General features: G+C 52.2%; 50 protein-coding genes, 5 tRNA genes, 1 pseudogene and 1 other annotated feature. Of the genes and pseudogenes, 37 read left to right on the top strand and 19 right to left on the bottom strand.

Going from position 1 to position 57,671, the window contains the following annotated elements:
- The first annotated feature begins 46 nt into the window (after nucleotides 1-46).
- The 8 genes from PKH29_02420 to PKH29_02385 all read left to right on the top strand — a co-directional run bounded on the left by PKH29_02420 (nucleotide 47) and on the right by PKH29_02385 (nucleotide 9,179).
- Nucleotides 47-1,117, top strand: a complete 1,071-nt coding sequence (locus tag PKH29_02420) for a sialidase family protein (GenBank protein ID HNX13689.1) — start codon at nucleotides 47-49, stop codon at nucleotides 1,115-1,117.
- Between the two features lie 22 nt (nucleotides 1,118-1,139).
- On the top strand, nucleotides 1,140-2,612 hold the full coding sequence (locus PKH29_02415) for an ABC transporter substrate-binding protein (GenBank protein HNX13688.1): 1,473 nt from the start codon (nucleotides 1,140-1,142) through the stop codon (nucleotides 2,610-2,612).
- Between the two features lie 18 nt (nucleotides 2,613-2,630).
- Nucleotides 2,631-3,320 carry a vitamin B12 dependent-methionine synthase activation domain-containing protein gene (locus tag PKH29_02410; protein ID HNX13687.1) on the top strand — a complete coding sequence of 230 codons (690 nt, stop codon included), beginning with the start codon at nucleotides 2,631-2,633 and terminating at the stop codon, nucleotides 3,318-3,320.
- Nucleotides 3,321-3,529: 209 nt separating this feature from the next.
- On the top strand, nucleotides 3,530-4,840 hold the full coding sequence (locus tag PKH29_02405) for a phenylacetate--CoA ligase (protein HNX13686.1): 1,311 nt from the start codon (nucleotides 3,530-3,532) through the stop codon (nucleotides 4,838-4,840).
- A gap of 287 nt (nucleotides 4,841-5,127) precedes the next feature.
- Nucleotides 5,128-5,384 (top strand) — a binding site (T-box leader).
- Nucleotides 5,385-5,467: 83 nt separating this feature from the next.
- The gene (locus PKH29_02400; protein HNX13685.1) at nucleotides 5,468-7,105 is read left to right on the top strand and encodes a class I adenylate-forming enzyme family protein; all 1,638 of its coding nucleotides are present in this window, start codon (nucleotides 5,468-5,470) and stop codon (nucleotides 7,103-7,105) included.
- A 146-nt stretch (nucleotides 7,106-7,251) separates the two neighbouring features.
- Complete coding sequence (locus PKH29_02395) at nucleotides 7,252-7,893, top strand: corrinoid protein (GenBank protein HNX13684.1); 642 nt, start codon at nucleotides 7,252-7,254, stop codon at nucleotides 7,891-7,893.
- Between the two features lie 94 nt (nucleotides 7,894-7,987).
- Nucleotides 7,988-8,542: a histidine phosphatase family protein gene (locus PKH29_02390; GenBank protein ID HNX13683.1), complete on the top strand. Its 555-nt coding sequence runs from the start codon at nucleotides 7,988-7,990 to the stop codon at nucleotides 8,540-8,542.
- Nucleotides 8,532-9,179: an HAD family hydrolase gene (locus PKH29_02385; protein ID HNX13682.1), complete on the top strand. Its 648-nt coding sequence runs from the start codon at nucleotides 8,532-8,534 to the stop codon at nucleotides 9,177-9,179. Before PKH29_02390 ends, PKH29_02385 begins: the two co-directional genes overlap by 11 nt.
- Nucleotides 9,180-9,385: 206 nt before the next feature.
- Here the strand turns inward: PKH29_02385 and PKH29_02380 are convergent, their stop codons facing one another.
- The 3 genes from PKH29_02380 to PKH29_02370 form a co-directional block, all read right to left on the bottom strand.
- The gene (locus tag PKH29_02380) at nucleotides 9,386-9,844 is read right to left on the bottom strand and encodes a zinc-ribbon domain-containing protein (protein ID HNX13681.1); all 459 of its coding nucleotides are present in this window, start codon (nucleotides 9,842-9,844) and stop codon (nucleotides 9,386-9,388) included.
- A 139-nt stretch (nucleotides 9,845-9,983) separates the two neighbouring features.
- Nucleotides 9,984-12,575: an ATP-dependent chaperone ClpB gene (clpB, locus tag PKH29_02375; protein ID HNX13680.1), complete on the bottom strand. Its 2,592-nt coding sequence runs from the start codon at nucleotides 12,573-12,575 to the stop codon at nucleotides 9,984-9,986.
- A 42-nt stretch (nucleotides 12,576-12,617) separates the two neighbouring features.
- Nucleotides 12,618-13,292, bottom strand: coding sequence for a hypothetical protein (locus tag PKH29_02370; protein HNX13679.1), 675 nt, complete (start codon nucleotides 13,290-13,292; stop codon nucleotides 12,618-12,620).
- A gap of 236 nt (nucleotides 13,293-13,528) precedes the next feature.
- Between PKH29_02370 and PKH29_02365 the strand changes: the two genes are divergently transcribed.
- The 11 genes from PKH29_02365 (at nucleotide 13,529) to PKH29_02315 (ending at nucleotide 22,471) form a co-directional block, all read left to right on the top strand.
- Nucleotides 13,529-13,888: a DRTGG domain-containing protein gene (locus PKH29_02365; protein ID HNX13678.1), complete on the top strand. Its 360-nt coding sequence runs from the start codon at nucleotides 13,529-13,531 to the stop codon at nucleotides 13,886-13,888.
- A 29-nt stretch (nucleotides 13,889-13,917) separates the two neighbouring features.
- Entirely contained in the window at nucleotides 13,918-14,340 is a 423-nt protein-coding gene (locus PKH29_02360) for an ATP-binding protein (GenBank protein ID HNX13677.1), read from the top strand.
- 20 nt (nucleotides 14,341-14,360) lie between these two features.
- Nucleotides 14,361-15,695 carry a [Fe-Fe] hydrogenase large subunit C-terminal domain-containing protein gene (locus PKH29_02355; GenBank protein HNX13676.1) on the top strand — a complete coding sequence of 445 codons (1,335 nt, stop codon included), beginning with the start codon at nucleotides 14,361-14,363 and terminating at the stop codon, nucleotides 15,693-15,695.
- The gene (locus PKH29_02350; GenBank protein ID HNX13675.1) at nucleotides 15,685-16,014 is read left to right on the top strand and encodes a DRTGG domain-containing protein; all 330 of its coding nucleotides are present in this window, start codon (nucleotides 15,685-15,687) and stop codon (nucleotides 16,012-16,014) included. Before PKH29_02355 ends, PKH29_02350 begins: the two co-directional genes overlap by 11 nt.
- Entirely contained in the window at nucleotides 16,011-16,736 is a 726-nt protein-coding gene (locus PKH29_02345) for a phosphoesterase (protein HNX13674.1), read from the top strand. Before PKH29_02350 ends, PKH29_02345 begins: the two co-directional genes overlap by 4 nt.
- 95 nt (nucleotides 16,737-16,831) lie before the next feature.
- Entirely contained in the window at nucleotides 16,832-17,326 is a 495-nt protein-coding gene (locus PKH29_02340) for an NAD(P)H-dependent oxidoreductase subunit E (GenBank protein ID HNX13673.1), read from the top strand.
- Nucleotides 17,326-17,880 carry an ATP-binding protein gene (locus PKH29_02335; GenBank protein HNX13672.1) on the top strand — a complete coding sequence of 185 codons (555 nt, stop codon included), beginning with the start codon at nucleotides 17,326-17,328 and terminating at the stop codon, nucleotides 17,878-17,880. The genes PKH29_02340 and PKH29_02335 overlap by 1 nt, the downstream gene beginning before the upstream one ends.
- Nucleotides 17,877-18,248: a (2Fe-2S) ferredoxin domain-containing protein gene (locus PKH29_02330; protein ID HNX13671.1), complete on the top strand. Its 372-nt coding sequence runs from the start codon at nucleotides 17,877-17,879 to the stop codon at nucleotides 18,246-18,248. Before PKH29_02335 ends, PKH29_02330 begins: the two co-directional genes overlap by 4 nt.
- A gap of 17 nt (nucleotides 18,249-18,265) precedes the next feature.
- Nucleotides 18,266-20,050 (top strand): NADH-quinone oxidoreductase subunit NuoF, encoded by a 1,785-nt coding sequence (locus tag PKH29_02325; protein ID HNX13670.1) that lies wholly within the window; start codon nucleotides 18,266-18,268, stop codon nucleotides 20,048-20,050.
- 16 nt (nucleotides 20,051-20,066) lie between these two features.
- Nucleotides 20,067-21,812, top strand: coding sequence for an NADH-dependent [FeFe] hydrogenase, group A6 (locus PKH29_02320; protein ID HNX13669.1), 1,746 nt, complete (start codon nucleotides 20,067-20,069; stop codon nucleotides 21,810-21,812).
- A gap of 137 nt (nucleotides 21,813-21,949) precedes the next feature.
- A complete protein-coding gene (locus PKH29_02315) occupies nucleotides 21,950-22,471 on the top strand; it encodes a QueT transporter family protein (protein ID HNX13668.1) in 522 nt (173 codons plus the stop codon).
- A 1,436-nt stretch (nucleotides 22,472-23,907) separates the two neighbouring features.
- Here the strand turns inward: PKH29_02315 and PKH29_02310 are convergent.
- On the bottom strand, nucleotides 23,908-24,939 hold the full coding sequence (locus PKH29_02310) for an IS6 family transposase (protein ID HNX13667.1): 1,032 nt from the start codon (nucleotides 24,937-24,939) through the stop codon (nucleotides 23,908-23,910).
- A gap of 397 nt (nucleotides 24,940-25,336) precedes the next feature.
- On the opposite strand from PKH29_02310, the gene PKH29_02305 reads away from it, so the two are divergent.
- The 7 genes from PKH29_02305 to PKH29_02275 all read left to right on the top strand — a co-directional run bounded on the left by PKH29_02305 (nucleotide 25,337) and on the right by PKH29_02275 (nucleotide 33,133).
- A complete protein-coding gene (locus PKH29_02305; GenBank protein HNX13666.1) occupies nucleotides 25,337-26,572 on the top strand; it encodes a hypothetical protein in 1,236 nt (411 codons plus the stop codon).
- Between the two features lie 67 nt (nucleotides 26,573-26,639).
- On the top strand, nucleotides 26,640-27,014 hold the full coding sequence (locus tag PKH29_02300) for a DUF5640 domain-containing protein (protein ID HNX13665.1): 375 nt from the start codon (nucleotides 26,640-26,642) through the stop codon (nucleotides 27,012-27,014).
- A 17-nt stretch (nucleotides 27,015-27,031) separates the two neighbouring features.
- Nucleotides 27,032-28,432, top strand: coding sequence for a hypothetical protein (locus PKH29_02295; GenBank protein ID HNX13664.1), 1,401 nt, complete (start codon nucleotides 27,032-27,034; stop codon nucleotides 28,430-28,432).
- A 4-nt stretch (nucleotides 28,433-28,436) separates the two neighbouring features.
- Nucleotides 28,437-29,606, top strand: coding sequence for a hypothetical protein (locus tag PKH29_02290; protein ID HNX13663.1), 1,170 nt, complete (start codon nucleotides 28,437-28,439; stop codon nucleotides 29,604-29,606).
- An 18-nt stretch (nucleotides 29,607-29,624) separates the two neighbouring features.
- Nucleotides 29,625-30,302 carry an ABC transporter ATP-binding protein gene (locus tag PKH29_02285; GenBank protein ID HNX13662.1) on the top strand — a complete coding sequence of 226 codons (678 nt, stop codon included), beginning with the start codon at nucleotides 29,625-29,627 and terminating at the stop codon, nucleotides 30,300-30,302.
- Between the two features lie 210 nt (nucleotides 30,303-30,512).
- Nucleotides 30,513-31,775 carry an alpha-L-fucosidase gene (locus PKH29_02280; GenBank protein ID HNX13661.1) on the top strand — a complete coding sequence of 421 codons (1,263 nt, stop codon included), beginning with the start codon at nucleotides 30,513-30,515 and terminating at the stop codon, nucleotides 31,773-31,775.
- Nucleotides 31,776-31,966: 191 nt separating this feature from the next.
- Nucleotides 31,967-33,133, top strand: coding sequence for a trypsin-like peptidase domain-containing protein (locus PKH29_02275; protein ID HNX13660.1), 1,167 nt, complete (start codon nucleotides 31,967-31,969; stop codon nucleotides 33,131-33,133).
- Between the two features lie 120 nt (nucleotides 33,134-33,253).
- On the opposite strand, the gene rplA is transcribed toward PKH29_02275, so the two are convergent.
- From rplA to rpmG, 5 genes are all read right to left on the bottom strand, one after another.
- Entirely contained in the window at nucleotides 33,254-33,946 is a 693-nt protein-coding gene (gene rplA / locus PKH29_02270) for a 50S ribosomal protein L1 (GenBank protein HNX13659.1), read from the bottom strand.
- 16 nt (nucleotides 33,947-33,962) lie between these two features.
- Nucleotides 33,963-34,388 (bottom strand): 50S ribosomal protein L11, encoded by a 426-nt coding sequence (gene rplK / locus PKH29_02265; GenBank protein ID HNX13658.1) that lies wholly within the window; start codon nucleotides 34,386-34,388, stop codon nucleotides 33,963-33,965.
- A gap of 113 nt (nucleotides 34,389-34,501) precedes the next feature.
- On the bottom strand, nucleotides 34,502-35,020 hold the full coding sequence (nusG, locus tag PKH29_02260) for a transcription termination/antitermination protein NusG (protein ID HNX13657.1): 519 nt from the start codon (nucleotides 35,018-35,020) through the stop codon (nucleotides 34,502-34,504).
- An 8-nt stretch (nucleotides 35,021-35,028) separates the two neighbouring features.
- Nucleotides 35,029-35,247, bottom strand: a complete 219-nt coding sequence (secE, locus tag PKH29_02255) for a preprotein translocase subunit SecE (protein HNX13656.1) — start codon at nucleotides 35,245-35,247, stop codon at nucleotides 35,029-35,031.
- Nucleotides 35,248-35,262: 15 nt separating this feature from the next.
- Nucleotides 35,263-35,412 (bottom strand): 50S ribosomal protein L33, encoded by a 150-nt coding sequence (rpmG, locus tag PKH29_02250; protein ID HNX13655.1) that lies wholly within the window; start codon nucleotides 35,410-35,412, stop codon nucleotides 35,263-35,265.
- 404 nt (nucleotides 35,413-35,816) lie between these two features.
- Between rpmG and PKH29_02245 the strand changes: the two genes are divergently transcribed.
- Nucleotides 35,817-37,346 carry an ATP-binding cassette domain-containing protein gene (locus tag PKH29_02245; GenBank protein HNX13654.1) on the top strand — a complete coding sequence of 510 codons (1,530 nt, stop codon included), beginning with the start codon at nucleotides 35,817-35,819 and terminating at the stop codon, nucleotides 37,344-37,346.
- Between the two features lie 140 nt (nucleotides 37,347-37,486).
- Here PKH29_02245 and PKH29_02240 read toward each other — a convergent pair whose 3' ends face one another.
- The 3 genes from PKH29_02240 to srtB are packed head-to-tail and all read right to left on the bottom strand — an operon-like array spanning nucleotide 37,487 to nucleotide 39,627.
- Nucleotides 37,487-38,350 (bottom strand): hypothetical protein, encoded by an 864-nt coding sequence (locus PKH29_02240; GenBank protein HNX13653.1) that lies wholly within the window; start codon nucleotides 38,348-38,350, stop codon nucleotides 37,487-37,489.
- A gap of 60 nt (nucleotides 38,351-38,410) precedes the next feature.
- The gene (locus PKH29_02235; protein ID HNX13652.1) at nucleotides 38,411-38,719 is read right to left on the bottom strand and encodes a hypothetical protein; all 309 of its coding nucleotides are present in this window, start codon (nucleotides 38,717-38,719) and stop codon (nucleotides 38,411-38,413) included.
- Between the two features lie 32 nt (nucleotides 38,720-38,751).
- Entirely contained in the window at nucleotides 38,752-39,627 is an 876-nt protein-coding gene (srtB, locus tag PKH29_02230) for a class B sortase (GenBank protein HNX13651.1), read from the bottom strand.
- Between the two features lie 167 nt (nucleotides 39,628-39,794).
- Here srtB and PKH29_02225 point away from each other — a divergent pair, with 167 nt between their 5' ends.
- The 9 genes from PKH29_02225 to PKH29_02185 all read left to right on the top strand — a co-directional run bounded on the left by PKH29_02225 (nucleotide 39,795) and on the right by PKH29_02185 (nucleotide 45,970).
- A complete protein-coding gene (locus tag PKH29_02225) occupies nucleotides 39,795-41,669 on the top strand; it encodes a zinc ribbon domain-containing protein (protein HNX13650.1) in 1,875 nt (624 codons plus the stop codon).
- Between the two features lie 9 nt (nucleotides 41,670-41,678).
- The gene (locus PKH29_02220; protein HNX13649.1) at nucleotides 41,679-43,346 is read left to right on the top strand and encodes a formate--tetrahydrofolate ligase; all 1,668 of its coding nucleotides are present in this window, start codon (nucleotides 41,679-41,681) and stop codon (nucleotides 43,344-43,346) included.
- 108 nt (nucleotides 43,347-43,454) lie between these two features.
- Nucleotides 43,455-43,530 (top strand) — tRNA-Val (locus PKH29_02215).
- Nucleotides 43,531-43,533: 3 nt separating this feature from the next.
- Nucleotides 43,534-43,610: transfer RNA gene (locus tag PKH29_02210), tRNA-Asp, on the top strand.
- A 3-nt stretch (nucleotides 43,611-43,613) separates the two neighbouring features.
- A tRNA-Phe gene (locus PKH29_02205) sits at nucleotides 43,614-43,689 on the top strand.
- A 90-nt stretch (nucleotides 43,690-43,779) separates the two neighbouring features.
- Nucleotides 43,780-43,855: transfer RNA gene (locus PKH29_02200), tRNA-Gly, on the top strand.
- A gap of 44 nt (nucleotides 43,856-43,899) precedes the next feature.
- A tRNA-Cys gene (locus PKH29_02195) sits at nucleotides 43,900-43,974 on the top strand.
- A 443-nt stretch (nucleotides 43,975-44,417) separates the two neighbouring features.
- Nucleotides 44,418-44,774 carry a four helix bundle protein gene (locus PKH29_02190; GenBank protein ID HNX13648.1) on the top strand — a complete coding sequence of 119 codons (357 nt, stop codon included), beginning with the start codon at nucleotides 44,418-44,420 and terminating at the stop codon, nucleotides 44,772-44,774.
- 236 nt (nucleotides 44,775-45,010) lie between these two features.
- Entirely contained in the window at nucleotides 45,011-45,970 is a 960-nt protein-coding gene (locus PKH29_02185; protein HNX13647.1) for a uroporphyrinogen decarboxylase family protein, read from the top strand.
- Nucleotides 45,971-46,865: 895 nt separating this feature from the next.
- On the opposite strand, the pseudogene ugpC reads toward PKH29_02185, so the two are convergent.
- The 6 genes and pseudogenes from ugpC to PKH29_02155 form a co-directional block, all read right to left on the bottom strand.
- A pseudogene (gene ugpC, locus PKH29_02180) lies at nucleotides 46,866-48,011 on the bottom strand (sn-glycerol-3-phosphate ABC transporter ATP-binding protein UgpC).
- A gap of 68 nt (nucleotides 48,012-48,079) precedes the next feature.
- Nucleotides 48,080-48,940, bottom strand: coding sequence for a sugar ABC transporter permease (locus PKH29_02175; protein HNX13646.1), 861 nt, complete (start codon nucleotides 48,938-48,940; stop codon nucleotides 48,080-48,082).
- Nucleotides 48,937-50,451 carry a sugar ABC transporter permease gene (locus PKH29_02170; protein ID HNX13645.1) on the bottom strand — a complete coding sequence of 505 codons (1,515 nt, stop codon included), beginning with the start codon at nucleotides 50,449-50,451 and terminating at the stop codon, nucleotides 48,937-48,939. Before PKH29_02170 ends, PKH29_02175 begins: the two co-directional genes overlap by 4 nt.
- A 114-nt stretch (nucleotides 50,452-50,565) precedes the next feature.
- Nucleotides 50,566-51,813 (bottom strand): extracellular solute-binding protein, encoded by a 1,248-nt coding sequence (locus PKH29_02165; GenBank protein HNX13644.1) that lies wholly within the window; start codon nucleotides 51,811-51,813, stop codon nucleotides 50,566-50,568.
- Between the two features lie 57 nt (nucleotides 51,814-51,870).
- Complete coding sequence (locus PKH29_02160; GenBank protein HNX13643.1) at nucleotides 51,871-53,832, bottom strand: glycosyl hydrolase 53 family protein; 1,962 nt, start codon at nucleotides 53,830-53,832, stop codon at nucleotides 51,871-51,873.
- Between the two features lie 13 nt (nucleotides 53,833-53,845).
- Nucleotides 53,846-54,880 (bottom strand): LacI family DNA-binding transcriptional regulator, encoded by a 1,035-nt coding sequence (locus tag PKH29_02155; protein ID HNX13642.1) that lies wholly within the window; start codon nucleotides 54,878-54,880, stop codon nucleotides 53,846-53,848.
- A gap of 403 nt (nucleotides 54,881-55,283) precedes the next feature.
- On the opposite strand from PKH29_02155, the gene PKH29_02150 reads away from it, so the two are divergent.
- A complete protein-coding gene (locus PKH29_02150) occupies nucleotides 55,284-56,456 on the top strand; it encodes a transglutaminase domain-containing protein (GenBank protein ID HNX13641.1) in 1,173 nt (390 codons plus the stop codon).
- A 104-nt stretch (nucleotides 56,457-56,560) separates the two neighbouring features.
- Here PKH29_02150 and spo0A read toward each other — a convergent pair whose 3' ends face one another.
- Nucleotides 56,561-57,373, bottom strand: a complete 813-nt coding sequence (gene spo0A / locus PKH29_02145) for a sporulation transcription factor Spo0A (GenBank protein HNX13640.1) — start codon at nucleotides 57,371-57,373, stop codon at nucleotides 56,561-56,563.
- Nucleotides 57,374-57,671 lie beyond the last annotated feature (298 nt).

The raw sequence follows: 57,671 nt of genomic DNA, 5'->3' as shown, positions 1-57,671 counted from the left end.
TGCGGCGCGGGCTCTCGCCCGCGCCGCATCCCGTCAGAGGTATTAAATGAAGAGAATCGGAACTCCCATTCACGAACTTGCGCCCGCAGCGGGAAACCCCCGCAACAGCGAGGGTGCTTTTCTGCGCTTAAAAAACGGGGAGTTGTTATTTGCATACAGCCGTTTCAAAGGCGAGAGCTGGGGCGATTTCGCGGTCTGCGATATCGCGGCGATCCGGTGTAAAGGTTCCGTATGGAGCGAACCGGAGATTTTGTTCTCCGCGAAATCACTCGGCACCAAAAACGTGATGAGCGTATCTCTTCTTCGCCTTGACAACGGCGATATCGGCCTATTCTTTATCGTTCGGGACAACGGCGAAGGCCTTTCCGATATCCGGCTGCATCTGTTTCGCAGTCATGATGAGGGAAAGACATGGGATCAGCCGGTGTGCTGTATCCCCGAACCCGGCTACAACGTCACCAACAACGACCGGGTGGTGCGGCTCAAAAGCGGACGTTTGATTGTTCCCTGTTCCCTGCATAAAAATGATTTGGCCGCGGGAGTTTTCAACCCCGGCGGAACCGTTCGCTTCACCTGCTCCGACGACGGCGGCAAAACCTGGAGCAATCTCGGCGGTATGAGTGTCCCCGAAAGCAGGTTCGATCAAAACGGCTATCAGGAGCCGGGTATCATTGAACTATCGGACGAGCGGCTTTATTGCTGGATCCGGACGGATCTGGGAAGGCAATATGAAATGCTCTCCTTTGACGGGGGAGAAACCTGGAGTATCCCCAAACCTTCAATATTCACCGCCCCGCTTTCTCCGCTTTCGATGAAACGGCTGCCGGACGGGAGGCTGTTCGCGGTCTATAATCCCATTCCGAACTATAATACCAGAAACCTATCCAAAGCCGGCTGGGGACGAACCCCGCTGGTCGGCGCGCTGGTGAATCAGGAGATCACAAAAATCGAAAAGACGTTTTTAATTGAGGACGATCCCGAAGCGGGCTATTGTTACTGCGCGATCCATCCCGAAACCGACCGCATGTTTTTGGCTTATTGCTGCGGCGGCGCGAAAGACGAGGGCTGTTTGCAGCGGCTCCGTCTGACTGAAATACGGTATGAAAATTTAAACTGAATTGAAAAAGCTTATATCCTTTTTGGCGGTTATTATAGCCGTCTGCATGCTGCCGTTGACCGGCTGCGGAAGTACCTTAAATAAAATATCGATCGGATTGGACGCGTTTCCGTATACGCTCGATCCGCAGCTTGAGGCGCAGCAATCCGGCGCTTCTGTATTCGGTTTTCTCTTTTCGGGTCTTCTTCAATACGGAAAAGACGGAATGCTCCGTCCCGACGTCGCCGAGCAGTTTTATTTCTCTGATGACGGCAGAAAACTGACCTTTATTTTACGCACCGATCGGTTTTGGCAGGACGGTTCTCAGGTCACCTCCTATGATTTCGAATATGCCATCGAGCGCATCCTCATACCTGAAACCGGCTCTTCCTACGCAAAAGTCCTGTTTTCGATCACGGGAGCCGGGGCATTTTACAATAAGACCGCGGCGAAGATCGCCGGAATATCCTGCCCCGACAAAAGCACTTTGATTTTCAGCCTGGATTATACCGATGAGATGTTTTTATATGCCTTTGCAGAACCCTGGCTGTCACCCTGCAACAAAGCTTTTTTTACCGCCGCGGGCGGCTCTTACGGCATGACCGCAGCAAAAACCCTTTTCAACGGTCCCTACGCCGTATACAGCAGGAACGATACGCTGATCGTCCTTAAAAAGGCCGAATATGCCGAAAAGACGCTGCCCGGTTCCGTTACCTTTTATAAAAGCTCCGATATCTCTGAAAAAGAACTCGCTTCCCGCATCAATTCCAAAAAAACCGTGATGGCAATCTCCGATCGGGAACTGGACATCCGCTCCGGTATTGAGACGGAACGCATCGATGACCTGACCTGGGCGATCAGTTTCGGCGTCGGTGTAAATACGGCAGGCCGCGATGAGCTTCTTCGCCTTGCGCTGGCATATGGGGGATTCGGCGAGTTGCAGCAGCAGAATCAAATAACCAATCTTATGCCTGCGGCATATTCCGGTTTTTTCCTCTCGAAACCTCAATCCGCACGCGCCTCCGATAATGAGGCGGCGAAAGGGCTCTTAAGCACCCTCCTTGCCAATTACAAGCTCTCGTCTCTGCCCACGATCACCCTTTTGGTGCCGGACGAGGAAGAGGCCCGCGCACTGTCGGATGAACTGGTGCAGTTATGGCAAAAAAACATCAGCGTATTTGTCACACGGGAATATTACAGCCGTGCGAAAATCCGGTCGCTGATGAAAAACGGCGATTATGACGCTGCGCTGATTCCGGTCGAATACACACAGTCGACACCGGTCGCGTTTTATAAAGACCTTTGCACACAGATCGGCGCTTACGAGGCGGTCACCGCGCAGTTGGATGCGATTCAGGCTTATTCCGAACAGGAATTCGCCAAAGCGGCAGAACAGCTGATATTTGACAGCAGGCGCATCTTCCCCGTTCAAAAGGGCGGCATTTTTGTCTATTCGGATTCAAAACTCGAACACATCTATTATAACCGCAGGGCGGGCATTGTCGATCTGGAATAATCATTCAGAGGTACAGCTATGGAAAAACACATTGTCAATGACATCAAATTCAACGTTACCGAAGAGGATTTTCTCAAAGCGATCGATATGAAACGCGACCCCGGCGGCGAAGATTATATCCGCGTGACGGAACTGCTCTCGCAGGCTCTCGGAATTGCGCGTCCGAAATATATATACTGTATCAGCGCCATCGAAGAAAAGGGCGACGGTTTCGTCGTGGCCGGAGGACAGCGGTTTGACTCCAAACTGGTGCGCAGAAACCTTGACAAGGTACATCGGATTGTCCCTTATGTGGCCACTTGCGGCGTCGAAATTGAAGAGTGGTCGCGTCAATTTACCGATCTGCTTGAACAGTTCTGGGCTGACGAACTGAAAAAGCTGGTTCTGTTCAAATGTTACGCGGACTTGCAAAAAACCGTCAAATCGGCCTATTTTCCGGCGCAGGACCTCTCGCATATGAGTCCCGGATCGCTTGCGGACTGGCCGTTATCCGGGCAGATTCCGTTATTTAACCTGATCGGAAACGTCATCGAAGACATCGGCGTGGTACTGACCGATTCGCTTCTGATGCTGCCCTCGAAAACGGTATCGGGTTTTTATTTTTCAAGCGCATCGAATGCGTTCGAATCGCACTACGAAAATTGCAAGTTCTGTCCGATGCCCAACTGTCCCGGAAGAAGAGCCCCCTATTCGGGTAAGACGGAGTAACCGCACCGATCAGACACTGCTTGGACTGATTTGAATTAAAATTCGTATTAATTGCATAAAATTACAGAATAAATTGTCGATTTTGGGTAAAATTGCTTGCGCAGCACGGGACAGTGTGATATAATCCATTAAAATGTGGGAAAACGTCATTCCTTTTTTGGGTTTTCTCCTGCATTAATTTACATACTTTAGTAAAGGTGGTATTTTCAATGCGTTATTTTGACCAGAAACACGAATGCATGTCCGCAGATGAGATGAAGAAGCTCCAGGATGAGCGTCTCTGCAATACGGTGAACCGGGTCTATAATAATGTACGATTTTATCACGACAGAATGGATCAATGCGGCCTGAAACCCTCCGATATCAAAGGGGTGCAGGACTTACATAAGCTCCCGTTCATGACCAAGGCCGATCTGCGCGACAATTATCCCTTTGGCACCTTTGCCGTCCCGAACGATCAAATTGTCCGCATCCATGCCTCGTCCGGAACGACCGGAAAATCCATCATCGTCGGCGTCACCAAAAACGACGTCAAAATGTGGGCCGACTGCGTGGCGCGCTGTCTGGTCATGGCCGGCGCTTCGAAACACGACATCATTCAGGTCTCTTACGGCTACGGGCTTTTCACGGGCGGCCTGGGCCTGCATTACGGGAGCGAGCGTCTGGGCGCGCTGACCATCCCGACTTCCGGCGGCAACACCGCGCGTCAGATTCAGCTGATGCAGGATTTGGGTTCGACCATTTTATGCTGCACGCCGTCTTATTCGCTGTTCTTGGCCGACTACATCCGCGACAACAATATCCCGCTTTCGTCGCTTAAACTCAAGGCCGGCGTCTTCGGCGCGGAGCCGTGGTCGGAACTGATGAAAGACGAGATCGAGCAGCGGCTCGGACTCAAGGCCTACGACATCTACGGCCTCTCTGAGGTCATCGGACCGGGCGTCGCGATGTCCTGCAACTACGGCGAAGGCCTGCACGTCAACGCCGACCATTTTTACCCCGAGATCATCAATCCCGAGACCGGCGAAGTGCTGCCCGAAGGTCAGACCGGTGAAATCGTGTTCACCTGCATCACCAAAGAAGCGCTTCCGATGATCCGCTACCGCACCCGCGACCTCTCGTCGTTATCTTTCGGCACCTGCGAATGCGGCAGAACGCTTCCCAAGATGAAAAAGGTCATCGGCAGAAGTGACGACATGCTGATCATCCGCGGCGTCAACGTCTTCCCGTCTCAGGTTGAGAGCGTTTTACTCTCGATGGGTCAGGTTGAGCCGCATTATATGCTCTACGTCGACCGCAAGGGCAATCTCGACGAACTCTCGATCGAGGTTGAAATGACATCCGAGATGTTCTCCGATAAGATTGACCGGGTCGAAGCCGTTGAGCGCAAACTGCAGAGCCAGATCCAGTCGGTTCTCAACATCAACGCCGACGTCCGGCTCGTCGCCCCGAAATCGATTCCGAGAAGCGAGGGCAAAGCCAAGCGCGTGATCGACCGGAGAAACTTGTTTAACAACTAATACATACTGTTATTTTCGGTATCAGGAAAATACCTTAAAAAACCCGATCCTATTAAGACGAAACTCTTAATGATCGGATTTTTTAGTAATTTTATTAAATGGTTCGCCAATTGTCTAACCAGTTGACAATCGTCTCTCCTGATTTACATAAATATTTAACGGAATCCGAGTATTTTCCTCGTATATAAAAGAAAGCGCATATAAAACAGGAAGCCTTCAGTAAATGAAAGTCATAACGTACTTTTATAAATCATTTGACATCCGTTTTACAATATGCTACAATTTTTGCACCGGCCATGACCGGGAAGAAGTAAAAAGTACGCTGCCCCAAAGAGAGCTGCCGGTCGGTGAGAGGCGCGGGGAGAGCCCTTTTGAATACATCCCGAGAGCCGCGCCCCGAAAGGACTTCCGAGTAGGCGGCGACGGGCCCGCCCGTTACAGCGGCAGGATATAAAATGACAGATCGTCGTTTTGTACCCGCAGAGGCGTCCGGCGCGAACCGGACGCAAACCGAGGTGGTACCGCGAATTTGATCGCCCTCCGTTATTACGGCGCATGCTGACAAGTATGCATCCCGTAACGGGGGCGTTTTATTTTATTTATTTTCTGAAAGGACTGTAAAACGACATGATTATCACCGATTTTTTGGAGCGAAACGCGCGTTTGCACCCGACCGAGGTGGCGCTGGTCGAGATCAACCCCGCCCTGCACCCCGAGCATGTGACCTGGCGCGAATATAATCTGATCGAATCGGCGCCGGGCGGAAAATACCGCCGCGAGATGACCTGGCGCGATTTCGACATCAAAGCCAACCGGTTTGCCAATCTTCTGCTGAGCAGAGGCGTGAAAAAGGGTGATAAAGTCGCGGTCTTGCTGATGAACTGCCTCGAGTGGCTGCCGATCTATTTCGGCATCCTCAAAACGGGCGCGCTCGCGGTGCCGATGAATTACCGCTACACCGCGGACGAGATCAAATACTGTCTTGATCTGTCGGACTCGACGACTTTGATTTTCGGGCCGGAATTCGTCGGAAGGATCGAGCAGATCGTCGATTCTCTGACCGACATCAAACGCATGTTCTATGTCGGTGCCGATACGCCGTGTTTCGCCGACAGTTACGACGAATACGCCGGTTATTGTTCCTCGGTTGCGCCGGCGATCGAACTGACCGAAGACGACGACGCCGCCATCTATTTCTCGTCGGGAACGACCGGATTTCCGAAAGCGATTTTACATACGCACAAGGGGCTTGTGGCCTCTTGCCAGACCGAGCAAAACCACCACAGCCAAGGCCGTGAAGATGTGTTTCTCTGCATTCCCCCGCTCTACCACACCGGCGCGAAGATGCACTGGTTCGGCAGCTTGCTGGCTTGCTCGAGAGCCGTTTTACTGCGCGGCGTCAAACCGGAATGGGTCTTGCGCGCGGTTTCGGATGAGCACGCGACCATCGTTTGGCTGCTGGTGCCGTGGGTGCAGGATATCCTGGACAGCATCGAACGCGGCGATATCAAGCTTGAAAATTTCAACCTCGCTCAGTGGAGGCTGATGCACGTCGGCGCGCAGCCGGTACCGCCGAGTCTGATCAAACGCTGGAAGCAGGTCTTCCCGCATCACGACTACGACACCAATTACGGGCTGTCCGAATCTCTCGGACCGGGTTGTGTCCATTTGGGTATCGAGAATATCCATAAAGTCGGCGCAATCGGAAAAGCCGGATATCTGTGGGAGACCAAGATCGTCGACGAGACGGGCACGGAAATCAAAGAGAGCGAAAAAGTCGGCGAACTGGCAGTCAAAGGCGTCGGCGTGATGAAGCGTTATTATAAGAACCCCAAGGCGACCGAGGAGATTTTAAAAGGCGACGGCTGGCTGCTGACCGGCGATATGGCAAAATACGACGGGGACGGCTTCATCTACCTCGTCGACCGTAAAAAAGACGTGATCATCACAGGCGGAGAAAACCTCTACCCCGTTCAAATCGAGGATTATTTGCGCCGAAATAACAAGCTTAAAGACGTGGCTGTTATCGGTCTTCCGGATGACCGGCTGGGTGAAATCGCTGCCGCCATTGTCGAGGTCAAGCCCGGCATGACCTGCACCGAAACCGAGCTCGAGGAATTCTGCGCCGAGATGCCGCGTTATAAACGACCGAAAAAATTCATCTTCGACGTTGTGCCGCGCAATCCGACCGGTAAAATCGAAAAGCCCAAACTGCGCGAAAAATACTGCGGCGGACGGCTCGTCGAAAAGCAGACGACAAAATAATCGATTCGGTATTCACAATAGTATCCATACAGGATGATATTTATATAAATCGAAATATTTTTATAAAATTTCATTTTTCATTGTGATAAAATGATAACAACCGCCAAGCGGTAATAGAAACGACAAATTTGCACGGAGGAATTGCAATGACAATTTTCGAAGAAATTTCCGAGATGCTTCAAAAGGGTAAACGGAAGGACGTCGAAGCCCTCGTCCAAAGCGCCATCGACCAGAAAATCCCGGCCGGTCAAATTCTTGATAAAGGCCTGCTCGCCGGTATGACCATCATCGGCACCAAATTCAAGAACAACGAAGTCTACGTCCCCGAAGTTCTGATCGCCGCCCGTGCAATGAACGCCGGCGTCGCGCTGCTCAAGCCGCTGATGGTGGCTGAGGGCGTACAGGCCAAAGGCAAAGTCTGCATCGGCACCGTCAAGGGCGACCTGCATGACATCGGCAAGAACCTCGTCAAGATGATGATCGAAGGCCAGGGCATCGAAGTCGTCGACCTCGGCACCGACGTCGCTCCCGAGACCTTTGTCGAAGCCGCCAAGACCCAGAACTGCCAGATCATCTGCTGCTCCGCGCTGCTGACCACCACAATGGGTGCCATCGGCGACGTCGTCAAAGTGGCTGAAAAAGAAGGCATCCGCAACAAGGTCAAGATCATGGTCGGCGGAGCGCCTGTCACCGACGCGTTCTGCAAACAGGTCGGCGCCGATTACTACACACCGGACGCCGCTTCCGCTGCGGAAGTCGCTCTGAAAATCTGCGAAGGCAAAATGTAATTGTAATTAACCCGAATTAAATGAATCATAAAAGCGGTGACGACACAACCTGCCGTCACCGTTTTTCGCTAAGAGAAAGGTATTTATCTTATTTATGCACTTATATGTTGCCCGGCACGGAGAGACCGATAACAACGTTCAAGGAAAATATGCGGGAAGCAGTGACGTTCCGCTGAATCAAAACGGTCTTCAACAAGCCGAAGCGCTTGCGCAAAAACTCGCAGATATCAAATTCGACGTCACCGTCTCTTCCCCGTTAGCCCGTGCGCGCAAAACTGCCGAGACAATTTTAAATCGCTGCCCGGAAACACCGCTTGTGATCATAAAAATTTTCGCAGAGCGGAGTGTGGGCGTGTTTGAGGGATTGACAAAAGAAGAGGCGAAAAATCAATACCCCGAACTTTTCAACAGATGGTGTACCAGACAACTCGACGATGCACCGACCGGAGGCGAGACCATCCGCCAGTTTGAAGCCGGGATTATTTCGGGTTTAGAAGAATTGAAAACACGGTTTCCGGATAAAACCGTGCTGTTGGTATGCCACGGATTTGTCTCGCGGATGATAAACAAACAGCTCAAAGGGCTTTCTTATGAAGAAATGCATGGTTTTACGCTGAATAACTGCGAGGTCGCGGAATATGAGTTATAAAATAATACTATTCGATCTCGACGGTACGCTGACCGACCCGGGGCTGGGTATCACCAACTCGGTCAAATATGCATTGGAGCGGTTCGGAATTCATGTCGGGGACAATAAACAGCTCTACCCGTTTGTCGGCCCGCCGCTGATCGATTCATTTATGAAATTCTACGGGTTTTCACGAGAGCAAGCCGAAAAAGCGGTTGTCTGTTTTCGTGAATATTTCAAAGATAAAGGAATTTTTGAAAATGTGCCTTACGCGGGCATAAAAAAGCTTTTAGCCGAATTGAAAGCCGCCGAAAAGACGCTTGTTATCGCGACTTCGAAACCCGAGGTCTTCGCCAAACAAATTTTAGAGCATTTCGGGCTTGCGGAATATTTTTCGTTTGTCGCCGGTTCCACCCTCGATGAGACAAGAACCGTAAAAAGCGAGGTCATTGAATATGCGCTTGACAGCATCGGCCCTGTAAACTTGGCTGAATGCGTGATGGTCGGTGACCGGGAACACGACGTCCTGGGCGCGAAAGCGGTCGGTATGGATTCCATCGGCGTGTTATACGGTTACGGCAGCCGGGAAGAGTTTGAAAAAGCCGGTGCTGCGCATATTGTCGAAAACATGGAGACGCTCAGAAAAATTTTAATTTAGTTAACAGTTTACAATGAAAAGTGAACAGTTGCGGCGTTTCTGATTAACAGAAAGATTTATGGGCATGTAACTTTAGCGCCCGAGAAAAGCAAGCCCGCAGATCATTGATTCTCCGTCGCGATAATTAAAAAAAGACGCCCGCAGAGAATACGCGGGTGTCTTGATAAACCGGATGTTTTTGGAATTTTTCGGCTATGGACAAAAAATCAATAATTCGCCATTTGAGACATCAAAGCAATGGAAACAATCACCGAGCCGATGATGTCGATGATGCCGAGAACCAGCCCGGCTGTAGCCTTGCCGCCGACATAACCCATATTTTTCGCCTTATTGCTCTGTGAGATCGCGATAATTCCGAGTATCCATCCTCCGATGATAAGGCCGATGATTCCGCATGTGAGTGAGGCGTTAGCCGCGCTGTTCGCGGCTGCCTGCTGCGCATACATATCCTGCTGATAATAGGGCTGCTGGTACGGCGGATAGTATTGCTGCTGAGACTGAGGCGGATTCGGATATTGGGATTGGGGCGGATAGGGATACCGGGGTTGGGATTGGTATGTATTCGAATTCTGATTCTGCGATTGAGAGACGTCCAGCCTCTCACCGCATTCCGCGCAGAATTTTGCGTGATCCTGGTTTTCCACTCCGCATTTTCGGCAGTACATAAATATCCTCCTCCGCAGCTTTATTCAACTATTATTATATATAGGAAACCCCGGCTTTGTCAATAATAGGAATAAAATATTTTAAGAAACGGTAAATAAAACGAGTCCTGGGTAAAAGCCGCGGACTCGTTTTATTGCATTATTTCTTTGCGCAGACCAGTTCGCCGTCTTTTGCGCCGAGCAAAAGCGTGCTGCCGGCGGAGATGTCGCCGCGCAGGATCTCCTTTGCGATCAGCGTCTCGGCTGCGCTCTGCAGATACCGTTTAAGCGGCCTTGCGCCGTAGTAAGGGTCGAAACCTTTGTCGATGATCAGGTTCTTGGCTGCGTCGGTGATCTCGAGTCCGAGCGTCTTGTCGGCAAGGCGTTTTTTCAAGCCCTCGGTCAGGATGTCGATGATGCCGGTCAGGTTGGCTTTTGTCAGCGGCTTGAACAGGATGATCTCGTCCAAACGATTCAAAAATTCCGGTCTGAAAGCGTTTTTGACCTCGTTCATGACTGCCGCCTGCGCCTCTTTGGTGATCTCACCTTCGGGCGTGATGCCCTCGAGCAGATACTGGCTGCCCAGATTCGAGGTCAGGATGATGATGGTGTTCTTGAAATCGACCGTGCGGCCCTGGCTGTCGGTGATTCTGCCGTCGTCGAGGATTTGCAGCAGGATGTTGAAAACATCGGGATGAGCCTTTTCGACCTCGTCAAACAGTATGACGCTGTAGGGTTTGCGGCGCACGGCTTCGGTCAGCTGTCCGCCTTCGTCGTAACCGACATAACCGGGAGGCGCGCCGATGAGGCGCGAGACTGAGAATTTTTCCATGTATTCGGTCATATCGATGCGCACGAGGTTGTGTTCGTCGTCGAACAGACATTCGGCTAACGATTTGGCGAGTTCGGTTTTGCCGACGCCGGTCGGCCCGAGAAACAAAAAGCTGCCGATCGGGCGGTTCGGGTCGGCGATGCCCGCGCGCGAACGCAGAATCGCCTCGGTGACGAGTTTGACGGCTTCGTCCTGTCCGATCACACGCTTGTGTATGATCTCATCGAGGTGCAGCAGCTTTTCGCGCTCGCCTTCCATGAGCCTTGTGACCGGAATTCCGGTCCACTTGGCGACGATTCCGGCGATCTCCTCCTCGGTGACGGTATCGTGCACGAGTTCATTGCCGCCGGAGCGCTTTTCGCTGTCGGCAACGGCTTGTTCAAGCTGTTTTTCGAGCGCGGGCAGATCGGAGTATTTGAGCTTTGCGGCTTTTTCGTATTCGAGATTGACCTGCGCCTGCTCGATGTCGCCGTGCATTTGCTCGATCTTTACTTTGATGTCCTTGACCCGATCGACGCTGTGCTTTTCGGACTCCCAGCGTGCTTTCATAGCATTAAACTGGTCTTTTTGTTCGGCCAGTTCGGCGGTCAGTTTGGAAAGCCGGTCGCGCGAAAGTTGGTCGTCTTCCTTTTTCAGCGCCATCTCCTCAATCTCCAGCTGCATGATGCGGCGGCGCAGGTCGTCCAGTTCGGACGGCATTGAGTCAATCTCGGTACGGATCAAAGCACAGGCCTCGTCGACGAGGTCGATGGCCTTATCGGGCAGAAAGCGGTCGGTGATATAGCGGTGTGAGAGGGTTGCGGCTGCAACCAGCGCGTTATCGTGAATACGGACGCCGTGGTAGATTTCGTAGCGTTCTTTCAAGCCGCGCAGAATCGAGACCGTGTCCTCAACCGTCGGCTCGTCGACCGTGACCGGCTGAAAACGCCGCTCCAATGCCGCGTCTTTTTCGATGTATTTGCGGTATTCGTCGAGGGTCGTCGCACCGATGCAGTGCAGCTCTCCGCGCGCAAGCATCGGTTTGAGCAGGTTGCCCGCATCCATGCTGCCCTCGGTTTTCCCGGCACCGACGATGGTATGCAGCTCGTCGATGAACATGATGATCCTGCCCTCGGCTTGTTTGACCTCGTTCAGCACCGCTTTGAGCCGTTCTTCGAATTCACCCCGGTATTTCGCGCCCGCGATCAGAGCACCCATATCGAGCGCAAAGATGGTTTTTTCTTTAAGGCCCTCGGGGACGTCGCCGCGCACGATGCGCTGCGCAAGCCCCTCGGCGATGGCGGTCTTGCCGACGCCCGGTTCGCCGATGAGCACCGGATTGTTTTTGGTCTTGCGCGACAGTATCCGGATGACGTTTCTGATCTCGGGGTCACGCCCGATGACCGGATCGAGCTCCTGCTTTCTGGCCCGTTCGACCAGATCAATGCCGTATTTTTTCAGCGCTTCATAAGTGCTCTCGGGGTTGTCCGAGGTCACCGGCGCGGTCTTGACTTTCGAGAGTTCTTCGGAGAAACGCTCTTTTGTGACGTTGTGCTGCGAAAACAGCTTTTTGATCTGCGGTGTGCCCTCGGAGAGAAGGCCGAGCGCCAGATGCTCGACCGAGACGTATTCGTCGTTCATCTTCTCGGCGACCTTCTCGGCAAACCGAAGTACTTTTCCGGTTTCGGCGGAGGCGTACACTTCCCCGCTGCCGCCCGAGACCTTGGGCAGCGCGCCGATCATCGTGTCGAGTTCGCCGAGAAGCGCGTCGCAGTCGACGCCCATCTTTGTAAACAGCGACGAAATCAGCCCGCCGTCCTGATCGACTAAAGCGTACAACAGATGCTCGGGCATCAGGTACGGATTGCCGTTTTCCTGTGCCATGCCCTGTGCCGCGTTGATGGTCTCAATGGTCTTTTGTGTATATTGATTGGTGTTCATATTGATGCCTCCCTGCTTTCAGGAATCCTTTTGTTTTTTAGTTTAAATCATAAATTCTCTCTTGGCGAGGTCTTCCCGGTATTCCCGTTCCACATCCGCTTCATTCAGTGAGCCGGTGAGATAGCCCTTCAGGAGCCGGTCCAGCAGCTTGATATAGTCCGAGAGCGCTCCGGCGATGTCGTCGCAGGAACAATCCGCGCGGCGGGGATAATCCGCGCGGCGGGGACAATCCCTGCCCTCCGGCACGCCGATCGCTCTGACAAATCGCCCGTCATAAAGCGCGCAGTCCACGGGAACCGGCAGATTCTGATCTTCGATGGTTTTCCAGAGCCGAAAGAATTCGGTCACCGCGTCGATCAGCGCCGGGGACTGGGTCCGGAAAATCACCGAGAGATCGCCCAAAGCGTCCTCATCCGAACGATACATCGCGACTTCGTATTTGATGGTCGGCCGGTATTTATATGATAAAGAAGATTTCAGCGACATTGTGAGCGCGTTCGGCGCGAAAAACGGCACCAACTCCGGCATCGGCGTCATGAGCTGCTCAATCGCGCGGAAAATATCGCTGATCCGGCGCTCCGAAGTGGTTACGGAAAAATAATCGGCCAAAATCTGATTGACAAGATTGGAACGATTGGTTCCGGTCCGGTGCGCCATCAGATCGACTTCCTGCACGACGTCGTCCGAGAGCATTAAACTGTAAAGGGTCTTTTTCATAGAACTCTATACCTCCAAATCTCAGGTATGAATAAATTATATACCATTATTAAACACTTGTCAATACATTTATATAATATATCATTCGAATTTTATAATTATTCATTCGTTTTCCAGCATTCTATTCATTCTTTTTATATCGATATTGTTTGACTTATTATAAACAATCTGATATAATGAGAACGTGGATCCGGTATTTTTTTGATCCGCTCGTTTGCCTGCTTGGAGGGTTATCAATGAAAGTTTCAGAAATTGTAAAATTGCTCAACTGTGAGATCTGTGTCGACTGCGGCGACCTCGGCCGCGAGGTCCACTCCGCCTGCGGCGCGGATATGATGAGCGATGTACTTGCTTTTGTCAAAGAACAATCGGTGCTGCTGACCGGTCTTGTCAATCCCCAGGTCGTGCGCACCGCCGAGATGATGGATATGCGCTGCATCGTCTTTGTGCGCGGAAAACAGCCGGATGAGAACCTGCTCGGTCTGGCGCGCGAATCCGGCATCATTGTTCTCAAAACCAAAGAGCGTATGTATCAGGCCTGCGGTATTTTGTACATGAACGGCCTTCGCGGCGGCGAGCCCTGCTCCCAAAAATAAAGACACACCCCAGAAGGGCGGTCATAGCTTTGGCGGAAAACATCAAATTGCATTATGACGTCGACGGCTCCGATTTTACGACGGCAGGCGCGGCTTCCAGCGATACCAAGCGCATATTGAAAAAGATCGGGATTCCTCCGGATGCCGTCCGGCGGGTTTCAATCGCCATGTACGAGGGCGAAATCAATATGGTCATCCACGCCGACGGAGGTGCTGCGGATGTCGAAATCGGCGAACACTCTGTCACTATAAAACTGGTTGACCACGGTCCGGGTATCCCCGACATCGGACTTGCGATGCAGGAGGGCTGGTCGACCGCGCCCGAAGAGGTGCGCAACCTCGGTTTCGGCGCGGGCATGGGACTGCCCAATATGAAAAAATACTCCGACACCTTTGAGATCACCTCTCAAGTCGGCGTCGGTACCAAGGTTATTATGACCGTGAATTTTTAAAGGAAAGAAGGTGCGGCAGCATGGCGGAAATTTTTCATTCCGTTCAATTAAACAAAGACAAATGCAAGGGCTGCAGCACCTGCATCAAGCGCTGCCCGACCCAGGCCATCCGCATCCGCGACGGCAAGGCCAAAATTTTGGAGGATTTGTGCATCGACTGCGGCGAATGTATCCGGGTCTGCCCGAATCACGCCAAAAAGGCTATCTGCACGCCGCTCACCGAACTGAAAAACTCCAAATACAAATATAAAATCGCCCTGCCCCCGCCCTCGCTCTATTGTCAGTTCAACCACCTCGAAGACGTGGATTTCGTATTGTCCGGTTTACTCGCGATGGGCTTTGACGCGGTGTTCGAAGTCAGCGCCGCCGCCGAGATCATCTCCGATTTCACCCGCACTTACATGGCGCAGCCGGACATCAAAAAACCGGTCATTTCCGGCGCCTGCCCGGCAATCGTGCGATTGATCGAGACCCGTTTCCACCACTTATGCGATAATATCCTGCCTTTCATCGCACCGGTCGAACTGGCCGCGATGATGGCGCGCAAACAGGCCGCCGAGAAGACGGGGCTTTCGCAGGAGGAGATCGGCGTATTTTTCATCTCACCCTGCCCGGCTAAAGTAACCGAGGCGATCTTACATCCGAATACCAACGAGCAGCTCATCAACGGCGCGTTTTCGATGAGCGAGATCTATATCAGGCTCGTCAGCGCGATGAACCATATCCAAGATCCGGCTCCGCTTCAAAAAAGCGGGATTCTGGGCGTCTCCTGGGCTATCAGCGGCGGTGAGGCCGGAGGTCTTCTGACCGACAAATATCTCGCCGCGGACGGCATTGAAAACGCGATCAAGATACTCGAACAAATCGAGGACGACAAGCTCACCGGCGTCGATTTCATTGAGCTGAACGCCTGCACCTCGGGCTGCGTGGGCGGTTGTCTGACCGTCGAGAATCCGTTCATCGCCAAATCCCGGCTGAAGTCCCTTCGGCGGTATATGCCGGTCTCTCAGAACAAGAGCGGCGACTTGCCTTCCCCACTCTCACCTGCCGCCGGAAAACACAAGGCGAAACCGAGCGTCAAACTCAGCGACAACCTCGACGAGGCCATGAAGATGATGCTCGAAATTGAACGGCTGACCGAGCTGCTTCCGGGACTCGACTGCGGAGCCTGCGGCGCGCCGACCTGCGCGGCGCTGGCGGAAGACGTGGTGCGCGGAAAGTCCTCGCTGAGCCTGTGCGTCTACCTGATGCGCGAAAAGCTGCGCCATATCCGCAAAAACCTCACGCCGGAACAGCTTGCGCTCTATTATGACACCGAAAAATCCTATGAGGAGCTGAGCCGCGATGACGACTGACGCTTATGCCAAAACGCTGAACCTCGAGACCGTCAGCACCGGCAAAGACCGCGCGATCACCGGCTGCTATATCGGCGATTTACTCAGCTGGGTCATGGGCCGGGCAAGCGCCGGCCAGGTCTGGCTGACCATCATGTCCAACGTGAACGTCGCGGCAGTCGCCTCGATGACCGAAGTCGCCTGTGTGGTATTATGCGAAGGCGTCAAACCCGACCCGGAACTCGCGGAACGCGCGGAAAAGCTGGAGCTCCCGATTTTCAGAACCGACAGATCCGCCTATGAAACGGCGGCCGCGACCTATGAACTGCTGAAAGAATGAACTACGATCTTCACATCCACTCCTGCCTCTCGCCCTGCGGCGACGAGGAGATGACCCCGAACAACATCGTCAACATGGCGGCGCTGTGCGGTTTGGATGTGATCGCGCTGTGTGACCACAACTCCTGCGGAAACTGCGAAGCGGTGCTCAAAGCCGCGGCAAAAAATTGTCCGAATATGATGGTCCTGCCGGGTATGGAACTGGAGACCGCCGAAGAAATCCATGTGCTCTGCCTTTTTGCCGATTTAAATGACGCTCTCGCGTTTGAAAAAATCGTCAGGGCCGCGCGTTCTCCCATCGAAAACCGCCCCGATATCTACGGGCGGCAGGTATTGCGGGATGAAAACGATGAACTCATCGGGTTCGAACCGAAGCTGCTTGTCACCGCCGCTTCCATTCCGATCGACAGCGTTCCGGCGCTCGTCAGAAAACACAACGGGGCGGCAATCCCGGCGCATATCGACCGTGAAAGCAATTCGATCATTTCGAACCTCGGTTTTTTATCACCGGACATGGATTTTCAGACCATTGAGCTCTCCAAAAAACTTTTCAGTCCAAAAAAAGCTGAATTCCTTGAAAAAAATCGACTTATGCGTTATAATGTTTTGTTGGACTCCGATGCTCATTACTTAGAGGATATCGGGTCCGCAAACGGCACAACCGATGCCGTTTTTTCAAGTAAAAAACAGTTGATTCAACGGTTGGTCACCACCGGGATATAACGCTGTTACATGGACTCGGTTAAGCCGCTCATCGCGGCATCCGATATGCAAATTGCAAATTTTAATTCTCAATATTCGAGGAGGCAAACTTAGTTATGAGGAAGACACCCACAACGCTGCCGTTCAAAGGCACCGCCGAACAGGAAAAGCGGCTGCGTGACGGCATCGCCGAGGCAAAAACGCACGGCGAGGGTACCATGTCCGTTCTCCAGCGGGCGCAGGAGATCTACGGTTATCTCCCGATCGAAGTTCAGGAGATCGTTGCCGAGGGAATGGGCGCGTCCCTTTCCGAGGTCTACGGAATCGCCACATTTTATGCCCAATTTCTGCTCTCGCCGAGAGCGCAGACCCAGATTTCAGTCTGCCTCGGCACCGCTTGTTACGTCAAGGGCTGCAAACTCGTAATCGAAGAAATCGAAAAAGAACTCGGCATCAAATGCGGCCAGGAAACTGCCGACGGGAAGTTTTCCTTCGAGGCGACCCGCTGCCTCGGCGCCTGCGGTTTGGCACCGGTCATGATGATCAATAATGAGGTCTACGGCAAGCTGGTTCCGAAAGACATCAAGGGCATTCTCAATAAATACAGGTAATGAAAGAACTCTCGCTCCATATTCTCGATATCGCGCAGAATTCCGTCACGGCCGGCGCGACCCGGATTGAAATCCTTGTCGACGAGCAGCCCGTTAAAAATACGCTGCGCATATCGATCACCGATAACGGACGGGGAATGGAAAAAGCGTTTCTGGCCCGTGTCACGGACCCGTTCACCACGACCCGCACCACCCGAAAGGTGGGCCTCGGAATCCCGTTATTCAAACAGGCGGCCGAGATGGCGGGCGGCAGTTTCAAAATCACCTCCGAACCCGGAGCAGGAACCACGGTAACAGCGGATTTTATCTATGACAACATCGACAGGATGCCGCTCGGCGATATGCCTTCCACTGTCACCGCGCTGCTCGGTTCAAGATCCGGTATCGACTGGAGTTATGAGCACCGTTTCAATCAAAACAGCTTCACCTTTTCTTCCCGCGAGATCATTCGGCAGATCGGCGACGTCGATTTTGGGGAACCCGAAATCGCCGAATGGGTCGCACAATATATCAGCGAACAGCTTCAAAATTTGTACGGAGGTCATCAGATATGAAAACTTTGGCTGAACTTGCGGCAATCCGCGAAAAAACCAGAAAAACCATCGAACTTCGCGAGGAGAGCGATGACAATATCCGCGTCGTCGTCGGCATGGCAACCTGCGGCATCGCAGCCGGGGCAAGACCCGTTCTCGCCGCTTTTATCGACGAAATCAACAAACGCGGTCTCAAGAACATCTCCGTGACCCAAACCGGCTGCATCGGCGTCTGCCGCCTTGAGCCGATCGTCGAGGTCTATGAGCCCAATAAAGAAAAAGTCACCTATGTGAAGATGGATGCGGACAAGGTCGCCAGAGTCGTCACGGAGCATCTCGTCAATCATCGTCCGGTCGTCGAATATACGATCGAAGACGCTCTGAAATGAGCGAAAGGAGAAAAGCCATGATAAGATCACAGGTTCTGTGCTGCACCGGCACAGGTTGTTCTTCTTCCGGCTCTCATGAAATCGCGGCCGAGATGGAGAAAGAAATCGCCGCCGCCGGACTTGCCGAAGAAGTAAAAGTCGTCAAAACCGGCTGTTTCGGTCTTTGTTCGCTCGGTCCGATCATGATCATCTACCCCGAGGGCACTTTCTACAGCCAGGTCAAGAAAAGCGACGTCAGGGAAATCGTACAGGAGCATCTGCTCAAAGGCCGTCCCGTCAAACGCCTGATCTATTCCGAGGCAATTGAAAAGGACAAGATGCTCTCGCTGTCCGACACGCCTTTCTATAAAAAGCAAAAACGCATCGCGCTGCGCAACTGCGGCGTCATCAACCCCGAGAGCATCGACGAATACATCGCTATGGACGGCTACCTCGCGCTTGAAAAGGTGCTGACTTCGATGAAGCCCGAAGACGTCATCAAAGTCATCTCCGACTCGGGTCTGCGCGGCAGAGGCGGCGCGGGCTTCCCGACCGGACGGAAATGGCAGTTTGCCGCCGCAAACGCCAGCGACGTCAAATATGTCTGCTGCAACGCCGACGAAGGCGACCCGGGCGCGTTCATGGACCGTTCGGTCCTCGAAGGCGACCCGCACGCGGTTCTTGAAGCCATGACCATCGCGGCTTACGCTATCGGCGGCACCCACGGTTACATATATGTCCGTGCGGAGTACCCCATCGCCGTCCATCGTCTTGAAATCGCCATCAAACAGGCGCGTGAATACGGCCTGCTCGGTAATAATATCATGGGCACCGACTTCTCGTTCGACCTCGACATCCGCCTCGGCGCCGGCGCGTTTGTCTGCGGCGAAGAGACCGCGCTGTTAACCTCGGTAGAGGGCAACCGCGGCGAGCCGCGTCCGCGTCCTCCGTTCCCGGCGGTCAAGGGCCTGTTCGGAAAGCCCACCATCCTCAATAACGTCGAGACCTATGCCAACGTCCCTCAGATCATCATCAAAGGCGCGGAATGGTTCGCCTCGATGGGCACCGAAAAATCCAAGGGCACCAAGGTCTTCGCGCTCGGCGGCAAGATCACCAACACCGGCCTTGTCGAAGTCCCGATGGGCACGACTTTGCGCGAGATCATCGAAGACATCGGCGGCGGTTGCCCGAACGGCAAAAAGTTCAAAGCGGCGCAGACCGGCGGTCCTTCCGGCGGTTGCATTCCGGCCGCGCACCTCGACATCCCGATCGACTATGAAAACCTCGTCGCCATCGGCTCTATGATGGGCTCCGGCGGTCTGATCGTCATGGACGAAGACAACTGCATGGTCGACATCGCGAAGTTCTTCCTCGAATTCACGGTCGACGAGTCCTGTGGAAAGTGCGTGCCCTGCCGCATCGGCACCAAGCGCCTGTATCAGATGCTTGAAAAAATCACTTCCGGCAAAGGCACTCTTGAAGACCTCGACAAGATGGAAGCCCTGTGCCGCCACATCCAGCAGAATTCCCTCTGCGCACTGGGCCAGACCGCGCCGAACCCCGTGCTCTCCACACTCAAATATTTCCGCGACGAATACGTCGCCCACGTCGTCGATAAGAAGTGCCCGGCCGGCGTCTGCAAAGCACTCACGACCTACACCATCAACGATAAGTGCAAGGGCTGCACGCTCTGCGCGCGCAACTGCCCGACGAACGCCATCACCGGCACCGTCAAAGAGAAACACGTGATCGATCAGAACAAGTGCATCAAGTGCGGACTCTGCATGTCCAACTGCAAGTTCTACGCCATTGATAAGAAATAAGGGGAGGAATAACGATATGGAACCCAAAATGCTCAACGTCAAAATCGACGGCATCAGCGTCAGCGTCCCGGACGGTACCACCGTTCTGGAAGCTGCCCATGCAGCCGGCGTAAAAATCCCCACCCTTTGCTATCTCAAAGGCGTCAACGAAGTCGGCTCCTGCCGCATCTGCGTGGTGGAAGCGTCCGGCGCGAGAGGCCTTGTCGCCGCCTGTATGCATCCCGTCACCGAGGGGATGGAGGTCAAGACCAACACCGAAAAACTCCACCAATCCCGTAAAGCCACGCTGGAACTGATCCTTTCCAACCATAATAAAAAATGTCTGTCCTGTATCCGCAGCGGCAGCTGTGAGCTTCAGGCGCTGTGCCACGATTACGGCGTAGACGAAGATAAATATTCCACCGTCCCCGATGAGACGATTTATGACAATTCCGCGGTGCACATGATCCGCGACGACTCCAAATGCATTCTGTGCCGCCGCTGCATCTCCGCCTGCGAAAAGGTTCAGGAAATCGGCGTGATCGGCCTTGTCAACCGCGGCTTCGACACCCATGTGGGCTGCTCGTTTGACCGCCCGCTCGGCGACGTCGCCTGCGTCTCCTGCGGACAGTGCATCGTCTCCTGCCCGACCGGCGCGATCTATGAAAAGGATCAGGCAGACGAGGTCAATGCGGCGCTGAGTGACCCGAATAAGTTCGTCGTCGTCTTCCCCGCCCCGTCGATCCGCGCCACGCTCGGCGAGTGTTTCGGAATGCCGATCGGCACCGACGTCACCGGCAAGATGGCCACTTCAATGCGCCGTCTGGGATTTGACCGGGTCTTTGATACCAACTTCTCGGCCGACCTGACCATCGTCGAAGAGGCGAATGAGCTGATCGAGCGCATTCAAAACGGCGGCGCGCTCCCGCTGATCACCTCCTGCTCGCCGGGCTGGATCAAGTTCTGCGAACATTATTATCCCGAGATGATCCCGAATCTCTCGACCTGCAAATCTCCGCAGCAGATGTTCGGCGCAATCGTCAAAACCTATTTTGCGCAAAAAAACAACATCGACCCCAAGAACATCGTCTGTGTTTCGGTTATGCCCTGCACCGCCAAAAAGTTCGAAGTCGGCAGACCCGATCAGGACGCCGCCGGCGTCCCGGACGTCGACATCGCACTGACCACCCGCGAATATGCGCGTATGGTGAAATTGGCCGGCATCGATTTCGTCAACCTGCCCGACAGCGACTTTGACCATCCGCTCGGTTCTTCCAGCGGCGCGGCGGTCATCTTCGGCGCGACGGGCGGCGTTATGGAAGCGGCTCTGCGTACCGCGGTCAGCACCCTGACCGGCAAGGAAGACGACAAGATGGTCGTCTTTAACGAAGTCAGAGGCGCCGACGGCATCAAGACCGCCACTTACAAAGTCGCCGGAATGGACATCAACGTGGCCGTCGCAAGCGGCACCGGCAACGCGCGCAAACTGCTTGAACGTGTCAAAGCCGGCGAGAACATCCACTTTATCGAAATCATGTGCTGCCCGGGCGGCTGCATCAACGGCGGCGGTCAGCCGCAGCAATCCGCGGATGTGCGCAGCTGGACCGATCTGATCGGCCTGCGTTCTTCGGCGCTTTACAGAAACGACGAGCGCAACACCATTCGCCGTTCCCACCAGAACCCGGACATCATCCGGCTCTACAAAGAGTTCCTTGACAAACCCGGCAGCCACAAAGCGCATGAAGTGCTGCACACTTCCTACGTCGCCCGCAAAAAGTTCTGAGTAAAACATACCGGCGGCGGTTGACAAATGAAGTCAACCGCCGCCGTTTCGGTGAAAAGACAGTCTTTCAACCCCATTTGCGCCTAACCCGTTTCACGCCGCGAGTTTGTTCCAAACTCAAAAAAGGAATGGAATTTATGATGAAAAAAGGCACCAAACACATCACCCGGGGCGGCATCATCGCCGCCGCGTATGCTGTGCTCACGCTGGTCCTCTATCCGATCGCTTTCGGACCGGTACAATGCCGCCTGTCTGAGGCGCTGACCGTGCTGCCTGTCTTCACCTTCTCATCCGTCTGGGGGCTGACGCTCGGCTGCGCCATCTCCAACGGCGTCGCGATCTTCGCCGGAAACACCGTCGCGGGCGTTTGGGATATCCTGTTCGGCTCCCTCGCAACCGGCATCGCGGCCGTCTGCACCTATTACACACGCAAAATCCGATTTAAAGGGCTGCCGCTGCTCTCGCTCGTCTTCCCCGTCCTCCTTAACGCCCTTGTTCTCGGCGTCGAATTTACGGTTGCGGAGAAGGGATTCCTGGACTGGCCTTTGTTTGGGTTCAACGCGCTGACGGTTGCCGCGGGTCAGGCAGTCGCCTGTTTCGGAGGCGGGCTGTTGTTGTATAAAGCCGTCGAGAAAACGAAATTGAGTTCTCTGCTGTAAATTGTTGTTTTCATAATAGAACGCCTATTTTGATACGATGGTATCAAAGCGAGTGTTCTTTTATTTTATGGAAAAGTGGCGTTACTAAAGGATTTTTCGATACTGTTTAAAGATTTATGGCTCTTGTTATCGCTTGATTTACAAAAATGAGGTCATATTTATGTTTTTTGCACCAAATCTTTTAACGAAAAGTCGCTGCTATGTGCATTCTTGAGGTAGGTAAGTGCACATTTTAATTATTTATGGGAATCGCGGTAAAGAGAAATAGCCTACAGAGAATAGGTCAAAAACAAGAAGAAAATAGGCAGACTAAATTGTACGTAATTATTCCTTTTTAAAACATCCGGATTTTTGCAAGCCAATGCGGGTTTAGCCCCGGAGATGGGCTGAAGAGAGAATAATTTTGTGTCGAATTTTGTCAAAAAACAATGAGAAATACTACTTGACAAATTAGCGAATGTCGTGTAAGATATTGGCAGAAAGATATTGGGGAATGAACTGAAGAGAAAAGTATAAGCAAGGGGAGATAGCCGGGGAAAAAGTTACAATCGAGATTATGAATACATATATTGTACAATTGTGCGATTAAAAAAATAAGACCTATACAACGAATTCGTTTGGATAGAATCAAACAAAGGAGGTGAAATACGATGGGAGCATGGAAAAAAGTTCATTTTTCGGCATGTTTGATTTTCGCTGGAAACGGTTTTGGCCAAAACGATTCCGCCGATATGTCCAGTAATTTATCGGATAAAATCAAATGGCATTCTTTCTGTCGTCTGCTTCGGGCGTCAATGCCCATACGGGAAGTGCAGATTTACAATCATTGACCCGAGACGCGGCGAGTGGTTCTATATAGATCATCCGTTTTGGCGACAGGGTCATTCAGCGTCCCGGGAAAAATCACACCTGTAAGTATAAAACATGTAATACAAAAAAGTATTACATAAGGAATGTTACAGGGGGTAACAAATATGATGTATAAAAAGATTCGCAAATATCTGATCGTCCTGATGGCGGTTCTCATGGCTGCGTCGTTCGCTGTCATTCCGACAAGTGCAAGTATGTCTTCTGCCTGTAACGGCGGAGGAGGAACAAACACTTACGGGTCTGGACCAAACTCTTACAAGATCGTAACATCCTGGGCTGAATGTTATGTTTCGCCATATGGGTGTTGGTCCAGTATGTTTGGCCCAGATGATTTTTGGGATTATTCATCCGACTCATCTGATACTCATGTTGGAACAGTACAATCGATCTGTCAATCCCCAACAGTCGGAGAGGATTATTTAAATAATTACGTTACCGATTGGGGCACATGGTGCCACTGCTAATCGGAACCTGTGGGCGGATAAGTTTTAACCTTATCCGCCCGTCCCAGAAAATGGCACAGTAAAGTTAAGATGAAAGAATAGGGTGCCTAACGATACAAAAGCTCACGCGACGAGCAAGAACCTCCGTTTTTGAATATTTGAAAGGTTGAGACCGGCGACTTGAGCGGGAGTCAAACCGTTCAAAGCGGAATGAGGGCGGATGAAATTGAAGAAGAAAACGAACAAGGAGATGAGATTATTGGCGGAATGAAAAGAAGAAAACCCCTGTTTTGTCTTGTACCAGGCCTTAAATTGCTTGTTGAAGCACTCGATGAGATTGTTTGAGATGTCATCCTTGAAACTTTCGCCCCTGATATGCTTGACATCGTCAAACAGGGATTTGACAGGGGTTTTGTAGGCACTGTAGCGATCAGAGACAATGGTGTTCGGCGTTCCGTATTTCTGTGCTTCATGAAGCACAGAAACGGCTTGCGGAGAATCCCTGTGAGGAGAGAGGTGGAAGGCGATGATGAATCTGGTTTCGCTGTCGACGACGAACCAAAGATAATACTTCACTCCTGCGATTTTAACCACTGTCTCGTCGGCATGCCACTCATCGGAGTTGAGATCGAGCATCGGCATCAATTGAATGCGCATATCATCAAAAAGCGGAGCAATACGCGTACACCAATTACCGATTGTGATATGAGAGACATTGATGTTGAAAGCGGTTTTCATGATCAAAGAAATGTTTCGGAAAGAGTTTTTCCCGAGGAAAAACAGGGAAAGTGATGTGATAATGATTTGAACAGGATAACGCATACGCTTGAAATTGTGTTTTCCAAAAAGAGAAGACATAGAAGGATTAGAGACGGCGATTGACTTCCACACGAAGAAAGAGTGATTACATCGCTTGCCGCAGCAGCGATAGTTGCTGTAGTGCTCATAATCATGGTGCAGGAAGCTCGTTTTACCACAGACGGGACAGGGCGGATAGCGCCGCTTTTCTCCCTCCGCCCTCAGGCGTTCGGGAGAAAACTGATGGTAACAATTCCGGCAAAGATATTTTTGATAACCATCACTATCTTTGCCATAACGATAAAACGACTTTTGGTTGTTGCATTTCGGATAAATAATTGATACAATTTTCTGCATGGGGACATCTCTCCTTTGGGAGGTACTTGGTTTTGGCAGAAACATTGTACCACAAAGGCTTTGATGTCCTCAATTTTCATTTAACTTTACAGAACGCAGAAAATGATACGGAGGCGATGTCATGAAAAAAAATATAATATTGTGTTTATTTATGGTTGTATTGTCGATATGCGGTTGTTCGGGAAACAAAACCGCAGCAACCGTTCCGGAATCTGTTTTACCCGATTATGATTACCATTGCGGGGTTAATGTTTTCATCAATGCAAACGGGGATTTATTTACCTGGGGCGCGGATCAATGTAACATCAGTCGAAGTGCAGAGATAAATAACCAAAACGTAAAAAACGATGAATCACTCTCATCGCTTTCAAAATACTCGCTCGGGCAGGGCGAAAACGTGATAATCAACAATCAGCCGAAAAAGGTTTTAAAATCGGTGTCTGAGGTAATATTCGGAAAATATATCGTAACGAAAGATCAACAGCTTTTTGAACACGGAAGACTTCGCAACGGAGAGACCTTTTTATCCCCGCATGAGGTTGGTGACGGGGTTGTATATGACAGTTTGTTTTTTATTGACCGGATGGGCGGATTATATGCGATCCCCGAGAAAATACTTTATAATCCCAATCTGTCTTTGAAAGAAAACAGCGTGTTGGTTATGGAAACGGTAGCGGATACCGTCCAAAACTATAAAGAATGGATCGTTTTAAAACAAGACGGAACCGTTTGGTCTTTTGGATTTGATTATTCCGAAATGAAAGTTTCGCAAAAACCGAAAATGATCCTCAAAAACGTGGTTCGATTAATCAAGGACGAAAACGGCACCAATTATAATGTCGGATTTTTGACCCGCATGGGTGATTTATATATATCGGGAGACAACGAGTTCGGCGCTTGCGGAAACGAAAAAACGGGCGACATGAGTACGCAGACAAACGGGGATGCATATTTTTTCGAACCAAATAAAGTATTGGAAAATGTATCAAACGCGTGGATAAATCTTTATAGTGCTTATGCCGTAACCGAAGATGGCGTGTTATACGGATGGGGATTGAACGATCACGATCTCATGCTGACCGGAGAACCCGTCTCAACCAGAACCAACGGAGCGAAGACCTCGTATCGGACGGTGCCGGTTAAAATTATGGAAAATGTACGGGAATTTGCACCGGCATACAGTACGGCCTACGCAATCAAAAAAGACTACACGTTATGGGTCTGGGGCGCGCGAGACGGCGGAATGCTGGGCGTGGGCGATTATTTCCAAACATATGATAAAGATGACTACAGTTCAGTCGCGCGTCTTGTTAACATCGGTGCGACTTATGTTCAACCTACCAAAATCCTTGATAACGTTAAACGGGTATTCAAATGCGGATATGGACCGGTTTTTGCGGAAAAACAAGACGGCAGAATCTGGTATTGGGGGCGTGACAGCATCGCTGTTGAAAAAAATGAGAACTGGGATACAAATAATTATAATTATTTTCAAAAATACTATATTATCCCGACCCCGATTGAGTTCTCAGTCGATACATACTTTCAGACCGCGCTGAATTATATTGCGGCGCAGACGGGCGAAGATATCTCACAATATCAGGCAGCGCGATATATCAATGACCAAAAATGAGCAGTTTTATTGTTTTACTGGCGGATAACCATTCGTCAAAAGCGTAAGGTCGAAGGGGGAAATAGTTATGAAAACACATAAAGTTATAGCGTTAATGGCTGTCGTTTTGACAATCACAGTCACGGCGATTTTTTCAGCTGCGTGTTCATCCCGAAAAGTATTGGTCGGAAAGTGGAGTTATTCAGAACCGCTGTCGAAAATAACTTATGTCTTCAATAAAGGCGGCACAATGGAAAACACAGCATCTATGACTGCAATGGGCGGAATAATCAGTGATAAGAAGAACGAAGGTAAATACGAGGTGAAGAAGGATAAGCTCATCATGAGCGGTCTTTATCTCGACGTGGAGAGCAAGGAATTTACCTATGCACTCAGCGAGGACGGAAAAACGCTGACGCTGACAAGGGACGGCGAGGATATTGTATTGACGAAAGTCGAATAAAGAAGGTGCATTTTAAAATGAAAATTATTCTGGAGCAGGCGTTTCACAGCTTGACGCGCCGAAAGCTCCTCTCCGCGCTGATTATCATCATGATGGTGGTCGGTCTGTTTTTGATTATCGGCGCGATGGGATATGCCGAGCACAACGAGGAACGCGTGGACGATTTTTATTCGGCATATCCCGAGGATGAATACCGATTTTTCGTCACCGCGCCGATCAATAGCTTAAGCGGGGATAAAGCATATACAGAAGAACAGGTTGAGGGATTACGGAATTATTTTCGGCAAATCAACGCGGCGCCCGAATTTAAATTTTTGCATTTTACGGATAGTGTGCTGCAATTATACGACCTGAAAGTCGGAGACAATTGTCTCGCCGGCTATCAGGAATTTAATGCCGCGCGTGAATATATGTATGTCGAAAGCACCGGAAAATATTTATCGAATGTGTTGGCATATTCAATTGATGAGCGGGTTTTCGGTCGGTTCAACCTCAAGATTGCGGTTGGGACAGATTTTTCCGATTTTGACCACACCGATTATAACGCGAAGGTGATTCCGATTGTCTGCGGCTGGGCATGGCATGAGTATTACAAGGTCGGCGATATTCTGAATGGCGCGTCGCACCTTTACAATGGATTTTCACAGGACTATGAGATTGTTGGCTTCTTGGAACCCGGCATTTCAATTCTGCCGCCCGGCGCAACCGATTTGGACACTATTGTATCGCTGGATACCTATGTGTTGATTCCCTATCTTGACTATATAAAAATGGCGACACCGCCCGGCGCGGACAAAAACAATCCGGCTTATTCGAATTTATCATATTATGAAAAATACGGAAAGACAACGTATATTATGCAATTGGAACATATGTGCGAGGGAGTTATTTTCACAAAGGATGTATCTTATCCGATTGATCAGTATATCAAACAAAATGGGTTTTCGATGTTATCTTCATCCAAACGCCGTGTGATGATGATCAGCGACAGCTTTAAACAGAGCGCCGACGATTATTTCGATTTATTGCTGTTGGCTTCAATATTAATACTTGCCAGTTCGACACTGTGCTTATCGCTGAACTTGGCAAACAAGCTGATGGCCTCCTTCAAGACCTATGCCATTCATTTGATCTCGGGCGGGACGGTGGCACACATCAAGTGGTTTATGATTTTTGAAGTGCTGGTCATCATGTTCATTTCGAATGTCGGGGCGTTTTTATGCGCGTTGTTTTTCGGCGGCGGGGTGTTTACCTATAACGAGATGGGCATTTTCGGGGTTCAGGTCTCGAAAATCAGCCTGTTTGCCGCCGCATGCGCCATCGGGGTGAGCTTGGTTGTCTCACTGATTGCGCTTGCTTTCCCGCTGATCAAGATTTCAGTCGTGGAATATGATACGCTGCTGCGCGGGAAGGAATAGGATTATGGTTGAAAACACAGCATGGAAACACCCTTTACGGGAAAAAGAGAAAGCAAGTAAGAAGCCCCGTAAAAAGCACGCGAAGCTGCGGATAAAAATCGAGGAGTTCGCACTGGTGGTCATCTTCGCGGCGATCGGCGTAGGCACCATCTTTTTCGGCAGTTACGCGGTTGAGAAATACGAGATGAACAAGGCGGAGAAGGGACTGTTCAGCCCCAACGTTTTTGTGCTTGCCATGCGGGGAGTTGATGAAAATCTGAATTTCACACAGAAAGTCGATATTACAAAACAGGTGATGGACTTTATCCGAACCGAGGGGGATGTGGTGGTTTATCAACGGTTGATAAGCGGTTCAATCCCCTGGTATTCTGTCGCTTTCGGCGGACAGCTGCCGACGTCGCTGCGGGTGACTTACGGGCGGTATTTTGAGGAGTCGGATTTTGGAAAGGGATATTACAAATGCGTGGTGGGAAAAAGCCTACTTTTAAATATCACCCGCCAAGACGGTGTGGATTATTTCAGTTTGGGCACCGACCGGAAGTGGGAAGTCGTCGGGGCGGTGGGCTATCCGGTGGTGAGCGATATCAATAAAACGGTACTTTACAATATGGACGGTTACGGGGCCTATATCAGCCAGTCGGAGCCGTTTATCATCGATTTTGTCGGGGACGGGAAAAATGACCAAAGCCGCAAAGAAGAACTCAAAGAAAAGTTCAGCGCGATTCTGACAGCGCAAGGCGTGAGTGTCGTCGAGCTGGAAGTACCTGATTCGGTGTTCACGGTGTCGGGCTTTTTCAACATGGAACTGTTAAATTTGATCATGCTGATCTTCGCCTGCTTCTGCGTAGTATTGTCGACAGTGCCGCTGACGATGTTTTGGGCCGAACGGCGCAGAAAGCGGGTTGCCGTTCAGCGAATGCTCGGGTTTTCGACCTCGTTTACGCTGTGGCGGATGTTCGGACGACTGATGATTTTATTCCACTTGGGGTTTTTAATCAGTTACGGAGTATATTTTATCATCGCAAAGGTCGGATATCTGAATTTGAAATCGTTCTTTTCGCCGGAGATGCTGGTGGCGTATTTGGGTGCGCTGGTCTTCAACATTTTGATTGCAATCGTGCCGTTCGTGCAGACCATGCGGGTCGAACCGGGCGACGCGCTGAGAAGAGAATAGTTTTCAGGAGGAGAATACATGGAAAACATCATTGAATTAAAAGACGTCCACAAGTATTACGGAAAAGGCGATGGGCTCGTCAGGGCCCTGAACGGCGCGACGCTCGATATCAAAGAGGGCGAGATGTGCGCCGTGATGGGCAAGTCCGGTTCGGGTAAATCGACGCTGCTCTATGTCATGGCGGGGCTGAACAAGGTTGACAAGGGCGATTACCGGTTTCAGGATAAGCCGGTCAATCTCAAAAACCCCAATGCCCTTTCACGGTTTCGCAAGGATAACATCGGGTTGATCGTGCAAAACTTTGCGCTGATCGAGGATCAGACGGTGTTTTACAATGTCGCGCTGCCGTTAAAGTACAAAGGGTTAAGCCGCAAGAAAATCCAAAAGCGGGTCATGAAGGTACTTGAAATGCTCGAGATCTCCGACAAAGCCAGGAATTATCCCGGACAGCTCTCGGGCGGTCAGCAGCAGCGAGTGTCGATCGCGCGGGCACTGGTTAAAAAAGCGGAAGTGCTGCTCGCCGATGAACCGACCGGATCGGTCGACGAGGCCACCGAGGACAACATCATGGCGTTATTTCGCAAGATCAACACCGAACTCGGCAAGACCATCGTGATCGTGACCCACGATGAAAAAGTCGGCAATCTCTGCGACCGTGTCATCCGCCTTTCAGACGGGCGGGTTGTGAACGCTTGAGGAGATCGATGTCAAAGGATCGGACCGTGTGTATTACTTATTTATTCCCCATACCTTTTAACGAAAGATAGGGGATTATTGTGCACAAATTAGGGTATCAAAATTAGTCATTGCTTTCAAAGATCACGGACGAGTATTCGTCCGTTTTTTATTGCAAATTTTAAAAAAGCGTGCTATGATGACGGTAATAACCGTTCGGAGGTTACATATATGCAAAAATTCGGCGATCGGCGCGATTGGTTTTTCGAAAAACACTACGGGATGTTTTTACACTGGGGCATCTATTCGGTGCACGGCTATCAGGAACAGGAAGTTTTTCGAAGAAACATCCCGCGGGACGTCTATGCCAAAGTCAAAGATGAGTTCAATCCCGTGAAATTCGACCCCGACGCCTGGGTGGATTTCGCCGTCAACGCCGGCATCGAATATATCGTACTGACGTCCAAGCATATCGACGGTTTCTGTATGTGGGATTCGAAATATACCGACTTCTGCATCCGGAACACGCCGTATCAAAAAGACATCGTCAAAATGCTCTCCGACGCCTGCCGAAAGCGCGGCGTTTTATTCGGGATTTACTATTCGGTCTCCGATATGAATCATAAAAATTACCCCAACAGCGGAAAGGCCTATGAATACCCCGCTCCCCAGCCCGGCGACGAGCCCGACATGCCCGAATACATACAATACGTCAAAAACCAAATCACGGAGCTCTGCACCAACTACGGCGACCTCTGCTGCTTTTTCTGGGACGCCAACATGCATGAAATTATCGATGAATCGGTCCATGACATCATCCGCCGCCTGCAGCCCGGCGCTGTCATCAACGACCGCGGATTTTCAAAAGGCGACTACAGCACCCCCGAACGCGACTGGTCGCTCGATAAAATAAATGCGCTTACCGAGTTTCAAACCCCTACCGAGGCCTGCCAGGCGGTCGGCACCGAGAGCTGGGGTTATCGGATTGAAGAGAAACGCTACAGCACGAAATATCTGATGCAGAGCATTACCAAACATCTATGCATGGGCGGAAACTATCTTTTGAATGTCGGTCCGATGCCCGACGGGACGCTGTGTGAAAAAGATACGGCGATTCTCAACCGCATCGGCGCATGGTTTTCCAAAGTAAAAGAAGCATTTTACGGCATAACCCCCGCAAACGGTATTTTAAAAATGCCGTCGGTGATGATGACAACCAAGAATAACAACGTTTATCTCTGCTTCTTAAACGACATTTGCGCCGAATCCGTCATTGCGGAGCCCTTCGAGACGGTTCCGAAAAAAGTCACGCTGTTAAATACCGGCGAGACGCTCGGCGCTGTCCGAAGTTTAGGTGCGCTCCCCTATTACCGCGACTTGGAGAATACCCGAATTTTAAATATTCCCGTCGAAAGGCTCTATGACACGGTTCCGGTCATAAAACTCGAATTTGAGCGGCTCCCTGACTTTCTGAAAAAGGCCGGCAGCCATTAAAGATAAGGTTTAAACACTTAGCGAATTTCTAAATATTTCATCATCATACAATCACAATGCTTTTTTAAAATAAGAACGCAGGATCGAGACAGATACAGCATCCGCAAAATTTGTTTCATTTCATTAACACGGCCCGATCGTTTTGTTCCGAATCGATTCTTTGCCCGTTTCATTATGAGAAGGAGATCGTTATGTCAAAAAACCTGAAGAAAGTTGTTTCGGCCGCAGCGCTGCTGCTCGCATTGCTGTTTGCGGTGACCGGTTGTTCGCTCTCGGGGCGGCTGCTGCCCATTTCGTCGCAGACAAGTTCCGTGATTTCCTCAGACATTTTTTCATTACCGTCTGCGGTCAGCGAGGAATCGACCGACACCCCGGTCAAGGCCTCCGCGGCGGCCGTCACCAATACCGCAAGCCGTGCCGGAATCGCTGATACCGTCGATAAAATCGCCGGCAGCGTCGTCGCCATCAACGTCACCGGCGTCGCCTACGACTATTTTAACCGCTCCTACCCCACCGAAGGCAGCGGCTCCGGCGTCATCCTCACATCCGACGGCTACATCGTGACCAATAACCATGTCGTCAGCGGCGGCAATAAGATCACCGTCTTTTTGAAAGACGGGCGCTCCTTCACAGCATCTTTGGTCGGTAAGAGCACAAGCGACGACGTCGCACTGCTGAAAATCGACGCCACCGGCCTCACCGCTGCCAGAATCGGCGATTCCTCAACTCTGCGCGTCGGTGATTATACGATCGTCATCGGCAACCCGCTGGGCGAACTGCAAGGCACCGTCACCACCGGGATCATCAGCGCGCTCGAGCGCGAAATCGACCTTGACGGAACCACTTTCACGGTTCTCCAGACCGACGCGGCGGTCAATCCGGGAAACTCCGGCGGCGGCATGTTTGACTCCAACGGGGAGCTGATCGGCATAGTCATCGCCAAAACCTCCGAAACCGGCGTGGAGGGCCTCGGCTTTGTGCTTCCCATCAACGCGGTCGCTCCGGTCATCAAAGAACTCAAAGAAAACGGCTACGTCACGGGCAGACCCTATATCGGCCTTACTTCGGTTGACATCAACAGCTATCTGTCTGCCCGGATGAATAATGTCGAGTATATGGGCGTCTATGTCCAATCGGTTGATTCGGGCAGCCCCGCGGAAAGCGCCGGACTGCGCGCGATCGATTTGATTCAGAAAATCGACGGAGTAAAAATCACCGAGGCAAGTCAGGTGACGAGCATCATCCAGGGTAAAAAAATCGGCGACAAGGTCGTCTTTGAAATCTATCGCCAGGGCAATTATTCGGGGACCGGGGAGAATCTCAAAATAACTGTCACTGTCGGAGAGAACAAACAATAAAGCGACAATCGGGGGAGGCGCCAAACGCCTCCCCCGATTGCTTGATTTTCATCAATATCAAAAAAAGCGCCGCTTCCGGCGCTTTTTTATCTGCTGAAACAAACGAAATCTGTTTTAGTTTTATACCAGTTTGCTGGTCATGATCTTGACCGCCGGACCCATTGTGGAGACCACGGTGCAGGAACGGATATACTGTCCCTTGGCCGCCGCCGGTTTGGCCTTGATGATCGCGCCGAGCAGCGTGTTGAAGTTCTCAGCCAATTTCTCTCTGCCGAAACTCGCCTTGCCGATCGGGCAGTGGATGATGTTGGTCTTGTCGAGACGGTATTCGATCTTACCGGCTTTGGCTTCGTTGATGGCTCTGCCGATATCCGGGGTGACAGTGCCTGCCTTCGGGTTCGGCATCAGGCCGCGCGGGCCTAACACTTTACCGAGACGCCCGATCAGACCCATCATTTCGGGGGTTGTGATCAGCACGTCGAAATCCATCCAGTTTTCTTTCTGGATCTTTTCGACGTATTCTTCCGCGCCGACAAAATCCGCTCCGGCTGCCGTGGCCGCTTTTACCGCGTCGCCTTTGCAGATGGCCAGAACGCGGACCGTTTTGCCGGTTCCGTTCGGGAGAACGACCGCGCCGCGGACCTGCTGGTCGGCATGGCGGGAGTCGACGCCCAGACGGACGTGGACTTCGATGGTCTCGTCGAACTTGGCTTTTGCGGTTTTGGTGCAGAGTTCAAGCGCTTCGTCGACTTCGTATTGCTTGGTCTTATCGTACAGCTTTGCGCTGTCGTCATATCTCTTTCCGTGTAACATATCTCTGTTCCTCCCGTCAGTCGATCACTTCGACGCCCATGCTGCGCGCGGTACCGGCGACCATTTTCATCGCGGTCTCGACACAGGAGGCGTTGAGGTCGACCATCTTGGACTCCGCGATCTGGCGAACCTGAGCAGAGGTGATCTTGGCGACCTTGGTCTTGTTGGGAACACCCGAACCGCTCTCGATGCCGCAGGCCTTTTTGATCAGGACTGCCGCGGGCGGCGTTTTGGTGATGAACGAGAAAGAGTGGTCCGCATAGACCGTGATGACGACCGGGATGATGAGTCCCATGTCAGCCTTTGTTCTCTCGTTAAACTCTTTGGTGAACTGCATGATGTTGACGCCGGCCTGACCGAGCGCCGGTCCGACAGGCGGTGCCGGTGTGGCTTTACCGGCCGGAATCTGAAGCTTGACATAGCCAATGACCTTTTGAGCCATTTTTCTTTCCTCCAATTTTGTGGTTATTGGCGAGCGCTCTTTGAACGCTCTCCCACTTTGACGCCGTAAACTGATACCGGCGTCGGGGTCTCATTTTTTTGATGCGCCGTGTTTTATACCGGTGCGATCTGATCCATCGCGAGATCGACCGGGGTCTCCCGGTTCATCACAAATACGATTACGCGCACGCGGCCTTCGGCGGTGTCGATCATGTCGACGACGCCGGTCATGCCGGAGAACGGACCGCCTGTGATTTCCACGGAATCGCCGACTTCGTAGTCGACTTTGACACTGCGCTGTTCAACGCCGAGAGCGTTGATCTCCGCTTCGGAAAGCGGTTCGGGTTTGGAAGCTGCGCCGACAAAACCGGTCACGCCTCTGGTGTTTCTGACGACATACCACGATTCATCGGTCATCACCATTTTAACGAGCACATAACCGGGGAACAACTTCTGTTCGACCTCGCGGGTCTTGTTGTCCTTGATCTCGGTCACGGTCTGGAGCGGAATCTTGGTCTCGAGGATCAGATCCTGCATATGGCGGTTTTCCACCATTTTCTCAAGATTGGTGCAGACCTTGCTTTCATACCCTGAATAGGTGTGCACGACATACCATTTTGCGGCTTCCGGCATAATTCCTCTCAGCTTCCTGCGATCACACCCGCAAGCAACAGCAGCAGGCGGTCGAATCCATAGAGTACTGCGGCGCAGACGACGACGGTGACGATGACCAGCATAAATTTCTTAAACGATTCTTTATGCGTCGGCCAGGTGATCTTCTTCATCTCAAGCCGGACTTCCTTCAGGAATTGTCCGAGCTTCGCAAAACCCTTTTTCGGGGCAGCGGCATCGTTAGCCATTTTGTTCCTCCCCCGTTACTTCGTCTCGCGGTGGAGCGTGTGTTTACGGCAGAATCTGCAGTACTTGTTCATCTCCAACCGATCGGGATCGTTTTTCTTGTTCTTCATTGTGTCATAGTTGCGCTGCTTGCACTCGGTGCAGGCGAGCGTGATTTTGACCCTCATGACGGCACCTCCGTTACAGCGGTCTTCCCGCCTTAGTTTTGCCTCCCTCAAGGGTTTTTTGCCGTCCTCTTAAAAAAAGTGCAGACAAAAAATAAGCCCTCTCTGAGGTGATTGTTATTGTATCACAGTTTCAGACCGCTTGTCAACCCCCATTATGCCATATTTCCGGGCGCAATGCAACATATTTCATTGACAAAAACCGCTTTCCGTGCTACACTTGGCACAGTTTTCCTTGAAGGAGTGAAAAGATGTACAACTGACCGCTTTAACGACACATCACAGGACTTGACCGAATTCCGATCGAATTCGAGGTTGTTTTGTTATGCTGTCGGAAAAGACGGTCTTTTTGTTTGCTTGGAATTTTATTTCAAGTTCTTTTCCGACAGCGCTGAGGAGGAATGAATATGCTTCAAATCATGAATTTAACGATATCGCTTTCCAAGAACGATAAAAAAATCTTAATCAATTTCACTTTTGCGCTCAACCCGGGCGACAAGGCCGTCATCATCGGCGAAGAGGGCAACGGAAAGAGCACCCTGTTAAAGCTGATCGTCAACCCGGCTTTGGTTGAGCATTACGTGGAATACAGCGGAAAAGTCCTGCGTGACGGCTTGAAATACGGCTATCTCAAGCAGGAGCTCTCCGAGGCCGAAAAACGGCTCTGCGTAAAAGATTACGTCGCTTCCGAGCTTTTGTTTGAGATGCTTTTGCCCGACGAACGCGCCGAAATCGCCGAACAACTCGGGTTGAACCCGGCGATGTTCGAGTCCGATCAGTTGATGGGAACGCTCTCGGGCGGCGAAAAAGTCAAATTGCAATTGGCACGGATATTGGCCTCAAAACCGGATGTGCTGTTACTCGACGAGCCGACCAACGACATCGACATCAGGACGCTTGAATGGCTTGAGACCTTTATCAACCGCTGCGGGCTTCCGGTGCTGTTTGTCTCCCACGACGAGACGCTGATCGAGCATACCGCCAATGTGATCATTCATCTTGAACAGGTTTTGCATAAGCGCAGCGCCCGCCATACGATCGCGCGGATGCCGTATGCGCGGTATATCGACGAGCGCATTCGCGGCCTGACCCATCAGGAACAAGTAGCTCGCAAGCAGCGCGAGGACTTCGCGGCCCAGCAGGAGCGCTGGAAGAAAATCCACGACAAGGTGGAGCGCGACCAGGAGAACATTTCCCGTCAGGACCCCGGAGGCGCCCGCCTCTTAAAAAAGAAAATGAAAGCGGTCAAGTCGCTGGAGCGCCGGTTTGAGCGGGAAAAAGAGGACTTCGAGGAGATTCCGATCGTCGAAGAGGCCATTTTGATGAAGTTCGCGGAGCGCACCGCCCTGCCCCGTCAAAAAGAGATTTTGCGGATGGCGCTGCCGGAACTCAAAATCGATGAAAGGGTTCTTTCAAAAAATATCGAATTGAATGTGTACGGCGGAGAGCATGTCGGCATCGTCGGCGACAACGGCGCGGGCAAGACCACGCTGCTTCGGTTGATTGCGGAGGAACTGCTTCAGCGAAGAGACCTCAAAGCCGCCTATATGCCGCAGGATTACGAGGATTCGCTCGACCTGTCCCAGTGCCCGCTCGATTTCCTCGCGCCGTCCGGCAAAAAGGAGGACATCACCCGCGCCCGTATCCAAATGGGCAGCATGCGGTTCACTCACGAGGAGATGCTCGGCACCATCGGAGAGCTCTCGGGCGGTCAGAAGGCCAAATTGTTATTTTTAAAAATGACGCTTGACGGCAGCAATGTGCTGATTCTCGACGAGCCGACCCGCAACTTCAGCCCGCTCTCCAATCCGGTCGTCCGGCAGGTGCTTCGGCAGTACGACGGCACAATCATCAGCGTGACCCATGACCGCAAATACCTCGCCGGGGTCTGCGACACGGTGTATGAATTGACGCCGGAGGGGCTTTCAAAATTGTAGGGGCGGCCATCGGCCGTCCGATAAATCTCGGGGCGCGTAAGCCGCTCGGCGGGGACAATGCGCGCCCCTATTGAAAAAACAAAATTTCAAGGGCTCGGAGGTTTTCTCCGGACCCTTTATCATTTATTATAGGAAATTTTTCATTCTCCGCCGACAATCCTAATCGTCTGACCTTGTCTATTGACATATACCGAGATCCAACCACCTAACCGTCTTTCCTTTGAAAAAGTAACCCGATATATGTCTGTCTCTTCGTCATAAGCCAAATTAATCGAATCAAAATCCCTATCATTAAACGAAATTTCTTTTTTTGCCAGCTTTATTACATCCTCTATTGTTTCAACCGGTGAAATTTCGATATTATCAAATCCGTCGGTTCTGATTCCAAGTCCACCGTCGCTTGGTCTCAAAACATCCCCTTGATAACTGAAAGTTCCAACATCCTCCTCGTACACTTTCAATGAACCGTATCTGATATCGGAATATGCGATAAAATAATCAACCGGGTTTTTAACATCCGCGTTATAAATTTCGTCCCAGGTCAAAGTGTTGTCATTTAGCAATACATAAAAAATGTAACTGGAATACCCGGTGATTTTTCTGCGGGACTCCCCCTCAAAGCGTAGCATATATTCATATTTTCTTGAGACATAAAAATCTTCTTCGATACCTGCAACGATATATTTTTCACCGTCAAAAAATATGGTCTTATGAAATTTTTCAGGATACTCATTTCCTCGATCCGTAAAATATCTGCCTTGATAATCTCTCGGGTCTTCCGGATCACAAATATACTCCATTGCGACAATTGCGGTTTTTCCTTTGTTAACGTTATTTATAAAACCATCCCAGTAGCCCCCGTTATATAAGAGGTCAAAATGTCCAAAATGTATGACACCTACGGGTTCCTCCGATGGGTTTTCTGATGAAGTTGATATACCACTGTTTGAGCAGGCAGAAAAAAGTAAAATTAACACGGTCAATAACGCGGTAACCTTCTTCATTCAAACAGTCCCTTCGAAAAGTTTTCCGAACGGTTTATCTTCTCAGAGCAATTAAATCGGTCATTTTCCCTCCGCTTTTGCAGCTTCGTCCCGAACTTTTACGTATTCTCTGTATTCAATCGGGGTCGCTTCTTTCGGGACAATCTCCATTTCAGCCGTTGCGGCAAGTTCTTTGATCTTGTTCCGGATGATCGGTTGAAGGCAAAAAGGCACATGGTCGTTATGGTAACGGTGAAGCGCCACGCATTCTCTGCACCGCCCGTGCCATTCGCAGAGCGAATTCGGGCAGGGGCATTTCGTAACCTTGGGATCGGCGGCCAATTTGCGGTTTTGAAGAACCAGATCGTAATATTCTTCTTTCGTTCGCATTATGTCAGCTCCAATGCCTGTCAGACGCATTCTCAGTTTGTGAATTTCCCCGGCATGATGACGTCTTCGTTGAGTTTAGCCGTCGAGGTGTCGACGTCGGCGCTTTCGTCTTTACGGATCTCGCGGGCAAAGATGGCGTATCTGCCGTCCTCGATGTCGTAGGCGCAGGTGACAAGCGAGATGATCTTATCGCTCTTTTTCACGCTGACGTCGATGTCAAGCAGGCTGTGGGCGCGAACCTTGTCGATATATTTCATAAAACTGTCGTCGCTTGAAAATTGAGAGTAGAGCTGGAATTCGTCGCCGGAACCCGAGCCGTCCGGCGAGGCATCCATCAAAACCACCGCGAAAATTTTATATTTCGAATATTCGTAGAGCGTATTGAACTCCACGACGGGGTGTTCCTGATAATATTTGACCGTCTCGTATTTTCCGAGGGTGGAAAACATCGCCTGTGTCTTCATATTGTGGCCGTAGATGACGATGTTTTTGCCCTTCGGATTGAATTTGCTCTGATAATCGAGGAAAATCGTGCCGTTGCGGTTATAAGTGCCGTCGTAGGCGGAGCGCAGATAATCGTCGTTGTTATCGGTCTGCACCACGACGTAATCGATCGGCGTCCCGTCGATTTTGATCCAGCCGGCCGTGTCTTTGTTTTTCTGATAAAATGACCGAAAAGCCGGCAGAATATCATTTTCGCCCATCGGCGCGGTGATCTGCTGGGCCGCGCTCTGCATCTGAGAGGCAAGCTGTTCTTTTTCTTTCTCGCTTTTATACCCGTCGTACCAGTCCAAAAACAGAATGCCCCCGCAGACCATCAGGACCATCATGAAAATGACGATCAAAACGATCTGAACTTTGGACATCATTTGTTCTTTCGGCGGCCGATTTGCTCTGTATTCGTTCATGTCAGTCTCCCTGAAAAAGGATACAATTCATTATAGCGCCGCGTTTGCTCCATTTCAAGTGAGTGAAAACGCTTGAAATCGTTTTATTATGTCAATTGCGGTTGATTTTTGGGGTTTATCATGATAAAATAAACACAATTCTGATTTTTTCCATCGGAGGCGATACCATGGCATACATCGACGATTTCTCGGCGCTGAAACTGAAAATTGAGCAATACGACTGGGCGGAAAAGCTCTATGATAAAATGAAGGCCGGTGTTGACGCGTTCATCGCGACCTATTTCGACGACGTAAACCGCCGCTGCGGCTGGGGACATAATTACGTCTGCGAAAAGTGCGGAACCGGTTTGAAATTCGATAAGGACGTCCCGATGGGACAGCCCTGCCCCGCCTGCGGGCACATCAATATGGGCTGGCGCGCAAACGACGCCTGGAACGGCACTTACCGCAACAGCGTCAACGGGAACGCCAAAAAGGCCGCGATTTTATACAAACTGACCGGCGATTCCAAATATCTCGAATACGTCAGGACCGTTTTGAATTTTTATCTCGAGAATTATCAAAAATTGCGGGTCTGGGTCGTGCATCCGATGTATCTCGGGCGCATCTCGGGGCAGCACCTCACCGACGACGGCGACGTGATCTCCCTTCTGACCGCGATGATGATTCTTTCAGATTCGCTCGACGAGGGCTTTGTGACCGAACTCGGCGAAAAATTCTTCATTCCGCAGGGGCGTTTTCTCAAACCGTTTTGTTATTACATCAACAACATTCCCGTCTGGGATCTCTGCGCCATCGCGGCCGTCGGCATTTTTTACAAGCAGCCCGATCTGATCGAATACGCCTTTGAGAGCGAATTCGGACTCATCAACCAGGTCGCTTTGGGCATTACGAAGGACTATTTCTGGTACGAAGGCTCGGTGCATTATCATTTTTACTGCATCGCCCCGATGACCGAACTGATCTATTTCGCAAAAGCGTCGGGCTACAAAGCCGACTGCATCGACAAGCTCGCCGGCATCATTGAAAAGATGTACGTCATGCCCGCGCAGATGGCTTTTTCAAACTGCATGCTCCCAAACCCCAACGACGGCTGGCCGTTCATCTCGCTGGCCTGCTTCGGCGGGCAGTATGACACCGCAGCGGCCAGTTTCAATCATCCGATGATCAAATGGGCCGCGACGATGATGTATGACAACCGTTCCCCGCTGCTCGACCACAACGGCGCCGCGAATCCGGCGCGCGGCGGTGATCTTTCGCGGCTCTTATTCGGAATCGACCCGGCGGACTACGACAAATACCCCCGCGAAAAACCCGAGACCCGGCTCTGGGAAGATACGAACTTCGCGATGCTGCGGGATCGGGAACTGGAGGTCTTCTTTAAATACGGCCTGATCATCGCCTCGCACTCGCATTTTGACATCATGAACATCGAGATCTCGGCGTTCGGCGAATCGGTCAGCTATGACCTCTCGACCAACGGCTACGGTTCCTTCCTGTTTAACTGGCAGCAGGGGACGCTTTCCCACTGCACCGTCGCGACCGATATGGTCAATATCCCGAAAAAGGGCAAAGGCAAACTGCTCGAATACGACAAGGAAAAAGCGCGCATCAAAGCACTCAGCGAAGACGCTTTCCCGGGCGTCGATTATATCCGCGATTTAAAACTCGAGAACAATACGCTGCACGACAGCTTCACCTGCGCCGACAAAACCGGCAATACGCATACCTATGATTATCTCTTCCACTGCATCGGCGAACCGGAATTCGATTTTGAAGCCAAGGAAGTGCCGCCGTTCACCGAGAAGCTCTATGATACACTTCAGGAAGTCAAATGTTATGAGAGCGACGGCGATATCAAATTTGCCTATCGGCTGCCCGACAAACGGGTCGACATCACGCTCAAAGGCGAAAAAGGCACCAAGTTTTATGTGTTCAGGGGATATGCCCAGACCGGAAATCACTTCCGTTACGGGATCATGGCCCGCCGCAGCGCGGTTGAGACCACTTTCGCGGTCGATTACAAATTTACGAAGATTTGAGGTACACAAATGCTCTCCGACATCGAAATCGCCCAGGCGGCCAAACCGCTGCCGATTGCAAAAATCGCCGAGCAGCTCGGTATCCTCTCCGATGAGCTTGAGTGTTACGGAAATTATAAAGCGAAAATCACACAATCGGCTTTTTCGCGAACGGCGGACCGTCCCGACGGTAAATTGATTCTGGTCACCGCGATCAACCCCACGCCGGCGGGAGAGGGCAAGACCACGACCACCGTCGCGCTTGGACAGGCGATGAAACACATCGGAAAGAACGCCGTCATTGCGCTGCGTGAACCGTCACTCGGGCCGGTATTCGGCATCAAGGGCGGTGCCGCCGGCGGCGGGTATTCACAGGTGATTCCGATGGAGGACATCAACCTCCATTTTACAGGCGATATCCACGCGGTCACGGCGGCGAACAACCTGCTGTGCGCGCTGATCGACAACCACATCAACCACGGGAACGCTTTGCGGCTTGATTCAAGGCGTATTTCCTTCCGCCGCTGCATGGACATGAACGACCGCGCGCTGCGCGAGATCATCGTCGGCATCGGCGGCAAAGCCAACGGCTTTATGCGCTCCGACGGCTTCAACATCACCGCCGCCTCCGAAGTGATGGCGGTGCTCTGTCTCTGCGCCGATATCGACGATCTCAAAAAACGGCTCGGGGATATTTTGGTCGGCTACGACCTCGACTCAAACGCCGTGTTCTGCCGCCAGCTGAACGCGCAGGGCGCAATGGCCGCGCTGCTCAAAGACGCGGTCAACCCGAATCTCGTCCAGACCCTCGAGGGCACGCCCTGCCTGATGCACGGCGGCCCGTTCGCCAACATCGCCCACGGCTGCAACTCGGCGCGCGCCACCAAACTCGGGCTCAAACTGGCCGACTACTGCATCACCGAGGCCGGCTTCGGAGCCGATCTGGGCGCTCAGAAATTCTTTGACATCAAATGCCGCGCCGCCGGTCTGACGCCGTCCGCGGCCGTTCTGGTCGCCACGGTGCGCGCGCTCAAGCATAACGCGGGCATTGCCAAAGCCGAACTCTGCATCGAAAACGTTGAAGCGACGGAACAAGGCGGCGTAAACCTTGCGGCACACATCGCGAATCTCAAAAAATACGGCCTCCCGGTCGTGGTCGCGGTCAATCGCTTCCCGACCGACACGCCTGCCGAGATCGCCGCCGTTGTCCGGATCGCGGAACAAAACGGAGCCGACTGCGCGGTCAGCGACGGTTTTTTCGAGGGCGGAAAAGGCGCTGCGCTGCTTGCCGAAAAGGTTGCTGCGGCTGCCGATCGGGGCGGAGACTTCAAACCGCTCTGCGCCGACGAGATGACGGTCACCGAAAAGATCGGGCGCATTGCCCGGGAAATTTACGGCGCGGACGAAGTGACCTACGAGGATTCGGCGTTCAGGCGGCTCGAAGAAATCCGTGCTCTCGGCTTCGGCGCCTCACCCGTCTGCGTCGCCAAAACCCAATACTCTCTGAGCGACGACCCCAAGAAACTCGGCAGGCCGAAAAACTTCAAACTGACCGTCCGCGACCTTCGCCTCTGCGCCGGCGCGGGCTTTGTCGTCGCGCTCACCGGCGATATCATGACGATGCCGGGATTGCCCAAAACGCCCGCGGCAAACGCCATTGACATCGATGGGAACGGCCTCATCAGCGGATTATTTTAAACCCGGAAAAAATCAAAAAAATTGGTTTTTGGTATTGACAAGGCAAGACGGATTGTGTTATTATGTTATCCGTCGCCGGCTGGCAGAGAGGTTCTCCGGGACGCGTGGGGGAGCATAGCTCAGCTGGGAGAGCATCTGCCTTACAAGCAGGGGGTCACAGGTTCGAGCCCTGTTGTTCCCACCAAATGGCTCGGTAGTTCAGTTGGTTAGAACGCTAGCCTGTCACGCTAGAGGTCGAGGGTTCGACCCCCTTCCGAGTCGCCACTTGCCTCTGTAGCTCAGTTGGTAGAGCAGGGGACTGAAAATCCCCGTGTCGTTGGTTCAATTCCGACCGGAGGCACCACTTACCCCGCGCTGTCCCAACACCTTCCCTGCACCGCAATTCTTCTGCCGGCGCAGATTTGCCCCAAGCGTCTCCGTCTGACGCAAATGTGCGGATGTAGCTCATCCGGTAGAGCGCAACCTTGCCAAGGTTGAGGTAGCGAGTTCGAGCCTCGTCATCCGCTCCAAAAAACGAGGGTGTATCGACAAATACACCCTCGCATTCATCTCCGGCACCATAGCCAAGCGGCAAGGCAGAGGTCTGCAAAACCTCTATTCCCGAGTTCGATTCTCGGTGGTGCCTCCAAAAAAATCAAAAGACGCCCATTGGGCGTTTTTTGATTTTTTAACCTCTACGAGAATCGAACTTGTCGATCTCTCGGTGGTGCCTCCAAAAAAATCAAAAGACGCCCATTGGGCGTTTTTTGATTTTTTAACCTCTACGAGAATCGAACTTGTCGATCTCTCGGTGGTGCCTCCAAAAAAACACGCGTAAAGCGTGTTTTTTTAATGAAGTGTTCCGTTGGAACATGAAGAGTCCTTCAGACATGAAGTTGCCTTCGGCAATGAAGTGTGTCTGCGGACACATAAGAGCAGGAACACTTCGCTTCATGTTTCGCAAATCGCAATTTGCGAAACACTTCATTTCTCGCCGCAAGCGAGATACTTCACGTCGGCCGCAGCCGACACTTCATTCTTGACGAATCCCCTTCTCTGCTGTAAAATATAGCCATGGAAGGGAGTGAGAATGTGCGTAATGATATGCTCTCCGAGCAATCGATATCTTTTGCCGTTATCATCATCAACCTGATCAAACGGTTGAAAGAAAACCATGAAACCATAATCTCAACTCAACTCGGCAGAATCGGTACATCAATCGGAGCGAATATCCGGGAAGCACAGTATGCTCACAGCAAATCCGATTTTATCGCAAAATTGCAAATCGCACTGAAAGAAGCAAACGAGACCGGATACTGGCTCGAATTATTACATAAAACCGGGTATATCGATGAACCGGAGTTTAAACAGTTGGATTCAACGTGTGCAACTATCAGGGTTATGCTCATCTCCTCCATCAATACCGCAAAAGAGAATAACAATGAATAGTATATATATATCAGGGAGAAGAGACAAACGGCAATATGGCATGAGTTTGGGTGTGTGCCTCGGAGTCGCGCCCGGATGTCAGAAGTCAATCGATATACCCTAAAATACCGGAACGCCGCAAGGCGTTTTTTTTAAATATAAAATCCTGATTTACAACGGGAAAAATTTTTTGTATAATGAACGTATTCCATATTTGCCTTTTATGATCCATATCATTTTCCGGGAGGAAACAAAAGATGACGAGACGGGAAAATTTCTACCGGGCAATCCAATTCAAAGGTCCCGAGTGGGTGCCGCTGAACACGGGGTACTGCGGCGAGCCGTATAAGAGCATGGGCGACTGCATGTGCGTCAATTACAAAGCCGTTGAGCCCAACGAATGGCTTTATCGGTTCAGCAAGCTTGAGGGCGACAAGACCATCGGGCAGGTCCTGGACCACCCGTTAAAGTCCCTTCAGGCCATCCGTGATTTTAAAGCCCCGCCGCTTGCGATTGAGTTGCGGTTTGAAGGCCTCAAAGAGCGCGTCGATGAGCTGAAGAAACAGGATCTGTTTGTCTTCGGCGCAATGGCGAGTTATTTTTTCGAGCGGATGCATTATCTGGTCGGCATGGAGAATCTTTTTGACTATCTTTATAACGAGCGTGAGGCGATTCTGTCTCTCGGCGACAAGATCGTGGATTTCCAGTGCGAAATGATCAAAGCATACGCCGAATGCGGCGTTGACGCCGTCTGGGGCGGCGACGACTGGGGTCTGCAGGATCGTCTGATGGTCTCGCCGGAAGTGTGGCGCGAGGTCTTTAAGCCCTGGTACGCAAAGATGTTTCAAACGGCCAAAGCCCACGGGCTGGTTACTTATATGCATTCCTGCGGCAAGAACAACGCGATCATCAACGATCTGATCGAATGCGGCATTGACGTCATCGAGCTGCACCAGCCGACGGTGTACGACGTCGACTGGCTTTCAAAGAACGCGGGCGGGAGGATTTGCTTTTCCACGACCGCGGATTTGCAGCGCACGCTTCCGACCGGTGACAAAGAAAAAATATTAAAAGAAGTCCTTGCGCTGAAAGAAAAGCTGGGCTGTTTCAACGGCGGTTTGCTGTATGAGATCTATCCCGATATGCAGGCGCTGGATATCACGCCCGAAACCACGGATTATTTCGTTGACTGCTGCATCAAGAACGGGGCATATTGAAATCAAAAAGAACCCAACATAACAGTTAAAACCCGTCACCCATGAAAACAGGGTGACGGGTTTTATATATGATATGGTGCATATGGCTCGCAGATTTTATGACGCGTACGAAGCCGCCTCATGCCGGTTACGCGATGATCATGTCGATCTTGTCGTCGATGACGACCAGCGAATTGAGATCGATGCCGAGACGAACGTCGCCGGAAAGTTCGGCGTCGGTTTTGGCGGTGACGGAAGCGTCGCCGACTTTGACCACTGCGAACCGCTCGGTGCCGTAGTCGAGCGTCTTTTCGACGCTGCCGGTGATCGGGCCTTCGGCCTTCCCCGCCCTGACCGCGTACGGCGAGAACTCGAAGCGCAGTTTCTTTTTGAACACGCCCATGCCGCCGCCCGTGACCAGGCGTTTTAACATCTCATCGGGGACCTGATATTCCCCGTTCGCGACGGCAAGCGAGAACTCGACGGATTTCTTTTTCCGGGTCTTTCCGTTTTCTTCGACCGTTTTTTTGACCACTTTCCGGTTGACGGAGCCGTAGAGGACGTTTTTCAATTCGAGCGGCTTGTGCAGGATTTTGCCGTCTTTCAGAATCGAAATGCGTTTCATATCGAGTCCGATCTTCAATTCACCGGGTTTGACGTCGCTGTCGGTCTTCGCGAAGAAAACGCGCCCGCCGCTTTCGAGGTGCAAGAGATTATTTCCGAGAATGGTTTCCCGCTCTATGCAGGCGGCTTTCTGATCTCCGGTGAACGTGAACGATTCGGTCGGTATCTCGGCCGAGACGGCGCCGTCGGCGGTTTCAAGCGCTTTCGGCAGCCGGAACTCCAGCCCGCTGATTTTGAGGACGTTGTTTTCGACGGTGCCGTCGAAGGCGTTGACCTCCGGGACGCGCGGGCTGACGGACTTGTCGGTCTCCTTGTCAAAGAAGTGCAGCGAATGGAACGCGAACGCCAGTTTGACGACGTCTCCGGCGTTGATTTCGGAACCCCGCTCCGAATCCACCTTGAAGACGACGCTCGTCTTGGTGTCGGCGACGACGTCGGTTTTTCCGGCGAGGTCGCCGTAAACAAGCGTCTCGTCGCCGAGTTCCTCGGTGTGCGAGACCGTGCAGCTGACGACCGCCTCCGGGTGCTTTTTGATGTAATCGGGGTCGCAGATGACCTTTTCCGCACGGATGCCGAGAATGATCTCCTTTTTGCCGCTTAAGTATTCGGGTTTGACTTTCAAAAAGTTTTCATACGGCACTTTGAGTTTATCGTCGGTATTCAAAAAGCAGATCTCGACCGTATCGCCCCTGCGGTTGAGCGCGGCGTCGTAAAAGTTCATCTGCGGCGTGCCGATGAAGCCCGCGACGAACTTGTTGTCGGGATAATTATAGAGGTTTCTCGGCGTGTCGATCTGCTGGATATAGCCGTCCTTCATGACCACGATGCGGGTGCCCAGTGTCATGGCTTCGGTCTGGTCGTGGGTGACGTAGATAAAGGTCGTTCCGAGTTTTTGATGCAGTTTGCTGATCTCGCTGCGCATCTGGGTGCGCAGTTTGGCGTCGAGGTTGGAAAGCGGCTCGTCGAGCAGAAACACCTTCGGGTTGCGCACGATGGCCCGCCCGAGCGCGACGCGCTGGCGCTGGCCGCCCGACATGGCGCGCGGCTTGCGGTCGAGATAATCGGTGATGCCCAAAACCTCGGCGGTCTCGAGCACGCGCTTGTGGATCTCCTCGTTCGACAGATTGCGAAGTTTAAGCCCGAACGCCATATTTTCATAGACGCTCATATGCGGATAGAGCGCGTAATTCTGGAAGACCATCGCGATGTCCCGGTCTTTGGGTTCGACGTCGTTGACGATGAGGTCGCCGATGCTGACCTCCCCCGCGGTGATGTCCTCCAGCCCGGCGATCATGCGCAGCGTCGTCGATTTTCCGCAGCCCGAGGGCCCGACGAAGACGATGAATTCTTTATCGCCGATCTCCATCGTGAAATCGCTGACGGCTTTGGTGCCGTTGGGGTAGACCTTGTAGACGTGCTTCAAACTCAGATTAGCCATTATTTATGTCCATCCTTTCAATCGTCATTGCGAGGGGCTTTGCCCTGCGGCAATCCGGGCGACGAATTTTACCCCTTGACCGCGCCGCCCGTCACGCCCGCCACGTAATATTTCTGCAGCAGCATGAACAGGATGGTGATCGGAATCGCGATGATGACCCCTCCGGCGCAAAATCGCGTGAAATAGTTGACGATATGCTCCTTGTCGAGGAAGGTATACAGGCCCACCGCGACGTTGTAGCTCTTGGTGTTGCCGAACGCGATCAGAGAGGCGAACATGTAATCGCCCCAGGGCGCCATGAACGCCATCAGGGTCGTATAGATCACGATCGGCTTCGCCATCGGCAGGATGATCTGATAAAACACCGTCCGGCGGTTTGCCCCGTCGATGCGGGCGGCCTCGTCGAGCGCGCGCGGGATGGTGTCAAAATAGCCCTTCGCGATGTAATAGCCCATGCCGGAACTTCCGACATAAATGAGCATCAGCCCCACGATGTTCTGCGTCAGCCCGATCAGCTTGAGCACGAAATAGACCGCGATCATCGACATGAAGCCCGGAAACATCCCGAGCACCAGGATGAGATTCATCAAAAACCGCCTTCCGCGAAACCGCATCCGGGACAGCGTATAACTGACCATCAGCACGATGATGGTCTGAAACACCGAGACGACCAGCGCGATGATCAGCGTGTTGGCGAACCACTGCAGAAACTCCGTCTTGGTGAATAAACTGACGAAATTTTTCAGCGACCACTGGCGCGGAAAAATATAGTTGACCATGCCCGTCGACTCGCCGCGAAACGCCTGGAAGATCAGATAGATGAACGGGATCAACCAGATCGCGCTGATGAGGATCAGGAGAATGTAGATAAAGGTATTTGCCGCGGACTCGGCGCGCTTTTTGCTGCGCAGTCGATTATTCCTGCTCATTGGAAGTCCTCCTCGTCTTTGACCGACCGCGACCGGTTATAGACGATCAGCGAAAACACGGCGACGACCACGAAGACCATGATGCCGATGACCGAAGCCATTTTGTAGTTGCTGGTCTGGGTCATCGTGAGCTTATACAGCCATGTGATCAGCAGATCGGTATACCCTGCGGGCGATTCGTAATTCAGCGTATACGGCGCGCCCGCGGTCAGCAGATAGATGACGTTGAAGTTGTTGATGTTGGCGATGAATGAAGTGATGAGATACGGCGTCGTCACGAACAGCATATACGGCAGCGTGATCTTCATATAAGTCCTGAAAGGACTCGCGCCGTCGATCTTGGCCGACTCATACAGGTCTTCGGGGATGTTCATCAGTATGCCGGTCGCGATCAGCATCAGATAGGGGATGCCGACCCAGATGTTGATCAGAATCACCATCACGCGGGCAAGCCCGCCGGTCGTCAGCCATGAGATCTTTTCGGAGATCACGCCCCACGAGAGCAACAGGCCGTTGACGATGCCGTCCTCGGCAAACATCTTGGAGACCAGCAGCAGCGAAATAAACTGCGGCACCGCGATGGTCATGACAAGAATCGTACGGAATATGCGTTTGCCTTTGATGCCCTTCTTATTGATCATCAGGGCGACGAGCATGCCGAGAAAATAGTTCGAAAACGTCGCGAAAAACGCCCAGATCAGGGTCCAGATCAGCACCGAGCCGAAGGTGAAGCCGAATTTTGTGCCGGTCGCGACCGAGTTGACGCCGAACATCGTCGCGAAGTTCTGCGTGCCGACCCAGTCGAACAGTTTCGCCGGCGGCTGGTGCATCGAGTCGTAGTTTGTGAACGCCACCAGAACCATGAACACGACCGGGATGACCGTGAAAATCAGGATGCCGAGCAGAGGCGTCGCGAGCAGCGTTTTGTGGTATTGTTTGTCGGCCATCGCGCGGATGTCGTCGCGCGCGGAGTCCAGGCGAAACCCGAGTTCGGACAATTTCTGCGTCTCCCCGTTCTGAATGCAGTTCTGACGCCAGACATAGATGAACGCGATGATGAAAAACACCGTCAGCAGGCCGTAGAGCAAAATCAGCATGCTGTTGTCGATATAGGTATTAAACGTCAGGCCCGTCTCGGGGTCCACTTTCGAGGATAGGGCGACATCCCCCAGAGAACCGAGCTTGACGAGATATTTCCAGCCGAAAAAGATCATATAGGCGATGAAAATCAATTCAAACGCCAGATAAAGAATTCCGCGCAGGATCTGGCCGCGTGCGATCTGGCCGAACCCCATCGCGAAAAACGAGGTTCTGGTCTTCCAGTCGCCTCTTTTGAACACCGCGAACACCTCGGTGAAGATCCCCGCGAATTTTCGCAGGCCCCTGCCGAGTTTGTGCGGAATGCGTTTTAAAAACGCGCCGGTATTCTTCGGCAGGTTTTTAAAAAACCTCCCGAGGCGATACCGGAACTTCTGAAAACCCGTCATTTTCAGATAATTCAGATCTACCATGTAATGTACACACCCCCTGAACGCATTTTTTATGCGGGGCAAAGGCGCCGCAAAAATTGATATTCAATTTATGCGGCGCCTCTTTTACACTATGCTGATTTCGGATGGAAAAGATTACTGCGTGACGACGTCTGCTTTCAGATAGGCGACGAGTTCGTCGAGAACCGTCTGCAGCTGCGCGTCGGTGGAGGCCTTGTAGGTTCCGGCGTTGACTTCGGTGCCGAACGCGGCCATCTTATCCCAGTATTTCGCGCTGCACTGCGGCTGAGCGGGTGAATAGGCCAGCTGTGCCTGAAGCGCGGCAAGCGCCTGGTCGGCCTGGACCGTCGGATCCTGCTGCGCGGTCTTGTTGGACGGGCCCCAGCCCTTTACGCCGTAACGCGCCAGCTGGACGTCGCCGCCGGTCAGATACGCGGCCAGTTTGTGGGACGCCGTGAGCGCTTCTTCGCTCTGGGTCGGGTTGACGCCCATCAGTTTAAAGCCGCCCCATGCGCCCATTTGGACCTGCTGTCCGTTGACGGTCATCGTCGGCAGTTTGGCTACGCCGTATTTGTCGCCAAGGAAGCCCTTGATGGTCGCGGCATCCCAGGTTCCGGAGATCGCGGCGCCGGCCTGACCGCCGTCGGGGTTGAACTGATCCGAGAATTTGTCGCTGCGCTGGAAGCCTTTGCTCTGCGCCATCGCGATCAGCGCTTTGAAAGCGCCGAGTCCGCCGGCGGAGTTGAAGTCACAGTCGACGGCCACGATATTGCCCTGGTTATCGGCAGTCGTGGTGTAGTGGCAGCCCGCGCCGAAGAAGAAGGAGACCAGATACCAGCCGCTCTGGTTTTCCATGTAGAATTTCTTTCCGGCTGTTTCGCACTGGGTGAGAATTCCGTCCAGTGTGGAGGGGTCTGTGACGACACTCTTGTCATAGAACAGGAAATAGCCGTTGTCGCTGGTCAGCGGATAGGCATACATCTTGTCGCCCATCGTCGCGGCCGCGACCGAACCGGCGTCATTGTTGGCCTTTGCGTCCGTCAGGAAAGTGCCGCCGAGTTCGCTGAGCGCGCCGGCCTGTACCAGACGGCCGAGCTGATCCTGCGCGAAGGCAAAAACATCAGCGCCGGCTTCAACGTCGGTGATCATTTGTGTCGCCGCTTCACCTTCGCTCATTGCGGAGACCGTGATGGTGAACTTCTTGGCGAGATCGGGATTTGCCGCCAGGAATTCGTCGCATTTCGTCTGTGTGAAAGCGACCACTTCATCGGCAGCCCATACGAGGATGTCTTCCTTCTGCGCCGGCGTCTTGTTGCACGCCGACAGAACTCCGCAGGAGAGCACCATGGCAAGCGCCAGCAGTACTACCGCAAGTTTTCTCATTTTTGTATTCCTCCTATCAATTTATCTGTAACTTACTCGCGTAAGATACATTCAAAGTTATTCGGCCGGGTTGAGCAGCACGTCGTCGATCGTGCCCCACGCTCCGGCGCTGCATTTGACATAGATCCCCACCGTGATCTCACCGTTTACCGGGACGTTTTTGATTTTCGGATTTGCCCAGACCCGCCACGAGCTGATCTCGGCGGGCGCGGTCTTTTTCACCCCGTTGACAACGGTGTAAATGTAGATATTCTGCGTTTCGGCGTCGCCGCCCTGAATCGAAAGGGTAAAGTTATAAGCTCCGGGTTTTAAGTTTTTCACCGTCTGCTCGAGCGTGAACTCCACTTCGCCCTCGCTCCAGAAATGGAAAGACCTGTTTCCGGTCAGCGCGTCGGTGGATTTGTCGAGCACAAAGAGCTCATCGATATCCGAGAGATTGACGGCTTTCCACATCGAGACGTCTTCGTTTTCGAAGCTGTAATTCTCGATGTAATTGCGTTCGGCCATCGAAAGATAACAGACTGCCTGTTTTCCGCCCGCTGTACCTTTGATCACATACTTTGCGACCGCTCCGTTGGACATCGCGGCAAGGTCGGCCGGTTCCCAGACGACCGGAACCGTCTGCGCGGTCCCGTCGTTCATGACCGCGGTCACGGTTTCGGGCAGTTTGATCTCCTCTTTCAGCCGCACGGACAGTTCGACGTCTTCGACCGCGTCGACGGCGGTCTCACACTCCGTGCCGGTATAGACGTATTTGAAAACTTTCAGCGACTCCAGGGGATGGCCGGTTCCGTCGAACATCGCCTGATTGTCCCAGGCGGAGCCCCCGTAATAAATACCCGCGTCGCCCGGATCATATTCCGCCGAATACGAGGAAGCCCAGCCGCTGCCGTATTTTTCCCATAAAACGCTGTTTTCTTCAAAGTTTTTCCCGCCGACGCCGATCCACGCCGGCTCCCAGTAAAAGAATCCGATACCCGCTTCCCCGACGTCGGCCACCGCCCGAATGGTCTCGGCGACCGCGGTCGCCTGACCCTGCACCGTCAGCGGATAATTTTTATCGTAGTTTTTCTCCCCGCCGATGACGTTTGCGTGAAAATCGCCGTCCGAAAGCGTATAGGCATAGGACATCTCGGCGACCATCACCTTTTTGCCGTAGGTGTCGGAGATCTTTTTCAAAATCGCCGTGAGGTTTTCGAGCGTGCCGTGCCAGTAGGGATAATAACTCGAGGCGAAGACGTCGTAATCCACTTGATATTTATCGAGATTCCGGGCGAATTTCTCATAATTCGCGGCCTTTTCGGGATTGGCGAAATGCACCGCGATCAGCGCGTCCCGGTTGACTTCCCGGCATGCTTTGGCGCCCGCCGCCATCAGCGCGCAGATGTTTTTCCAGGCGGTCTCCCCGGCAAGCCCGGAAGTCGTCTCGTTGCCGAGCTGCACCATTCCGACGTCGACGCCGGCCTTTTTCAGCTTTGTCAGACAGGAAAGCGTATAATCATAGAGCGCGGCGCTTTTTTGCCCGACGTCCATGCCGGCCCAGACCTTCGGGGCCTGTTGTTTGGCCGGATCGGCCCAGAAGTCGGAATAGTGGAAGTCCACCAAAAGCTTCAGGCCCGCAGCCGTCGCCCGTTTTCCGACAGAGACCGCGTTTTCGATATCGCAGTTGCCGCCGCCGTACCCGTTGCCGTTTTTGTCGAACGGATCGTTCCAGACCCGAACGCGGATATAATTGATCCCGTTTTGCGCAAGCGTCAGGAAGAGGTCCTGCTCCTTGCCGTCGAAATCATAAAATTTCACGCCGCTTTTCTCGAGCGAGAGGACGGTGGAGACGTCCGCGCCCATCATAAAATTGTCCGGCAAATTCCCGATCTTCTTCACAAACAACGTACTCTCCGGAGCCGCGCCGCCGTATTGCGCCGCTTTGGGCAGGGGATTATAGGCGCAGCCGAATGACAAAAACAGACAAAGGGCAATCGGCATAAAAACGCCGCGGATGCTCTTTTTCGCTTTCCCCATTGCAACCATCCTTTCATTCCGGCAAACGTGATTCCTCATTGCCGGTCGATGCCCTGTAATGGATACGGTATCCGGGAATGAGTTCGGACAACCGCTTCCGGTCGAGTTTTCCGACCAGTTTTGTGACTGCCATCGCCCCGAGCGCCATGTCGTCCGCCTCGATCGCGGTGACGGCCCGGTCTTTCAAAGCGGGATTGTCGTAAAAAGACGCCAGCCGGATGTCTTTTCCGATTGAAATTTTGAGCGATTTTAATCTTTCCAACGCCGTGAGGCAAATCTGGTCGTCTCCGCATATGATGGTGCCGGCGCCCTGTGAGATAAACCGGTCGACGGCGGCGTCGATGTTTTCCTTGGTAAACACATCCGAAATCACTTTTCCGGTCAGATCGGCGCCTGCTTTGATCTCAGCCTCTTCAAATCCCTTCCGGCGGTTGAGATTGACGATGTAATGGGTGCTCCCGAGAATCAGCCCGACCGGCTTTTCGGCCGTTTTCAGCAGAGTCTCCGTCAGTTCGCCGCAGGCCTTCGCGTGTTCGATGTCGACCTGCATGAGTTCGGAATCCGGCGCGGAGCCGATCACAACGAACGGTACGCTCTCCCCGCTCAGATAACCGATGCACAGATCCTGCATGAGGGATCTCATGAGAATGACGCCGTCCACCGACCGCCTCCCGATCAGCCGCCGGAGATAGGAACAATCCTTTTCGGTCGCGGACGTCACGACGACGTCGTAATTATGTTCCACGGCTTCGTGACAGATTCCCATCAGACACACCTGAAAAAAGGTGTTGACGCTCAAAAACGCGTCCGCCGGCATCACCACGCCGATATTTCCGGTTCTGCTTGTGGCGAGGCGCTGGGCAATCGCGTTGGGATGGTAATCGTTGTGTTCGATGTAATCGAGCACCCTGACTTTGGTCTCTTCGCTGAAGTTCCCTTTTCCGGCAATGATCCGTGAAATCGTCGATTTTGCCAGTTTTAATTCGTGAGAGATATCCGCAAGTGACATCGCACTTTTTTTGTCCGGTTTATTTTCTTTTTTCAACATATGCCCTGCACCGCCTTATCTGTGACGCGCAACCGTTTGCCTAAATCTTGCCTTCATGATATCACACGCTCTGCGCTTTGTCAACGAGAAAAACGGCGATTTTTGTTGATTCGTACAAATGTGATAATCGGAGATGAATATTTTTGTGACTTTTGCGAAAACACCATGACCTGATTCATCATTCTATCCTCACATTTCTTTTGTATTTCGGCTGAAACGAGCGCCGCCGCGGCTCCGGGCGGCGCCGGCTGCCTGCCGTGCGGCGATTGAGAGAAACCCTGTGCCGGACAATTTGACAATTCGGCCGGGTTTATGGTATGATACGGATGATTCGGCATTTGACTATTTTGTCTTTCGCGTTTATATTTCGCAGCACACTCGGATGAAGGTGACGGATTTGCGGTTGAACAAATTGGTTCCTCTCGGTTTGGCGGCTGTCCTGCTCTTATCGGGCTGCGGCGGTTCGTCCGTGATTTCCGTGACTTCCGTTGAGGTTTCGGGCAGTTCCGCGTCGGTTTCCGACCCCGATTTTTCCGTCGTCTCCGGACAGTCGTCCGCATCGGAGCCGGGAGCGGTGCTTCCCGGGCAGCTCAAACTCGATGCGCAGAAGATTTACCTGACCGTCGGACAGAACTGCTTCATCGGGTCGGTCGTCTATCCCGCGGATGCCCTCGGAAAACAATTGGTCTGGAGCAGTACGGATAACGCGGTCGCGTCGGTCAGCGAAGGCACGGTCCGGTTCGAAGGCGCCGGTTCCGCCGTCGTCACCGCGTCGACTTTGCTCGGAGGCCTGACCGAGAGCTGCCAGATCGAATGCGTCACCGTCTGCGACAGCGCCGAAAAACTGGACTCGGTGTTAAAAGTCGCTCTGATGTCGCAGGACAGCGTTTTTAACACCTATATCTATGACCCGGCTCTGCTGAACCGCCTCTCGGTCGATCCCTCATACGGACTTTTTACGGCCGATTTGAAAGATAAAATCCTGTTTGTCGGAGACGAGTCGATGTCCGAGGTCTACCCGGTCACCTTTCAGCTGACCCCGAACTTTTCCTCCGTCTGTCTCAAAGCGCTCTCGTCGGGCGGTCTTTCGGAGCTCAGCCCGCTTCAGACGCAGGCTTTGAACGCCGCGAAAAAGTTTGCCGACGCAAATCTCTCCGGGGAGCAGACCGACTATCAAAAAACAAAAATCATCCACGACTATATCGTGAAAAACGGAAACCTGGATACCTCGGGCGGTGAAGCGGCCTATTCCGAGACCGTCGCCTACGGCGTTCTGGTCGGCGATATCTCCGTCAGCGACGGATACGCCGACGCTTTCCGGCTGATCGCCGGCATCGCAGGCATCGAGGCCCGCGCCGTCGCGGGAACCGCCGCCGGGAAGCGGCGGGTCTGGAACCTCGTCAAGCTGGACGGGGTCTGGTATCATCTCGACGTCACCGCGGACGACCGCGCCGATATGATCGACGGAACGCTGAATTATGACTACTTTTTGATCAGCGACCTGCGCATCGCGGCCACTCATTCCTGGAACAAAGCGGCCTGCTTCAGCGCTCCGAACGATTACATCGAAAAATAACGGTTCTTCGTTTCAGGATTTAGGCAAAATAAAAACCGCGTCCCGCTGTCGGATTTTCCGGCAAAACAGGATGCGGTTTTCATTTGACATTGTCGTTCTCCTTTTTAAATTTTCAGCAGTTCGTTTTTATCGGGGGTACGGACGGAGGAATACCGCCGTTGTTTTTCGCTGTCGATGCGCAGCTTCAGCTTGTCCGCGATCATGGCGATAAATTCGGAATTCGTCGGCTTTCCTCTTCCGGTGTGGATGGTGTAGCCGAAAAGCGTATTCAGCACGTCGATGTCTCCGCGGTCCCAGGCGACTTCGGTGGCGTGCCGGATGGCCCGCTCGACACGCGACGCGGTGGTGCCGTGCTTTTTTGCCACATCCGGATAGAGCATCTTGGTGACGGCGTTTATGTAATCGCCGTCGTTGATGCACATGACGATCGAATCGCGCAGATACTGATAACCTTTGATGTGCGCCGGCACGCCCACCTGATGGATGATCTCGGTCACCATCACCACCAGTTCGCTGTCGGACATCTCGTGAAAACTCTTCTCATAATTTGAAAGGCCCGTCAAACTCATCAGACGGTCCACCGCGACCTGCGGGTCGAACGGTTTGAGCAGCAGATACTGTCCGCCGGCAGCAAAGACCTGGCGCTCCAGTTCCCCGGTTAAAAAAGCCGTCATAACCATGATTTTGGTGCCGGGGCTGATGGTCCTTGCCTCGTTGATGACGCCGATGGCGTCGATGCCGGCCAGATTGAAATCAATCAGCGCAGCGTCGAATTTTGTCGAAGCTCTGAGCATCTCCAAAATGACCTTGCCGTTCCGGGGAACGGCAGATACCTCAATTCCCGCCCTTGTCAAAGAATTCGCTAGTTCCGAGGCGGTTTGGGTGTTGTCCTGTGTGATCAGTATCCGTTGCTTCATGAATGGGCCTCTCCTTTCGATTCATAAGATTTTCTAAAGATTATAACATTTACCCGAATATTACAACTCTTTTTGTCAAACTTTTTGGATAAACATGGCAACACGGTTCGACACATTTCGACACAAAAAAGGGACAACCCCACCGATTATGTAAACAGAAACGGCGCATCTTTGCGAGCGCCGTCAAAATTTGTCGAAACTTTTTTCGATGATTATATCTAAAAGTGGAAATAAAAACAGAAATTCGGAAAACCAACAGGATTTGACCGTCCGAAGGCGGCGGACACGCAGGCCGTGG

The sequence above is a fragment of the Oscillospiraceae bacterium genome (assembly GCA_035353335.1).
Classification (GTDB): Bacteria; Bacillota; Clostridia; order Oscillospirales; family JAKOTC01; genus DAOPZJ01.
This window is presented reverse-complemented; position numbering and strand designations above follow the sequence as displayed.

Bases quoted from the DNA above. Each gene is read 5' to 3' on its own strand.
- PKH29_02385 (HNX13682.1), top strand. From the start codon at position 8,532: ATGAGTTATAAAATAATACTATTCGATCTCGACGGTACGCTGACCGAC.
- PKH29_02240 (HNX13653.1), bottom strand. From the start codon at position 38,350: ATGAAGAAGGTTACCGCGTTATTGACCGTGTTAATTTTACTTTTTTCT.
- PKH29_02340 (HNX13673.1), top strand. From the start codon at position 16,832: ATGAGGAAGACACCCACAACGCTGCCGTTCAAAGGCACCGCCGAACAG.
- rplK (HNX13658.1), bottom strand. From the start codon at position 34,388: ATGGCTCAAAAGGTCATTGGCTATGTCAAGCTTCAGATTCCGGCCGGT.
- PKH29_02235 (HNX13652.1), bottom strand. From the start codon at position 38,719: ATGCGAACGAAAGAAGAATATTACGATCTGGTTCTTCAAAACCGCAAA.
- PKH29_02345 (HNX13674.1), top strand. From the start codon at position 16,011: ATGAACTACGATCTTCACATCCACTCCTGCCTCTCGCCCTGCGGCGAC.
- PKH29_02400 (HNX13685.1), top strand. From the start codon at position 5,468: ATGATTATCACCGATTTTTTGGAGCGAAACGCGCGTTTGCACCCGACC.
- PKH29_02390 (HNX13683.1), top strand. From the start codon at position 7,988: ATGCACTTATATGTTGCCCGGCACGGAGAGACCGATAACAACGTTCAA.
- PKH29_02285 (HNX13662.1), top strand. From the start codon at position 29,625: ATGGAAAACATCATTGAATTAAAAGACGTCCACAAGTATTACGGAAAA.
- PKH29_02300 (HNX13665.1), top strand. From the start codon at position 26,640: ATGAAAACACATAAAGTTATAGCGTTAATGGCTGTCGTTTTGACAATC.
- spo0A (HNX13640.1), bottom strand. From the start codon at position 57,373: ATGAAGCAACGGATACTGATCACACAGGACAACACCCAAACCGCCTCG.
- PKH29_02420 (HNX13689.1), top strand. From the start codon at position 47: ATGAAGAGAATCGGAACTCCCATTCACGAACTTGCGCCCGCAGCGGGA.
- PKH29_02350 (HNX13675.1), top strand. From the start codon at position 15,685: ATGACGACTGACGCTTATGCCAAAACGCTGAACCTCGAGACCGTCAGC.
- PKH29_02280 (HNX13661.1), top strand. From the start codon at position 30,513: ATGCAAAAATTCGGCGATCGGCGCGATTGGTTTTTCGAAAAACACTAC.
- PKH29_02245 (HNX13654.1), top strand. From the start codon at position 35,817: ATGCTTCAAATCATGAATTTAACGATATCGCTTTCCAAGAACGATAAA.
- PKH29_02295 (HNX13664.1), top strand. From the start codon at position 27,032: ATGAAAATTATTCTGGAGCAGGCGTTTCACAGCTTGACGCGCCGAAAG.
- PKH29_02370 (HNX13679.1), bottom strand. From the start codon at position 13,292: ATGAAAAAGACCCTTTACAGTTTAATGCTCTCGGACGACGTCGTGCAG.
- PKH29_02155 (HNX13642.1), bottom strand. From the start codon at position 54,880: ATGTTGAAAAAAGAAAATAAACCGGACAAAAAAAGTGCGATGTCACTT.
- PKH29_02355 (HNX13676.1), top strand. From the start codon at position 14,361: ATGGCGGAAATTTTTCATTCCGTTCAATTAAACAAAGACAAATGCAAG.
- PKH29_02170 (HNX13645.1), bottom strand. From the start codon at position 50,451: ATGGTAGATCTGAATTATCTGAAAATGACGGGTTTTCAGAAGTTCCGG.
- PKH29_02185 (HNX13647.1), top strand. From the start codon at position 45,011: ATGACGAGACGGGAAAATTTCTACCGGGCAATCCAATTCAAAGGTCCC.
- PKH29_02325 (HNX13670.1), top strand. From the start codon at position 18,266: ATGATAAGATCACAGGTTCTGTGCTGCACCGGCACAGGTTGTTCTTCT.
- rpmG (HNX13655.1), bottom strand. From the start codon at position 35,412: ATGAGGGTCAAAATCACGCTCGCCTGCACCGAGTGCAAGCAGCGCAAC.
- clpB (HNX13680.1), bottom strand. From the start codon at position 12,575: ATGAACACCAATCAATATACACAAAAGACCATTGAGACCATCAACGCG.
- secE (HNX13656.1), bottom strand. From the start codon at position 35,247: ATGGCTAACGATGCCGCTGCCCCGAAAAAGGGTTTTGCGAAGCTCGGA.
- PKH29_02330 (HNX13671.1), top strand. From the start codon at position 17,877: ATGAAAACTTTGGCTGAACTTGCGGCAATCCGCGAAAAAACCAGAAAA.
- PKH29_02220 (HNX13649.1), top strand. From the start codon at position 41,679: ATGCTCTCCGACATCGAAATCGCCCAGGCGGCCAAACCGCTGCCGATT.
- PKH29_02290 (HNX13663.1), top strand. From the start codon at position 28,437: ATGGTTGAAAACACAGCATGGAAACACCCTTTACGGGAAAAAGAGAAA.
- PKH29_02335 (HNX13672.1), top strand. From the start codon at position 17,326: ATGAAAGAACTCTCGCTCCATATTCTCGATATCGCGCAGAATTCCGTC.
- PKH29_02275 (HNX13660.1), top strand. From the start codon at position 31,967: ATGTCAAAAAACCTGAAGAAAGTTGTTTCGGCCGCAGCGCTGCTGCTC.
- nusG (HNX13657.1), bottom strand. From the start codon at position 35,020: ATGCCGGAAGCCGCAAAATGGTATGTCGTGCACACCTATTCAGGGTAT.
- srtB (HNX13651.1), bottom strand. From the start codon at position 39,627: ATGAACGAATACAGAGCAAATCGGCCGCCGAAAGAACAAATGATGTCC.
- PKH29_02405 (HNX13686.1), top strand. From the start codon at position 3,530: ATGCGTTATTTTGACCAGAAACACGAATGCATGTCCGCAGATGAGATG.
- PKH29_02310 (HNX13667.1), bottom strand. From the start codon at position 24,939: ATGCAGAAAATTGTATCAATTATTTATCCGAAATGCAACAACCAAAAG.
- PKH29_02225 (HNX13650.1), top strand. From the start codon at position 39,795: ATGGCATACATCGACGATTTCTCGGCGCTGAAACTGAAAATTGAGCAA.
- PKH29_02315 (HNX13668.1), top strand. From the start codon at position 21,950: ATGATGAAAAAAGGCACCAAACACATCACCCGGGGCGGCATCATCGCC.
- PKH29_02160 (HNX13643.1), bottom strand. From the start codon at position 53,832: ATGGGGAAAGCGAAAAAGAGCATCCGCGGCGTTTTTATGCCGATTGCC.
- PKH29_02380 (HNX13681.1), bottom strand. From the start codon at position 9,844: ATGTACTGCCGAAAATGCGGAGTGGAAAACCAGGATCACGCAAAATTC.
- PKH29_02365 (HNX13678.1), top strand. From the start codon at position 13,529: ATGAAAGTTTCAGAAATTGTAAAATTGCTCAACTGTGAGATCTGTGTC.
- PKH29_02395 (HNX13684.1), top strand. From the start codon at position 7,252: ATGACAATTTTCGAAGAAATTTCCGAGATGCTTCAAAAGGGTAAACGG.
- PKH29_02410 (HNX13687.1), top strand. From the start codon at position 2,631: ATGGAAAAACACATTGTCAATGACATCAAATTCAACGTTACCGAAGAG.
- PKH29_02320 (HNX13669.1), top strand. From the start codon at position 20,067: ATGGAACCCAAAATGCTCAACGTCAAAATCGACGGCATCAGCGTCAGC.
- PKH29_02165 (HNX13644.1), bottom strand. From the start codon at position 51,813: ATGAGAAAACTTGCGGTAGTACTGCTGGCGCTTGCCATGGTGCTCTCC.
- PKH29_02175 (HNX13646.1), bottom strand. From the start codon at position 48,940: ATGAGCAGGAATAATCGACTGCGCAGCAAAAAGCGCGCCGAGTCCGCG.
- rplA (HNX13659.1), bottom strand. From the start codon at position 33,946: ATGTTACACGGAAAGAGATATGACGACAGCGCAAAGCTGTACGATAAG.